This window comes from Pseudoalteromonas sp. C12FD-1, assembly GCF_037414265.1.
In the GTDB taxonomy this organism is placed as follows: Bacteria; Pseudomonadota; Gammaproteobacteria; order Enterobacterales; family Alteromonadaceae; genus Pseudoalteromonas.
In genome coordinates this window covers 55,757-113,427 of sequence record NZ_JBBEVD010000063.1, presented here as the reverse complement: position 1 = coordinate 113,427, position 57,671 = coordinate 55,757, and the positions used below count along the sequence as shown (strand labels likewise).

Genomic DNA, 57,671 nt, shown 5'->3' with positions numbered 1-57,671 from the left:
CCACTGTACGAAATGCGATGGCACGACTTGAAAAAGTAGGCTTGTTATATTCCCCTCATACATCGGCAGGTCGTGTACCAACAAACCAAGGGTTTGATTATTGGTTTGATGAATTTTTTCCGCTAGCTGACATAGCTAATTACTGGCAACCAGAGCAAGCACAACTTGTAGAGCTGGCCCATGGCTTAAGTAAAAAGTATCAAGTATGTTGTTGTGTAGGCTTACCCCAAGCAAGCTCGCAGCAAGTGTTTAGAGTAGAAGTGCTAGAGTTTGATTCTAAAGATTGGCTGGTACTACTTATAGACAGAGCAGGACAAAGCCATAACATTTGTATCAACAAACCTGATGATTCCTCAGATGCTGTGCGTTATCAATTTGCTACTTGGTTAAACACGGTATTTAGCCAACAAACCTTAATGGAAGGTTTGTACCGCATGCAAGCTATGGCAAATACCGCACCGCGTAATTGTCATGATTCACTCACACAGTGGACGCGCCAGCTTAGTCAAAAATTAGGATCAGATAACAGCATTGTAGTAGGCGAAAACTATTTATATAAAAAAATAGACTGCGAACAAAGCTTAAATATTGGTGTTTCATTTTTAAATTTTGTTGAAGATAAACTCGCATTTAAAAATGGTGTATCAGTTTTAAACACTGAAAATTTACCGTTCACAGAGTGTAATGAGCTGATAGTAATTAGTGTGCCGTACTTTCAAAACCAAGAGTATCAAAGCCGCTTTTGCGTAATTTGCCCTAAATCGGCGCAAATTGAACAATTAATCCAAGAATTTAAATTATTAGAGCCATCTAACTCTTGAATCTTTTTATTCAATCCCCATAATTACCGCAGTTGTAAAGAATTGGAGCACGTATTTTATGTCTGAGCAGACACAAAACCCAGAGCAAGAAGTAGAACTAAACGAAGAAGTAGCTCAAATGGAAGCAGATGTTGAAGCAGCAGTAGAAGCTGCAGAGCAACACGAAGCAGACCAAGAGCAAAGCCCTGAAGCTGAAATTGCGATGTTATACGCAGAGCTTGAAGCTGCAAAACAAACCATCGCAGATCAAAAAGACAGTGTAGTACGTGCAGCAGCCGACGTTGACAATATTCGTCGTCGCGCAGCACAAGATGTAGAAAAAGCACATAAATTTGCACTGGAGAAGTTTGCTAACGAACTACTACCAGTAATCGATAACCTAGAGCGCGCTATTGAGTTTTCTGATAAAGAAAACGAAACCTTAAAGCCATTGCTTGAAGGTATTGATATGACAGTTAAAAGCTTTAACGATGCGGTTGCAAAGTTTGGCGTTGAAATTGTTAACCCACAAGGTGAGCAATTTAATCCAGAATTCCACCAAGCAATGTCTATCCAGCCAAGTAACGATGTTTCACCAAACACAGTACTTGCAGTAATGCAAAAAGGTTACACATTGAATGGTCGTTTATTACGCCCTGCAATGGTAATGGTTTCTAAAGCAGCAGATGCTTAAGTAACAGCTTGTTTTTAAAAAATGCCTCACAATGAGGCATTTTTTTTGTCTATTTTATAGTGGATTAACTGCACCAGCATAGTTAGTAGCACGGCGCTAAACATTAAGCTTGAAAACGGCACAGCACTTTTTGCATGCATAACTGCAAGTAATGGTCCAACTAATGCGCCACTACCAAAACGTAGCGTGCCAATAACAGCCGTCGCTGTGCCGGTGTTTTTTTCAAACTTCATCAGTATTAACGAGTCGGCATTACTCGCTGTTACCCCTAGGCTCATCATTAAAGGCGCAATGGCCGCTACAATGTAATATAACGATAGATGTAATAAGCTAAAGGTTAATAACGACAGCCCCGATATAAAACCGCACGTAAGCCCTATATAGAGCATTTTACGAGAGCCAATCCTAGGTACTATTCGGGTATTTAAAAAGTTACCAAACATCAGAGCCATAACATTGAAGGCAAATAAAATGCCAAACAATTGCTCAGACACATTATATAAATCTAGGTATACAAAAGGCACTGAGGTTAAAAAACAGAAAAAGCCAAACGAGACGAACATAGAGCTTAAAATATCTGCCCGCGCATCTTTATTACTCAGCACGGTTTTATAACTGTCAAAAAATAAAGCGAGGCCTTTTTTCTCGTTTGTGTGAATAGGGATATCAATTAAATACACCTGCACAAATCCAAGTATCATAAAACTGTATGCAGCGAGCACTATAAATATGGTAGACCAAACAGAGAACCCTAAAATAAAAGACCCAACAGAAGGCGCTACTAAAGGCGCTACCATCATAATCATTGACACATACGACATACCTTTAGCGGTGTTTTTTTGATAAATATGCCTAATTACCCCAGGTACAATAACTGTGGCAGCGGCGCCGGTGAATGCCTGTGCAGCTCTAAGTGCCCAAAAAGTGTGTATTTCAGTGGTAAATGCCAACGCAAATGAACTTGCACCAAACAAGGTTAAGCCAATTCGGGCTAGTTTTCGTCGTCCGAGTTGATCGGCAATAGGGCCAAAAAATAACATGCCTAACGAGTAGCCAGCTAAATAAATACTTAGCGAAATTTGTACATTTGGCATAGTGGTTTGTAAATCGTTCGCAATCACTAACATGGCGGGTAAATACATGTCTATGGCCAAAGGTGTAATGGCAACAATACTGGCTAATAAAGGTAATAATATTCGGGTATTAAAAGAAGAAGCCGAGGCATCCATGTAGTCACTCAACAATCACTAAAAACAGGGTTTATAGTGTAACAGGGCTATGTAAAGGTATAAACTGAGATTACTCGTGAAATTAATTTATTTATTAAAAATAAAGAGCTAAGCAATAAACAGCAAAGATTCTAAATTGGCACTGTGTTTGCTATCCTACAACTAATAAAAAATAAAGATTTAAAGGAAACACCATGAAAAAGCTTGCCCTTGCCTTAATCGCAACTGCAGTTTTAGCAGGTTGTAAAACATCGCCAACAGGGCGTACACAAATAGCGCTGTATTCAGATCAGCAAATGAGTGAAATGGGCACAGCCAGTTTTGCTCAAATGAAAGAATCACAGCCAATTAATAAAGATGCGAAAACCAATGCGTATGTAAATTGCATTGCTGATAAGGTTGTAGCTGTTTTACCTAAAGAATATGCGTCGCAAAGTTGGGAAGTTGTGGTATTTGAAGATGAGTCGGCTAATGCCTTTGCACTACCAGGTGGTTATATAGGTGTGCATACGGGATTATTGAAAATAGCCACCAATCAAGATCAGCTTGCAACAGTATTAGGGCATGAAGTGGGCCACGTTATAGCAGAGCATTCTAATGAACGTGTATCACAAAGCTCAATTTTAGATACCGGTATGCAATTAGGCAGCGCTGCGCTTGAAATGGGCAACGTACAATACCGCAACGAAATTATGCAAGGTTTAGGCTTAGGAGCCCAATACGGTGTAGTTTTACCGTTTAGCCGTTCACACGAATCAGAGGCCGATACCATTGGCTTAGATTTAATGGCGCAAGCAGGCTTTAACCCACAAGAGTCGGTAACCCTTTGGCAAAATATGAGCGCAGCAGGCAGTGGCAGCACACCTGAGTTTTTATCTACTCACCCTGCACCGAGCAATCGTATTAAAAATTTACAAGCACAAATGAGTAAAGCTCTTAGTGAGCAAAGTACGGCTAAAGCGCAGGGTAAAAACCCGCAATGTACGCTGTAAATTAGTTTTTTATAAAAAGCCCCGTAAGCAGTTTACTTACAGGGGCTTGATTTTATTAAGCATAAAGCTATTACTCATACCAATCGGCATAAGTAAGTGATCTATTTTGAGGATGGATAAACGTGTTGATAGCAAGGCAAAAAATTCGCTATTTATTTGTTCTAAATGAGAATTTTTTAACGCAGATAGCGACACGTTTAGCCCCACAAAATGATTAGATATTATTGCGGATTGGTATTACTTAGTGCCTGTTTAAACACCGCTTTAAATCGCTCAAAATCTTCCACTTGCGGTAAATGACCTAAATTATCAAGTTCAAACAGTTGCGCATCAGGAATAAGCGCAGCGGCGTGCTTACCTAGTTTGTCATAACGCCCCAGCTCGTAATTAACCCCATCTTTTTTCCAGTTTCGGCCAGGGCCGGTTCTATCGCGCGTACCAATAATTAATTTAACTGGCACGGCTAGGTTTTTAAATTCAGTGATCACCGGTTGGGTAAAAATCATATCGTACGTTTTAGCGTTAACCCAGGCAATTTGCTCTTTATCTGGGCCTTGTATTTGCCCTGTTATAAAGTCAGTAAGAGCGGAGTAGGTGGCGTTCCACTTTCCATCGTAATAGTTTTTTTGCTGATATTTTTTAACGCCCTCGGGGGTTTTGTTAAGCTCATTTTGATAAAAAAAGTTGGTGTCTTTGTATTTTACATAGTGTAGGTAGTTTTCAAGCCCTATTGGATTAAGCAAAATCAGTTTAGAGGTTGTATTTGGGTACATTAATGCAAAACGGCTCGCTAGCATTCCGCCCATAGAGTGGCCTACAACAATCGACTTTTGTAAATTTAGCGAGTCCATTAATGCATGGGTATGGTGCGCAAGCGCCGCAAATGAATATTGATAGTTAGTGGGTTTAGAAGACTTACCAAAACCAATTTGATCGGGGATCAACACCCCAAAGCCAAGCGATTGTAAGTAACGTGCTGTGGGGCTCCAGTAGTCGGCATTAAAGTTTTTACCGTGCATTAGCGTAACGGTTGGCATATTTTCTTTAGTCGGCTTTAAATAAATATACGCCATTTTTAGTGATTGCTTTTGTGACTCAATATTAAAGTAATTTACTTTAAAGTCGTATTGATAACTGCTTAAAAGCGCATCGTAAGATAGAGACTCTGTATTTACTTCACTACTTGCTAAAGCATTATTAGTTAAAGCTAACAATGCAGAAAAACATATAACTTTAATTGGCGACATTTTGTTACTCCTTTAAAGGACAAGCCATAGGCTTAAAAGAAGTACGACAATAACTAAGTATTGAAAGGGGTTCAATTAAATACTTTTCATGGCATAAAAAAGGAGCGCCTTAAAGCGCTCCGTTTATACAATTTCAACTCAAGGAGGTTACTTAAAATGTCCACTCAACATGTATTTGTGGAACCGACTCAGTTACCTCGGTACCTAATTTGTTGTGCCAGTATTGTAATTCCATACCCAATAATAGGGTGTTTTCTTTCATTTCTAAAGCATGGCCCATATCCCACACTAAAATAGGCTGTGCGAGTATCCAGGCTTCTACGTCGTTACCAAATTCATCTTCGCGCTCTGCGATGTACTCAGCGTGCCCTTTAAAGCTAAACTTTTGCGAACCTAGGGTAAACGGATATTCAAAGGCTACATCGAACATCCAGCTGTTAGTTTCAATAGGGGCCCCGCCTTTTGCTACGCCTTCACTGTCGTCAATATAGGCAGTGACAAGTGTTTGAAAAAAGTTGAACCCGGGTACATCCCAGCTTAATTTAACACCCGGCAGGTATTTCATCATTTTGGCATCGCCGGCAACGTTAATTCCGCCAGTGAGGCCTACATCTAATAATGCACCTGTGCCAATTTTCTCACCGCTAATAGCCGATAAGCTTAGCGTTGAATACCATTCGCCGTAAAAGTCGCTATCTTGGTAGCCATCGGTTGTATCGTCTTTGCTGTAATCAATAAAGAAAAAATTATCACCGTAATCATAGCCCGATGCATGTTGCAGCGAGTAAACAGTCGTATCTGATTCTTGCTTGGTAAATGGGTTTTTTTGATCGCCATTATTAACATGTAATGCGGTACTGCTCCAATTTGCAGCAAGGGCAGAAGATGATAAAGCGATTGAAGTAAGGGTAACGAGGGGAAGTAATTTTTTAAATTTCATAATCTATTTTTAACTATAATTTTGGTGACACGCGAAAGCGCGCATTATAGCACAAGGTGTTGATTAGTAGATTATTATTTTAACATATGTTGCAGCTTATTTAGTAAGCTGCAACATAGGGTTTTGCACTAAATTTAGGCTTTGTTACGGCGCAAACAAATAATGGCAATGGCAGTAAAAGCTAAAATAAAGCAGTAGTAAGATGACGTTGATACTTCCCACGGGCTAATTTTAAACGTAGCTCCTAACAGTAATGCTTGCGCACCATAGGGCAGTGAGCCTTGCGTAACACAAGCAAAAATATCGAGTAAGCTTGCAGAGCGTTTACCACTTATTTCGCCATCATCAGCAAGCTTTTTAGCAATAGGACCTGCAACAATAATTGATACCGTGTTATTGGCTATACACACGTTACTGGTTAATACCAAGGCAGCTATACCAAGCTGATCAGCTACTTTGCGGTGCCACTTGGCAATCACTTTTGTAATGGCTTGAATTTTTTGTGCCAGAAAATCAAGGCCGCCGTTAATACGAATAAATTCAGATAAGCCACCAATAAACATAGAAAGTAAAAATATTTCCTGCATATCGGTAAAGCCTTTGTAAATATCTTTTACAAAGCTTGCGCCTTCGTAGCTGCCGGTAAAGCCCATTAGCGCAGCAAATACAATACCGCTAAATAGCACCACAAACACGTTCATACCGGCTACAGCCAATACTAAAATAAAGGCATAAGGCAGCACTAATAATAAATCAAAATCTTTTGTTTCTACTGCTTGTGGAGCAGGGGTTAAATAAAGCAGCAAAGCAATGGTTAGTACTGCAGCAGGAACCGCTATTTTTAAGTTTTCTTTAAACTTGTCTTTCATTTCACAGCCTTGCGTACGCGTTGCAGCAATAGTTGTGTCTGAAATAATCGAAAGGTTATCACCAAACATTGCGCCCGATACTATCGTACCGGCCATTAGCGCAGGGTCGATGCCTGTTTTAACGGATACCGCATAAGCAATTGGCCCTATAGCGCCAATGGTACCCATAGAGGTTCCCATTGCAGTAGAGACAACCGCAGCAATTAAAAATAGTCCAGGTAATAACAGCGATGGGGGTATAAGTGACAAGCCAGCATTTACAACCGCATCCACACCACCGGTGGCACTTGCAACAGCCGAAAATGCACCAGCAAGTAAATAAATTAAACACATGGTAATAATGTTGTTGTGTCCTGCGCCTTTAATAAAGGTTTCAACACATTGGTTTACAGTGCCTTTGTTTAAAATAAAGGCGAGCATAATAGCGGGTAGTATAGCAACCGGAGCTGGGAGCTGGTAAAAAGCGTAATCAACCCCTTGCGATTGTAAATATAAACCTGAGCCTAAAAAAAGGGCTACAAAGGTAAGAAGGGGAAGCAAAGATAGAATTGCTTTGTTTTTATTAAATGTTGGCTGCATTGTATTCCTCATAACCAGTTAGTATAACCACAGCCAAAACTCCTCTTTTAGCTGAATTTAGTAGATCACTCTTTAATAAAAAAAGTAGATGACCACAGCGCCCGCAAGCCAAAGACCAAATCGACGCGAAAGAGAAGTTTAAATGTATAGATGGCTAAAGTAAACTGGTATTGTTATTATTATTTAATTAAGGGCTTACCTGACTATTGCACGACTTTTAGATAATATCTACCGGTGTGCGATTATATGCGGCTAATAATTGCTCAAAGCAAATTTAGGTCGGCAAATTAGTCAGGGTACGCAACAACAGATCCAACTAAATCAGATTAAGGCAATAACAATGAATCGAATCGGTGTTTTTGGTGCTAACGGCAGAATGGGCTTAGCCTTATTAGAAGCCGCGACAATTAAAGAGCAAACACAACTTGGTGGTGCGTATGTTCGTAGCAGCTCATCGTTATTGGGTATTAATGTAAATCAAGTAAACAGTGCAGCCGACAAAGCCATTAGCTTTAGCGATGAGAGCAAGGTTGCTGATGTTGATGTACTTATCGACTTCACCTTACCAGCAGGTATGCGCAATCACTTAAAAACAGCGCTCGATAAAAAATTACCTATGGTTATAGGTACCACAGGTTTAACGAGCGAAGACATGGCATTATTAGAAAATGCTGCTAAACATATTCCTATAGTGTTTGCGCGTAACTACAGCGTTGGCGTTAATGTACTACTTAACCTAGTACAAACAGCGGCCACTAAATTTGGTGACGACCTAGATATAGAAGTGTTTGAAGCGCACCATCGTCATAAAATAGATGCGCCATCGGGCACAGCATTAGCCATTGGTGAATCTATTGCACAGGCTAAAGGGTGGGATCACGATGAAGTAGCGGTATACGACCGCAGCCAAGTAGAAACCGCAAAATCACAAAATGAAATTGGCTATTCAGTCCTAAGAGGCGGGGACATAGTAGGTGAACACACCGCCTATTTCGCAACTATGGGCGAAAGGCTTGAATTAACCCACAAAGCAAGTTCGCGAATGACCTTTGCATTAGGAGCTATAAGGGCTGCGCAGTGGTTGCAAAATAAACCAGCAGGACTTTATGATATGCAAGATGTGCTAGATCTGAAGTAGTTTAGTTACTTTTTTAGCTGTTTGGGTCTATTTTTGCCTAAAGTGACTTATTTGTAGTGTTTATCTAAATAACGTTAGACCTAAATAGCATCTTCATGTAGAATGCAGCCAATTTGCCAAAAATTACTAAATGCGTGTTTCCAATTATACCCAAGTGGCTAGTAAAACCAGGGGTTTCAGTGGGAATGAAAAGAGTTTTAGGCAAGAAAAATGATTGAAGGTTTAGCGTTTTATATCGGCATCATTTAAGACTGCGTAAAACAATTTAAGCTCACATAAATCTGGTTTTGACGATCCCTCTGGGTATTGGCGGGGTGTTAAGCATTTGCTTACTCCCGTTTTTTACTGTTAGGAGGTTTAACTTGACTAAATCCGCTCTGTTAGTCCTAGAAGACGGCACAGTGTTTCGCGGTACTGCAATCGGCGCTGACGGCATGTCAGTCGGTGAAGTAGTATTCAATACGTCTATGACTGGTTATCAAGAAATTTTGACTGATCCATCATACGCGGAACAAATCGTAACTTTGACGTACCCACATATCGGCAATACGGGTACCAACAGCGAAGACGAAGAAGCGAATCAAATTTGGGCTAAAGGCCTAGTGATCCGTGATTTGCCACTGCTAGCAAGTAACTTTCGTAACGAGCAATCGTTAGATGATTACTTAAAACAACGTAATATTTTAGGTATTGCGGATATCGACACCAGAAAGCTTACCCGTATTTTGCGCGACAAAGGCGCACAAAACGGCTGTATTATTGCCGGTGACGAGTTAGACGAAAACAAAGCGTTACAAGCCGCGCAAACCTTCCCTGGTTTAAAAGGTATGGATTTAGCAAAAGTTGTCTCAACCAAGGAAAATTTTGAGTGGCGCGAATCAAGCTGGACATTAGGCCAAGGATTTAAAACCCTTAGCAATGATGATGAAAAGTTTCATGTAGTAGCCTACGACTTCGGTGTTAAACGTAATATTTTACGTATGCTAGTTGATCGCGGTTGTAAATTAACCGTTGTACCAGCGCAAACCTCAGCCGCCGATGTACTTGCTTTAAACCCAGATGGTATCTTCTTATCTAATGGTCCTGGCGATCCTGAGCCATGTACTTACGCTATTGAAGCAATTAAAACCTTTTTAGAAACCGACACACCCATTTTTGGTATCTGTTTAGGGCATCAATTATTAGCACTGGCCTCAGGTGCTAAAACAGTAAAAATGAAATTTGGCCACCACGGTGGTAACCACCCAGTAAAAGACTTAGACCGCGATGTAGTAATGATCACCGCACAAAACCACGGTTTTGCTGCCGATGAAGACACACTACCAAGTAACTTACGTGCCACGCACAAATCGTTATTTGATGGAACACTACAAGGTATTCATCGTACTGATAAACCAGCGTTTAGCTTCCAAGGTCACCCAGAAGCAAGCCCAGGCCCGCACGATGCAGCCCCATTATTTGACCACTTCATCGACCTGATGCAAGCGCGTAATAACTAATTTAACTGGAGTAATAATGCCAAAACGTACCGATTTAAAAAGCATTCTTATCTTAGGCGCAGGCCCAATTGTAATTGGTCAAGCTTGTGAATTTGATTACTCTGGTGCTCAAGCGTGTAAAGCACTTAGAGAAGAAGGCTTTAGAGTTATATTAGTTAACTCAAACCCAGCAACTATCATGACTGACCCTGAAATGGCCGATGCAACCTACATCGAACCAATTCACTGGGAAGTGGTAGAAAAAATTATTGAAAAAGAAAAGCCGGATGCAGTCCTACCAACAATGGGTGGTCAAACTGCATTAAACTGTGCCCTTGATTTAGACAAGCACGGCGTACTGGCTAAACACGGCGTTGAGCTAATTGGCGCAACTGCTGATGCAATCGATAAAGCAGAAAACCGTGAACGCTTTGACGTAGCCATGAAAAACATTGGCCTTGAATGTCCGCGTGCAGAGATTGCTCACTCAATGGATGAAGCGCACGACACGCTTACGCGCATTGGCTTCCCATGTATTATTCGTCCTTCTTTCACCATGGGCGGCACCGGTGGCGGTGTGGCTTACAACATGGAAGAATTTAACGAAATTTGTGAGCGCGGCTTAGATTTATCACCAACCAGCGAATTATTAATTGATGAATCATTAATTGGTTGGAAAGAATACGAAATGGAAGTTGTTCGTGACAAAAAAGACAACTGTATCATTGTATGTTCTATCGAAAACTTTGACCCTATGGGTGTACACACCGGTGATTCAATCACCGTTGCGCCAGCACAAACGCTAACCGACAAAGAATACCAATTAATGCGTAATGCCTCTATGGCGGTACTGCGTGAAATTGGTGTAGAAACCGGTGGTTCAAACGTTCAGTTTGGTGTAAATCCAGTTGACGGACGTATGGTTATCATTGAGATGAATCCACGTGTATCTCGCTCATCTGCTCTTGCATCAAAAGCGACAGGTTTCCCTATTGCTAAAATTGCCGCTAAATTAGCGATTGGCTACACGTTAGATGAACTTCAAAACGACATTACTGGTGGCAAAACACCAGCGTCATTTGAGCCTTCAATCGATTACGTAGTAACAAAAATACCTCGCTTTAACTTTGAAAAATTTGCCGGCGCGAACGACCGCTTAACAACGCAAATGAAATCAGTAGGCGAAGTAATGGCGATTGGTCGTAACCAGCAAGAGTCGTTACATAAAGCATTACGCGGTCTTGAAGTTGGCGCAACGGGCTTTAACCCAATTGTGGCACTTGATGACCCGAAAGCGCGCGAAAAAATCATTCGTGAACTACGTGAGCCAGGCGCTGAGCGTATTTGGTACATTGCCGATGCAATGCGCCATGGTATGAGCGTAGAAGAAGTATTTGAACTAACCAAAGTGGACCCTTGGTACTTAGTACAAATAGAAGACATTTTAAAAGACGAAGCTAAAATTGCTGAAGGTGGCATGGCCGGCTTAAATGCAGAGTTTTTACGTAAACTTAAACGTAAAGGCTTCGCTGACCCACGTATTGCTGAAATTGCTGGTGTATCTGAAGCCGAAATTCGCAAAAAGCGTCATCAGTTAAACATTGTACCTGTGTACAAGCGTGTTGATACGTGTGCTGCCGAATTTAGCTCAGACACGGCTTACATGTACTCAACGTACGATGAAGAGTGTGAAGCTAACCCGTCAGACAAAGACAAAATCATGGTTATTGGTGGCGGTCCTAACCGTATCGGCCAAGGTATTGAGTTTGACTATTGTTGTGTACACGCAGCCCTTGCACTACGTGAAGACGGCTATGAGACCATCATGGTTAACTGTAACCCTGAAACGGTTTCAACCGATTACGATACCTCTGACCGTCTATTCTTTGAACCAATTACACTTGAAGACGTGCTAGAAATTGTACGTGTTGAAAAACCAAAAGGTGTGATTGTACAGTACGGTGGCCAAACACCACTTAAACTAGCACGTGAACTTGAAGCGAATGGTGTGCCAGTAATTGGTACGTCACCAGATGCGATTGACCGCGCAGAAGACCGTGAGCGTTTCCAACAGTTAGTAGAGCGTCTTGATTTACTACAACCAGAAAACGCAACAGTTACATCAACTGAAGAAGCATTACTTAAATCAGTCGAAATTGGCTTCCCACTAGTTGTGCGTCCATCGTACGTACTGGGTGGCCGTGCAATGGAAATTGTTTACGATGAGCAAGACTTACGTCGTTACATGACCGAAGCAGTTCAAGCGTCAAATGAGGCGCCAGTACTACTTGATCACTTCTTAGATAACGCAATCGAAGTTGATGTTGATGCAATTTGTGATGGTGAGCAAGTAATCATTGGCGGCATTATGGAGCATATTGAGCAAGCGGGTGTACACTCGGGTGACTCAGCGTGTTCATTACCTGCACACTCTTTATCTCAAGAAGTGCAAGATGTTATGCGCAAACAAGTAACCGATATGGCACTTGAACTTGGCGTAGTGGGCTTAATGAATACACAATTTGCTGTAAAAGATGGCAAAGTGTACTTAATTGAAGTAAATCCACGTGCAGCGCGTACTGTACCGTTTGTATCAAAAGCGACCGGCATTGCACTTGCAAAAGTAGCAGCACGTTGTATGGCAGGTCAGTCTTTAGCAAGCCAAGGCATTACTAAAGAAGTCATTCCACCGTATTACAGCGTAAAAGAAGTTGTTTTACCGTTTGCTAAGTTTCAAGGTGTGGATCCTATCCGTGGGCCAGAGATGCGCTCTACAGGTGAAGTCATGGGTGTTGGCGATACTTTCGCCGAAGCGTTTGCAAAAGCACAATTAGGTGCAAGCAACACTTTACCACGCGGTGGTCGCGCGTTACTATCTGTACGTAACAGCGATAAGTCTCGTGTTGTAGAACTTGCTAAAACCATGACAGACCTTGGTTTTGAAATTGATGCAACAGGTGGCACAGCAGAGGCTTTAAAAGAGGCCGGTATTGAAGTACGCCGTGTAAACAAAGTATATGAAGGCCGCCCGCATATTCTTGATAACATCAAGAATAAAGAGTACAGCTATATCGTAAATACCACCGAAGGTCGCCAAGCGATCGAAGATTCGAAGGTGTTGCGTCGTGGTGCATTGCAAAACAAAACCAACTACACGACAACCTTGAACGCGGCATTTGCTAACTGTACTGCTAACCAAGCGGACGACCGTAGTAAAGTGACGTCAGTTCAAGAGCTTCACCAGCGATTGAACTAAGGAAATGTACCAAGGCCTTTAGGCCTTGGTGTTAAGTGAGAAAAGTATGCAATCAATTCCGATGACAGTTCGTGGCGCAGAGTTACTGCGCGCAGAGCTTAACGAATTAAAAACAGTTACCCGACCTAAAATCATAAATGATATTGCGGTAGCACGTGAACATGGTGACTTAAAAGAAAACGCTGAATACCACGCTGCGCGTGAGCAACAGGGTTTTTGTGAAGGCCGAATTCAAGAAATTGAAGCTAAGCTTTCAAATGTGCAAATTATTGACGTAACTAAAATGCCTAATACAGGTAAAGTTATTTTTGGTACAACCGTCACTATTGTAAATGTAGAGACAGATGCTGAAGTAAAATACCGTATTGTAGGTGATGACGAAGCAGATATTAAAAATAACTTAATTTCTGTTAACTCACCGATTGCGCGCGGTTTAATTGGTAAACAAACAGATGACGCTGTGACCATTAAAACGCCTAAAGGCGACGTTGAGTACGAAATCATTGACGTTGAGTATATTTAATACTTAGTGTTAAAAAAAACCACACCTTAGCAATAGGGTGTGGTTTTTTTATGTTTGAATTTTAGTATAAGTAATTCGCTTATACCTATTGTGGTATACCAATTCGCAATAATACTTAATCATTTTGCGTGGCTAAACGTGTCGTTAATTGTGTTAAAAAACTCTAATTTAGAGTAACTAAATAGCGAATTTTTTGCCTAGCTATCAATGCGTTTTTCCATACTCAAAGTAAAGCACTCAATTAAGCTGATTGGTATAAGAGACTTATAACGCCACTTACCTCAAGTTGTGACCCCCAAAGTGAACACTTATATTTGTGTGTCGATACAAACATTATTGCGGGAATACCTCTAACGTGACATAGAGGCTGTCATGCTTTACATCTACATTAGCTGGTTGCTCTATATCAAGTGCGGTTTCGGCGGTTAAAAAGTAAAACCCAGCTTTTTGTGGGGTAAAGGTAAACTCACCGCTTTCGTTTACTTTGATGATTTGTTCATTGCGGGTGTTTCTGTGGCGAGTGCCTGCTTTTATAACTTTTAACTGCGTATTTTTTGGCACCGCTTTACCGTTATACACCAGTTTAAAATGAGCAGGCTCTTGGGCAAATAAATCATTGGGATGAGTTTTACCTGTTAACTCTAAACCTTTTCCAATAGGCTGAAAAGTGTTTAAAGAAGGCTCGTTCATAGTGATAAAAGTCTCGACGCGAGCCGCGGTTGTTCTGCGCACTATATTACTGGCGCCTTCTGGGATTACCGGTTTTGGGCCAAATACTCGCCCAGGCGCGCCATTGGCCTTTTTAAATGTGGTCATGGCCACTTCTTTTTGCACTAAGCTCACGCGGTAAGTCCCTGATTGGCTAAAAGGCACGTCAGCCACAGATAAGCGCTGAAATGCTTGCCATTGTATTGAGCTGTCGGTTTCGCCATTGGGTAACAATACATTTGACTCCAATAAAGAGAACAAAGGCTTTAAATCACCAGCATCAATACCTTTATCATTATTGCCCAGCGGGCGGTCTGGGTGAAAAATATCGTTAGAAATACTCGAAATAATGGTTGCATATTGAACCTTATCGCCTGAAAACACAGTATGAGAAGGCACCATGAAACGCTCATGAGCAATACTTATGTTGCTAAATGTAAGGGCCAATAAGCTACAGCTTGCAACAAGCCCTTTGATCGAATGTGAAATTAATTTTTTCATTGTTTTACTCTATTGTGATGGTAATAGCGCCAAGTTCGGTTTGACCTTGCAGTTGATAATGCTGTGGTTGCTTGTTATCCCAGCGTATTTTTTGTTTCAAATATTCTCGGCTGCCTTCTTCGCGTACAGCTTCAAAATTAAGTGTGTATTCGCCTTGTGGCAACATTTCACTGTTAGTTAATTGGCCTTGCCAGCTAACTTGATAGCTATTTGGTTTTTTTGTAGCGCCTGACACGCCATCGTAATTTGCGCTTGCTTTACGGCCAATTTTTCGCCACCACTGGCGTAAGTCTTTAAACCACTCTTGTTGCTCATGCCAAAAAACTAAAGTATGTATACCTTCGCGCTCGGGCGTTTCCAGCCAAATAGCCACATAAGGACGGTGGTAGGGTTCGGTATTTATTTTTGGTAAGGTAAAGTCGATGGTTAAATTGATCGGCTCTGCTGTTTTAGCGTAACTCTCTGGGGCTAAAAACGAGCTTACCAATAGTGAAATGTAGAATATTCTAATAGCTTTAAAGCGCATCATAGTTCTCATTAAATAATATAAACCAGTTAACAACTTAACTGGTTTATAAGGTTGTGCTTAATACTTAATCATTTTACGAGGCTAAACGAGTTGCTAGCTGAGTTAAAAAATTCTCATTTATAACAACTAAATAGCGAATTTTTTGCCTTGCTATCAACACGTTTATCCACCCTCAAAATAGATCACTTAATTATGCGGATTGGTATTAAAACTGATAGGCAAATGTTGCTTTGATATTTCTGCCTGGTTCATAATCGAGTAGATAGAGTTCGCCAAAGCGAGGGTGGAATGAAGTTCCTGTTCGTGATGATTGGGAGGCGTAATATTCATCAAAGAGGTTATCCACACCAAACACGATATTTATTTGTGGTTGGCTTTGTGGTTGCCAATTTAGCGAGATATTATGTACTGTAAATCCGTCTTTCTCGTTATTAAGTGTCGCGCCGTCAAGGTCTACGCCGGCATCAACATCATCTACATTCATTAACTCCCAGTGTAGGGTTAAATCGACAGCAGAGAATACATAATCGGCACTGACTGTTAAGGTATCACCTTGTTGGCGGTCTAGTCTTGCACCGTTTAAGGCATCGTATTGATCAAAAGCATCAAGTTCACTCTCGGCTGACGAGTAAGTTATTTGACTATTAAAACCGTTTAATTTGTAGCCTAGGTATGCTTCAAAGCCATCAATTTCCATGTTGCCAATATTATCTTTGAGTGAGCCGCTTGCATAATCATAAATGTAATCGTTGATTGACGTTTTAAATAATGTCGCCCCTAAAGAGAGCTGATCATCACCTTTAATAGGTGTTTGATACGCAAATGAGAACTCGGTGTTGGTACCTGTTTCGGCTTTAATATCAGGGTTAGCTTCATCGTATAAGCCTGCACCAATAAATACCTCAGCAATTTCTGGTGCCTTAAAAATTTGTGTAGAACTTAATTTAAAGATTAATTGCTCTGTGGGTGAGTACTCGGCAGCTAAAGCAAATGATGTTTCGTTAAATGTATTATCAACTAAGGTTGAGTCAATGTCGTAATGTTCATAACGGGCGCCTGGAATGATGGCAAAACTTGGACTAATTGCTATTTTATCTTGAATAAATAGTGCTGTTGTTGTTGCTTCTTCTGCAGATACAGCATCATCGAGCGTTGTGTAATCAGCATGGTAGTGTGTTTCATGCTTAACTATATCTAGACCGTAAGTAATATCATGCTCAATGCTGTTAGAAATTAACGTGTTGGCTAAAATATTCACCCCTGTGTTTTTGGCTTCACCGGTGATTATACCGGCTGAGCTTGCAAAGCTTTCGTTTTCGGCCCAGCCTAACTCATCACGCCATAATTCGCTGGTATTTGAAAATACCGAGGCTTTAAGCATCGAATAATCTGACCAATGAAGTGTGTAGTTTAGCGTTAATGTGTCGCGTGTAAACTCTGTAGGCCACAATAGTGGAATCGCTAAGGAGTTAGTTATAGCTAAATCGGTGGCTAAGCCCATATCAGGTCGGTAGCTGTAATCACCTTCATCTTTATAGCTTTCATAACTAAAAGCGAGGCGTTGATTGTTGTTTATATCCCAGCCTAGCTTAATTAATGCATCGGTAGTTGTCCCTTCTAAGCCTTTTACTTCACCATCAGTGCCGTCAATTTCAATACCACTGGCATCTTTGATTTGATTGCCACCAACATCATAATTCTTGCGATCTACGTAATTATAATAGGCTAAAAAGTCAACGTTATCGGCAAGTAAACCATAACCTGTTAATGAGTAGTTTGTGCCCGAGTTATCACCGGCACTCACATGAACACGTCCACCTACTTTTTCATTTGCATTAAGCAGTTCTTGAGCTTGTTTAGTTTCAAACTTGACTGCACCCCCTAAGCCGCCATTGACGACCGAGTTAGTACCAATTTCGATATCTACTGATTTTAAAATGTCGGCATGAATTTGTAGGTTACCCATATGGTGATACATATACGTATTTTGTGCTGCGCCATCGATGCTTATTTTTAAATCTTTATCATCCATACTACGAATAGTAATTCGTTGATTCAGAGAGTGTGCTCCGCCTACATCTACCCCAGGAATGGTTCGTAATAGGTCAGAAATATGATCCGCTTGTTTATTACCTATATCACCTTCATTAAGGTAAAGTGATGAAGTATTAACGGCTGTACTCCACACAGAAACACGTTCTATTTCATTATCAGCAGTATTGTTTTGCGCTTCATTTGCGTTTGCAGATATAACTGTTGCACTGAGTGCAGAGGCAACAGCGCCAGAAATAATGCGTTTAGAAAAACTAAAAGGGGCCATGCTTATCCTTAATTATTTTAAATAGTAGAATTATTGCAAATAAGAATTGTTCGCACTATTTTACATGTGTGGTAGTATTTTATTTGGAAAATAATTAAGTAAAATCGCCAATTAATTTTGATTAATCGCCATTAATAACGTGAAAGTGAAATAGCTATGAAATTAGCATCAAACTTAAACAAAGATAACCTTCATTCGGCACTTGTTTTGCAAGGCTACGATAATCATGTTTTACAACATAATGCTAATCACAAGCCATTATTTGTAGGCGACTTAACGTTTGAAAGTGTAGCGCAAGGTATCACTATGCACTGTTGTGATGGCGAAGAAAAACAAGCAGCTAGCAGTACGGTTGCCATTGATGCCGGTGTAAGTGTTAATATTTTATTTAGGGGGACGTTGTGTTTTAGTTTAGGTAAAAATACTTATCAGCTTATGGCAAAAACACAAAAGCCGTTGTTATTTATTAATACAATTTCTGGCAAAGAGATGTTCACCCGCCATTTAAACGAAAATCAAAAAGTAAAAAAAATAAATGTATCAATTAATAAGCAGTGGCTTTACTCACGGTGTAAAACAGCCGCCGATAGAATAAAAATAGACAGTATTTTCGCTCATCCAAGTCGTGTTTTTACGTTTGATTGCGTGGAAGAACTAACAAACATTGCAAATCAATTGTTTACATTAAAGTCTAGCCTTATGTTTGAAGATCAACTCAAGGCAGAGCAACTATCAATCCAACTAATATATAAGAGTTTAATTTTACTGCTCACTAAGCCTAGCCAAGCAAAGTCGGTACCAATAACTAATCTTCACAGACAATCTTTAAAAGCCCATCACAAATGTAAAATAGACAAAGCATTTGAAGATTTTGCGTTAACGCATGGTTGTTTAAGCCAAATTGCAGATTATCTAGGGGTTAGTGTTAGCACGTTACAACGGCAAGTTAAAAACAAGTATCAAGTCACGGCAATAGAGTACTTAAGAAATAAACGCTTAGATAAAGCGAAAAGTTGGCTTGTTTTAGATGGTAAATCGATAGGTGAAGTCTCTTTTTTGCTGGGCTATAGCCACGTTTCTACATTCACTACCGCATTTAAAAAGCGTTTTGGGGTCACGCCTAACAATTTCAGAAAAGCCCATAGCTAAGTAACTTCAATCATTTAAATACTCTCTGGGGGCGTGTTTAATATTGCGGATTAAAATTTGTTCAATCTATGGGCGATTAAATCCCAGCGCGATGTTTGTAACCGAGTGGGCTCAATTGCTGCTCTTGCGATACTCTAATTACTTACATCCATCTAGGCTGCAAAGAGTTTATCGCCCCTAGGCTATATCAAATTTACCTCTTGCATTCATATTGCATAAAGAGTAAACGTGTTGATATGGGTACACATCTACAATACGTGTAGAAGGGGAAACTTTTCACGCACTGGAATTACTTTATCAAAAGGAACACTCATGGCTAATATACTTTATCCAGCGCCTTTAAAAGTAGGCTCTAAAATTGCTATTTGCTCGCTTTCGTCGGGCTTAAAAGAAAAATACCATGCACGATTAGATAGAGTGATAGAGGGTTTAAAACACCGTGGTTACGAAGTAGTAGAAGGGGAGTTTTTACGCCAAAATAAACCCCGCGATGAATTAGATGCAAAAGCCCATGCCAAGCAATTAATGGGCTTTTTACTAGACGATGAGGTTGCCGCCATTATGCCGCCAATGGGCGGCGAGCTGGCGATGGAAATTTTGCCACTACTGGATTTTAACGCCATAAAAGAGGCCAAACCGAAATGGCTGGTGGGCTTTTCTGATGTGAGCACAATAGCCTGTGCTCTTACGGCTAAGTGCCAATGGGCAACACTTCATAGTGCCAACTTAATGCAGCTTCACCCAGATGAAACAAACCCCTACAGCTTACAAATTTTTGAAACCATTACCTACGAGGCGGGAAGTAAATTTGAGCAAGGACCCTCTGCTTATTATCAAAAAAATAAACCCAATTACGCACAAAACCCCGATGAGCTGCTAGCGCCAAGCGAGCCTACCCAGTGGCAGTGCCTCAATTACACCGATGAGCGCACAATCGAGATGTCTGGGCGCTTATTTGGCGGCTGCCTTGATACCGTAGGGTTATTGCTAGATTCGCCATTTTTAGCATTGCATGACTTTAAAAAACACAGTGCAAACGAAGGCCTTATTTTATATCTAGAAAATTCAGAGCTTACTCCTACCACCGTGGCACGATTTTTACTGTCGCTCAAACTTGCCGGTGTATTTGATGATATTAACGGCCTTATTTTAGGGCGCAGTGAAATAACGCAAAGTCATCATGATGCATTTGATTACCGTCATGCGCTAGATGTGGCATTGGGTGGGTGCTTGTTCCCAGTAATAATAGATGCTGATATTGGCCATGTGCAGCCAAATTTAAACTTAGTTAATGGCGCAAAGTGCTCACTAACGGCCGATATAAATCAAGGTAAAGTACTCAATGCTTCACTAAACACTGAGCTTATTTAACGTTTATTTTTGAATTACATATTAATACACGCGTATAATACGCAGGCCGTGAACAGATAAGTTCACGGTACATTCTCAGGGCGGGGTGAAATTCCCCACCGGCGGTATGTTTTACTCATTACTTTTTAGACTAAAACGAGCCCGCGAGCGCTTTATTTAATTTTTACAATATTGAAAAAGTTAAATGAAGGTCAAGCAGATCTGGTGAGATGCCAGAGCCGACGGTTATAGTCCGGATGAAAGAGAATATAGCTTGTAGCGTATGCAAACACGTGGCCTGTGGCTGCGTGTTTAATACCAATTCGCAATAATACTTAATCATTTTGAGGGGCTAAACGTGTCGCTATCAGCGTTAAAAAACTCTCATTTACGACTGCATGGATGCAGAAGGTAGAGCAATGCAGGATCAATTGCCGAGAGCAACTAAATAGCGAATTTTTTGCCTAGCTATTAACACGTTTTCCAGCCTCAAAATAAATCACTTAATTAAGCGGATTGGTATAAGCTGTTTAGTGGCAAAAAGTGCGCAATTTAGTTTGTGTGTTTTGCCATGTCTTTCAGTGTCCTGAATCTATTTATTTTTATGTGGAATATAATAATGATTCAGTCTTTACTTACTCAATTTGGCGAAAGCCACACCCGTGTAGAAAATGCCATTGCCGCACTGCAGCAAGGCCAAGGCGTGCTTGTTGTTGATGACGAAAACCGCGAAAACGAAGGCGACTTTGTATTTTCTGCCGAGCACTTAACCACTCAACAAATGGCCGAAATGATCCGCGAAGGCAGCGGTATTGTGTGCCTGTGTATGGGCGATGAGCGTATTAAACAGCTCGACCTACCGCAAATGGTAACTAACAATACCAGTCAAAATAACACAGCCTATACAGTAACCATTGAAGCTAAACACGGTGTGACAACCGGTGTATCGGCAGCCGATCGAGTAACAACGATTAAAGCCGCCACCGCCGATAACGCTAAACCGAGTGATTTATCGCGCCCAGGCCATGTATTTGGCTTAAAAGCACAAACAGGTGGCGTTTTAGTTCGCCGCGGCCACACCGAGGCATCTGTAGATTTAATGCAGCTGGCTGGTTTAAAACCGTTTGGCGTTATTTGCGAACTCACTAACCCTGATGGCACCATGGCGCGTTTACCACAGGTAAGTGATTATGCTAATAAACACAGCATGACCGTGGTATCGATTGAAGACTTAGTGCAGTACATACAAATGCAAGAACTCAAGGTCAGTTAAGGTTTATTAAGCATGACCTAAGTAAAACCCAGCTTTATTGCTGGGTTTTTGTTTTTCAATAAGTAATTAATTGCTCGTTTTTATTTGAAAATATTTCTCGGCTAAGCGGCTTTTTCAAAAATTCTCAGCCTGTAAACTTTGCCTAAATAGTCAGTGCAGCCGCACACAGTTTATTATTTAGGTGAAACTATGAAAATTAACACGCTTTTATTAGCAGCTGCTTTAACAAGCACTAGCGTATGGGCAACGCAAAGTAAACTTGCACAGCAAATAACGCCTGCACCCCAAATGGGCATAATGGATAGTTATAATCAGCACATTACCAACGCCCCTTTTTTACTTAATCTCGACAGCCACCCTAAAGAACAAATGGGCCCATATTTAACGCGGCAATATTTTCATGGTACGCAATCTACGTTTGTAAAATGGGTGGCTAAAAAGGGCGGAAAAGTACCCTTGCATAAGCATCCAAATGAGCAAGTAACGTGGATTATCTCTGGCGAGGCTAAGGTATTTTCTGACGGTAAACAATACCTTATGGAAGCAGGCGACATGATGGTGATACCGGCCAATGTACCGCACGAATTTCACTTTACCCAAGATACCGTTGATATCGACTTTTTTGCCCCAGCTCGCCAAGACTGGATAGACGGCACTGCAAATTATATTAAACAAAAGTAAGGTAAATTATGTTTTTAAGTAAATCTAAATTAGGCTTAACCGCTATTGTTTTATTAATAAGTGCTGTCGCGGTTGCAAATGAAACAGTACCTGCTGAGGTTTACGCGCAAACAGATGGCGCAGTAGGCGGTATTACGTATACACAAAACAAGCGCTTTATTTTTAGTTATCACCCCTTTTATAACCCAAAAGTAAAAGTGGGGGAGCTTTTAAAAAATGGCGATGTAGTCCCATTTCCTAATGCGCAGATGCAAAACCCTTATAAAAGTGATGGCAGCTTAAAAAATCCCGCTAACTATTTAAATTGGGTATTAGGAGTTAGGGCTGATGATAGAGGGAATGTGTGGATACTCGACTCAGGCCAGGCACAGCCGCGTATTACACCAAAGCTGATAGCATGGGATGCGCTAAACAATAAGCTCAATAAAATTATTTATTTGCCAAGCCCTATATCGGTTACTCAATCTCAACTTAACGATTTAGCTATATCAAGCAAATACAATACATTAGTGATTGCCGATGAAGGTATTGCGGATGGCGGTAACGGCAAGCAAGCCGCCCTTATTATCGTTAATACTCAAACAGGTAAGAGCCGGCGAGTATTGCAAGGCCACGAAAGCGCTTTGCCCGATTACGCAATGCCAATCATCATTGATGAAGGTACAAGTGAAGAAAAGCAACTTAATGCCTTTATTGGTGCCGATGGCATTGTGCTTGATAACGCACAGCAATGGCTTTACTTTGCACCGCTTAATAAAAAATATGTTTACCGTATTAAAATGGCCGATATTGCTAACGAACAATTAACCGATAAACAACTAGGCGAACGTGTAGAGCAATACGCACAAAAACCAGTAAACGGTGGTTTAAGTATTGATGCCGATGACAACTTGTATTTAACCATAGTAGGTGAGCGTACCGTGGGCGTTATTGATGCCTCAACACGTACGTACCGTGATTACACGTACGATGAAAACATGATTTGGCCAGATGGTGTAAGCATTGGACCAGAGGGTTACATGTACACAGGCGCTGCGCAATTGCCGCTTTCGGCAAAGCTTAATAACGGCAATGCTGAAAATAAAGCACCTTATTATATATTTAGATTTAAACCTTTAGCTGAGGGCGTAATAGGGCGCTAACTATAATGTGTAAATTAAGCACGCCTTTATGGCGTGTTTTTTATTTTATTTATTTTTTAAAGCGTGATTATCAATTTTTACAAGATAAAGTTTCAACCTAAATGCGGTTTTTCTGCGCTGATTATTTGGGTATCTTACGGGCATAGGAATTTAATCCGCTTTAGGTCTTAATTAATCATGAAATTATACACCTACTCTCATTGTCCTTTTTGTGCGCGTGTTAAAAATGTAGCAGGTAAAACGTCATTAAGTTTGCTTGATAGCGCAATTTATTACTCTATTTTACGCGGCTTATATTGCGAGCCAAACATTACTTGGCCAGAGCAATTAAACCAGTGGATGCATAATCAGGCACTTGAGTCAGGTGTGCCATTAGTTAAGTAAACATCAGTTTTTACAACCAATGCGACTCCCTTCGTATTGTTTTTTAGGCCAGTGATCCCGTCACTGGTCTTTTTTTATTTAATCTTGTTACGTATTTACTCCCCATGTTATTCGTGGAATTATTAAGCAACTAAAGCGTATTTTATACATGCTTGTGTAAACAAATTTAGCTCAGGAGAAATTATGTGGGATGAACGCTATAACACTCAGCAATACGCTTATGGCAAACAGCCAAACGATTTTTTAGCCGATCACTATAAGCAATTACCTAAAGGAAATATTATAAGCTTAGCCGAAGGCGAGGGGCGAAATGCGGTATTTTTAGCAAAAATGGGTTATCGCGTTACCGCTGTTGATGGTTCAAAAGTAGGGCTTGAAAAAGCGGCAAAGCTTGCCAAAGAGCACAACGTAAACATTGAGCTTATACATGCCGATTTAGCTAAGTTTGATTTTGGGAAAGAGAAATGGGATGCGGTAGTGTCTATTTATTGCCCTTTACCGAGCGCGGTACGCTCAGCAGTATATAAGCGCGCTGTTAAAGGTTTAAAGCCAGGTGGGGTGTTTTTACTTGAGGCCTATACGCCTGAGCAAGTAAATTATAATACTGGAGGCGGCCCAAGTGTCGATACTAAAACCTCAAAAAGCGATTTACAAGATGACTTAATCGAGCTTAGCTTTTTGCATTTAGAAGAATTAAAGCGAGAAGTGCTGGAGGGTACATATCACACAGGTTTAGCATCGGTACTGCAAGCTATTGCTAAAAAATAAAATGAATATAAAAGCTTAGCACTCTTTAGCGCTAAGCTTTTTTAATGGGTTTTATAAAACCTGAATAACTTGCTCTTTTGCTAAGCGAGATTTAGGTAACTTAGCGTTATAATCTTCAGTATCATCATGGTAGCCAAGTACTAACGCTACATCACAAATATAGCCATCCAGCTCGTGTTCAAACACTTCACCAATAAGCTGTGCATCTACACCCTCCATTGGCGTTGAATCAATACCTAAACGGGCTGCAGCGTGCATAGTGTTACCCAGGGCAATGTAAGTTTGCGCTTTGGTCCACATTGCATTGTTACCTTGCTCATCGGTATTCATATCAACAAAGGCAAACGCGCCAAATGCTTGTTCGCGGTTTTCACTTTGTGTACGGCCATTTTTAATATCTGCATCAATTACTTGTGCGTAGTCATCACGTTTATATTTAGGGTTGTAAGCAAATAAAATAACGTGCGATGCAGTTTTAATATGCGGCTGGTTAAATTGAAATTTATTAGCAAACGTAGAGTGCATACGCTCTTTAGCTTCGTCAGATTCAATAACAATAAATTTCCACGGCTGCGAGTTAATAGAGGATGGAGAAAGACGCATAGCTTCGTAAATTACATCTAAGTCATCTTGAGGAATACGCTGGGTTGTGTAGCGTTTAGTTGTATAACGTTTTTCTAAATCATTAATAATTGGATGGGTCATGGTTATCTCCGTTAAGTGGCTAACTAAGCCGAATGTTGTTTATATTGAGCCTTTTTTAAAAAAACAAAGCACAAATTACTATCTAATTGGATTGTTATTAAGCCAATTACGCGTTACGTCATCGAGGGGTTGTAAGTTTTTGCATACTTTATAGTCAAGCTCGGCAATGATCTCATTTGAAAAGCGTAATTTATCAAGGGTGTTTAACTGTGCTTGGTTAAACAGCGCTTGTTTATCTTCTCGTAGGAGTAAAACAGCTCTATCAACAACGCCTAGTAACCCTTGTGGTTCTTTAAGCTCACGTATTGTGTGCTTGTAATGCAAAAATTGTGGCTTCCATAACGGCACTATGCACCAGGTTTGGGTGGCAACGGCGTTTTCAAACGCGCTAAAACAGTCATGCTCTGTGCCGGTTAAAAACTCATATCCCGCGCTCGTCAGCCCATATTCTTTCATCATATTAATAGAAAAACGGGTAATACCAGCACCGGCATTAATGCCCTGAATCGTTTTTTGCATTTTTGTAAGCACATCTGGCTTTAGCAAATCACTAATTTCGTTTACTGCACTTTGCGGTACGTAATCTGGTACGCCCCAGTGTGCATAAGGCTCATAATGTAAGCCAAGCTCAACGAGTGGCATAACTTGCTCTACATCGGCTTTGTAAATACCGTGGCTTGAAGGAAGCCACGCTGAGGCAAGTAAATCTACATCGCCCGATTTAAGGTTTTTAAAGTTATCTTGATGCGGCGCATAAACACGCTCAACGTTAAAGCCCATATCAGTTAAAACATGGCTCACTAAAGAGGCCGTAACATGATGAAACGATAAATCGGTTACGCCCATTTTTAAAATTGGTTTACGCATAGGGTCTGCCTTATTTGAATACCAGTAATTAAGTTGAACTAGAGCACATATGTTTAAAATATTTCGCTGGTAAAAACTTTTAACGAGCCAGTACAAAAACTGGCTCGCTAGTCACTCTTTTACTGATTAAAGCGAAAACGCGTTAATACATAAGGTGGTTTTGCATCACCAAAGCCTTGGCTAAATGCAGGGTGCTGGTGGAGCTGATCTTGTGTCACATAAATCCAACCATTGCTCACTGCTAGGCTATCAGGCCATGATAATCGTTTGTCTTGAACAATTATTTCGTAGTGGCCTTTAGTGGTTAAGCCAATGGCATTGTTTTCAAGGTCGGTTACTAAAATACCGCCACCTGGGGCGTAGGTCATGCCATCGCTTGGGTTTTTAGGGCCAAACACTTCAATGCTTTTTGCTTTTTTAGCATCTGAATACGTGCTATTAGCGAGGGTTTTTGCCGGAATACGGTAAACGTGTGTGCCTGTAAATGCGCCAAAGTATACCCACTCGTTTTTATCGTCAATGGTAATTGGGTTTAAACCAAAACGCAGGTTTGTTGTTTCACCTTCTGCTGATTTAGACGCAACGGGAGAGGCTTCAATAACAATGTCTCGTTCCTCTGGCATTAGCTTAGCATTGCCCTCAAGTACGCGCATTGATTCGCCAGTTTTTAAATCAACAACAATAAACGCAGGCTTGGTTGCACCTATAAAGTTACCGAATGACATATCGGCAATGTAAATTTTGTCGTTACGCTCATCAATTACAAAGTCTTGTAAAAATGAGTTAGCAAGTACGGCGTCTTTATTTAATTCAATAGTATTAACTAAGGTATTAGCAACGCTGTCCCAGGCAATGAGTTTTGGGGCTACTTGTTCGCTGCCCATGTCTAAAATCCACACCACACCTTTGCTGTCACTATGCACGCCAATTACGGCTGCAAGGCCTACTTTGCCAAGCTCGGGGCCGTCTGCCCAATCGACGGTAGGGAAAGGTTGTTGAGCACCGTTTGCCATAATTTCAACTACGCGCGTTTTTGGTGCATCAAGCGGGTGCATGCTTACAATCATTCGTCCTGCAGGTGTTATAGTTATACCAGCGCCGCGATATTTATTAAACGTAGTCACTGTTTCAAGGGGGCCAACCTCTGCTGCATAGGCGCTTGAAAAAGCACTTACGGCTAATGACACGGTTGCTATTGCTAAGGTGGTTTTTAATCGTTTCATACTGTGATACCCGTTATGCTAAAAAATAAAGTAAAGCGATTTAAATAGCCTGAATGACTTCGCTGTGTTGAGGTGAATAATAGGTGAGAGTTTTCGTGCAATAAACAGGGTAATGATTGAATCTTTATCAAAAAACATTGGTTAATTGGTGGGCGAGCGCTTGCTTTAAATAAATTTGCTTTAAAAACATACTGCTAATGCCCATAAGCTGGGGTTACTAATACACATATAGTTAAAAGCGTTTAATAAACGAAGTGGTTTTAAGCCCCGTTGAGAGCAAGCAAGCTAATAGAGCGTTACTAAAGATTGTCCTAATTTAATAAATAGTGGCTAGTGACTAGCTGATGGGTACAGTGTAATATTTGCCTTTATATTGATAAACCGCGCAATAGCTAAGCATTGTCAAATATAAATAGACAATAAATCACTTTTTGGTTGCTCAATACACTGTAAGCAAACCTAAAGCGCTTAATTTTGCCAAAAATAATAATTAAATTATTAAGTTGATAATGGATTAATACACAATGCTTTTAGAAGACTTACAGGTAATTTTAAAAGTGGCAGAGTTTAAAAGTATTACTGCTGCAGCATCAAATTTAGATATGCGCACCGCCACAGCAAGTGCTGCTGTAAAAAGGGTAGAGCAGGCTTTAGGTTTTGAATTATTTATACGCACCACTCGTCATTTAAGGCTTTCTGCAGCCGGCGAGCGCTACATTCCGCAATGCCAGCAAGCATTGGCAATGCTTGAACAAGCCAAAAATACACTTAAAAGCGATGACGATATAATTGATGGCGAGCTGCGTATTGCGCTTTCTTCTGATTTAGGGCGCAACATTGTGATCCCATGGCTTGACGAGTTCATGCAAACTCACACTCAGTTAAGCCTTCGCGCCAATATTAGCGACAGTAATATCGACTTTTATCGTGACTCGGTCGACATTGCACTGCGTTATGGTAAACCTAACGATGCCAGCATGTACGGTTTTAAAATTTGCGACGTACCGCGTATTTTATGCGCAGCACAAAGCTACCTTGATATACACGGCGCACCTGCTCATCCACATGATTTAACTGAACATAAAGGGCTGTTTTATCAACTGCAAGATATAATTAAAGATGTATGGGTATTTAGCGATGCCAGGGAAGAGTTTAAAGTAAAATTGCACGGAGGCCACGCAACTAACGATGGCGATTTAGTAAGGCGCTGGTGTGTATCGGGCAAAGGGCTTGCAGTTAAATCCTGCTTAGATATGTCTAACGACTTACTTGCCGGTAATGTTGTAAACGTTATGGCAAATTTTAAACCTACACCTACAGAGCTTTGGCTAGTATGCCCAAGCAGGCAGTCAATCACTCCAGCCGTGCGCTTACTTCGCGATGCATTTAGAGAAAAAAGCGCAGGTATTTTAAAAGCCCTTATTGCAAAAGGGATTATTGATAAAACCGTGCTTGACTAATTAAGGACTAATAATGCAAGTTGATGATATTAGAGTGTTTGTGCCATGTAAAAATTATCAGCAATCGTGTGACTTTTATCAGGCGCTGGGCTTTAATGTTCAGCGGGCGTCAGCTGATTTAAGTATTGCAACATCAGGTGAATGCTGCATCTTTTTACAGCGTTACTACAACCAAGAATTTGCTGAAAATTTAATGCTGCAAGTGTGTGTATTAAATATTCACGAAGCCTTTAACATTATTTGCAAATTAACTCACTTTGATATTCGCTTTGAAGGGATAAAACAAGAGCCGTGGGGGAAAGTGGTTTATTTGTGGGGACCTTCGGGCGAGCTTTTACATATTACAGAGCTTAATTAGCCAAAGCTTAGTTAATCAGAGCTTAGGTCAATTAACTTAAATAACGCCACCCATTTTAAGCTGGTGGCATTATATTCTGATTAACTTAGCTTTTCATTCAAAAACGCTAAGGTACGCTGCCAAGCAAGTTCTGCTTTTTGCTCATCATAACGCCCAGTAGAGTCGTTATGAAAACCATGGTTTGCACCTTCGTACATGTGCATAGTGTACTCAACATTATTAGCTTTTAAGCTTTTTTCATAATCAGGCCATGTAGCGTTAACGCGTTTATCAAGCTCACCTAATTGAATCATTAAAGGCGCTTTTATATTTTTGTGCAGTGACTCACTGGCAGGGGTGCCATAAAAGGGTACGCCCGCGCTGAGTAATTCACTCTCAACCGCCGCTAAGTAATTAACAATATAACCACCAAAACAAAAACCTACAGCCCCTAGCTTGCCGTTGCTATTTGAATGATTTTTTAAAAAGTGGGCAGCGGCTACAAAGTCGTTTTGAATTTTAGCTCTGTCCATGGTTTTTTGCATGGCGCGGCCTTCATCGTCATTGCCTGGGTAGCCACCAAGCGGATAGAGTGCGTCGGGTGCAAAGGCAATAAAGCCTTTTTTGGCTAAGCGCCTTGCTACATCTTTAATATATGGGTTTAAACCACGGTTTTCGTGAATAACTAATACAACCGGCAGTTTACCTTCAATTTTGCTAGGCACTGCTAAGTAACCTTTGCCTTTACCATGCCCGTTTGGCGAATCAAATTCTTCGTAGGTGGCTTTAATATCGTCATCATTAAACGATACTTGCTCTGCAAACGCATAATTGGGTAATAGGGCACTGGTTAGTACGCTTATTGAAAAACCAAGTGCAGCTAACCCGCCTAGTTTTTTCATAAATGTACGTCTGTCCATTAAGCCGTGGGCGTATTCATCGTACCAATCAAAGGCTTCTTGCGGGATATGATCTGATTGCGGGGTATTCATGGCTGCTCCTTCCATTATTATTAGTTATGTATTGTTATTTATTACCATAACGTATTAGGAGTAAAAAACGAGCAGTTTATCTCTTTATATATAAAATTAGCTATTGAGTGAGTTTTAGCTTACCTGTCTGATAACCCTTCATCTACGCCTATTAAAAAGTCGAGCCCCACAAACGCGAACGATATAGCAATGGCGCCTAATAGCATTAAGTTACGGTTATTCTTTTTGTAGCCAATTGTAGTTAACACGGCAAAAGCAATAAATAGAATAATTTGTATGAGTGGCATAGTTACATCCTTTTATGTATTGGAGTCAATTTAAGGGCCTAACTTACCAGCTGAAAATAATTTAAACAATTGATTTAAAGTAAAAAGCTCGGAAAACTCCGAGCTTTTTAAGTAAGTTATCTAATTGGCTTGTTACGCCATAGCGTCGTTGGCTACAGGGTATTTAGGGTCTTCAACAATGTTAACCTCAACTAAATCACCGGCTTTTTGTAATAACTGGGCAGACTCAGGGCTTAAGTGACGTAAATACAACGTTTTACCTAATGCTTTATAACGTACGCTTAAACCATGTATAGCTTCAATACCTGATTGGTCACACACTCTGGCATTGGCAAAATCAATACACACTTTTTGTGGGTCGTTATGTGGGTTAAACCCTTCTTTAAACGAGGTTATAGAGCCAAAGAATAAGTTGCCTGCTACTTGGTAAGTTTTTTGCGTTTGAGACTCATCGCTGCATTGAATACGAATTTCTTTTGCAGAATTCCACGCATAAACTAAGGCTGAAATAACAATACCTATACCTACGGCTACGGCTAAATCGAGCAATACGGTAACGGTTGATACAACAATAATGATAAATATTTCAGACTTTGGAACGCGGCCAAATAAGCGCAAAGATGACCACTCAAACGTAGCAATAACCACCATAAACATAACGCCAATTAATGATGCTACCGGGATCATTTCAATTAAGCTTGGGAAAAACAAAATAAATACCAGCATAAATAAAGCGGTAGCAATGCCAGCAGCACGGCCTCGGCCGCCTGAATTTAAACACACCATACTTTGGCCAATCATGGCGCAGCCGCACATGCCACCAAATAAACCGCTTAAAATATTGCCCGAACCTTGTGCCACAGACTCGCGATTACCTTGCCCGCGGGTTTGTGTTATTTCATCAATAAGCGAAAGGGTCATAAGCGTTTCAATTAGCCCAACCGATGACAAAATAAGTGCAAGCATTAACACGGTAATTAGCGCATCGAGCGAGTCGCTATTGGTTAAATCCCAGCTAATTTGCGGAAAGTGAAAACTTGGTAATGCACCTTTTAAACTGCCATCAAGCGGATCGGCAGTCTCTTTTAATCCTTCTGCTACTTTTTGCGCTTCGTTAGCTTGCCATTTAGCCATAATTTGTGCATCAGTTGGGCGCTCTAATGCTATATTTTGCGCAGCTTCGCTGTATTGCCCATGAGAAATTTGATTTTTTACCGCAGCAAAGTTTTCAGTAATGATTTCTTTTTCAATCATTGAAGTACGCTGCGTGTACACAACGTCGCTAACAAGTTTTGACTCAAGCGGGGTAAATGTAACCAGCGCCGTACATACGGCAATAGCGGCAAGGGGCGCAGGAATTGCTTTGGTATAGCGTGGTAAAAAATACACAATGGCCATGGTTAACGCTATTAACCCCATCATGGTAAGCATGGCTGGGCTGCTTAGCTGCATCCAATCGCCCGCGTAGGTAAACATATCGTGTTGCTTATCGTATACAACACGAACGTTTTCTTTAAATTGGCCAAATTGCGCCATACCAATTACTATGGCTAAGCCGTTTACAAAGCCAAGCATTACGGGGTGAGGTAGTAGCCTTATAAACTTGCCCATTTTAAAAGCGCCAAACACAACTTGCAGCACACCGGTTAATACCACGGCCGCCAACAAGTATTCCAGCCCAAACATAATAATAAAGGCGGTAGTGACTACAGCCATGGAGCCCGCCGCACCCGAGATCATACCAGGGCGGCCGCCAAACACGGCGGTAATAAAGCCAACAAAAAACGAGCCATAAAGACCCATCATGGGGTCAATTCCCGCTACAAAGGTAAACGCAACGGCTTCGGGAATGAGCGTAAGCACAGCGGTTAAGCCGGCTAATACATCATTTTTTAAATTAGCGCTGCGTTTGCTTATTAAATCAAACATAGGGTTCCTTAACGTGCATAAATAAACTACATGCCATAGCGCTTTTAGCGAATAGCAGTATGTTTTGGTGTTTTAAATTTACGTGTATAGGGCGTGTTGATCTTTGCGGATTGAAATTTGTTCAATCTAGGTGCGATCAAATCGCGGCGCGAGGTTTGTAACCTAGTGGGCTCGATAACTGCTCCTGCGTTATTCTAATGACTTACATCCATGTAAGAATAAGTAAAAACCGAGCAAAGCTTCCGCGTCCTGCTCACGCCCCTTACCTACATCCATGTAGGCAACAAAGAGTTTATCGCCCCTAGGCAGAACCCAAAGGGCAGCGTATGTTTGGCATTTATGCTACGTTATCGCCTATTTATGGGGAGTAACCACACTTCATAGGCTCTGCCTTGCCTAAAAACCAAACATACTGCTGCAAATTCAAACGCCAAAGGTCAACACGCCCTCGTTATTAGAGCTAAGTGGAGGGCACTTAACAGTTAAGCGGCTCAAAACCATTGCGGTGTGAGCTTAATGCTAAACAATAAAATTCTAATGCGTTAGCGATGCTTTAAATTGAGGGCGCATAATACGCTGATATTATTAAAATAATTACCTATAATTTATTTGAAACACTTTATAAAAACTATTAATAATGCAGGGCAAATAAAAAGCTCGGCGTATTAGGCCGAGCTTTAATGGTTGGGAGAGAAACTTTAATTATTTGTAGGTGTTGGTTGAGCAGTTATAGGTTGCGATTTACCAAATAGCTTACGGGTTAGGCGCTTAGCGTCTTCTAGTGCTACGTACTGGCAAGGTATAAGTATTAAGGTAATTACCGTGGCAAAAAGCACACCAAAGGCCAGCGATACCGCCATAGGAATAACTATTTTAGCTTGTAAGCTGGTTTCCATAATAATTGGCATTACACCAATAAAGGTAGTAATTGAAGTAAGCAATATAGCTCTAAAGCGCTTTGCACCGGCTTGCATAACAGCCTGTTTAATAGCCATACCTTCTGCGCGTGCTTTATTTACAAAATCAACCATTACGAGGGAGTCGTTTACTACAATGCCCGCTACTGCAATAATGCCAAACATAGACAGCCCGCTCATGGTCATGCCTAATATTACGTGACCAAACATTGCACCTACTACACCAAATGGAATAACCGACATAATAATAAGCGGCTGCGAGTAAGAGCGAAGCGGTATAGCTAATAACGCAAATATAATCATCAGCGATATAGCAAAGTCGCGTAACTGCTCATCGGCGCTGTCCATTTCTTCTTGTACGCGCCCAGCCACATTACTTTTAACGCCTGGGTAGCTTTTAAGCAGCGAAGGTAAATAGGTATCGCGAATTTCTTGTGCAATAGCAAATGGTTCAACTTGGTCAGTATTTACCGCTGCCCACACATTAACGGTACGGTTTGAGTTTTCACGGCGTATACGGTTTACACCATCAACAAGCTTAACTTCGGCTACTTCGCTTAACGGCACTTCTGCGCCGGTTGGCGTAATAATACGCGCATTTTGAATGTTGCTAATTGAGTTACGCTCGCTTTCTGGGTAACGTATCATTACTTTAATTTCTTCGCCTTCGCGTAAAATACGCTGTGCTTCTAATCCGTAGTAACTAAAGCTTACTTGCGATGCAACGTCGGCAAGTGTAAGTCCCATGCTGTAGGCTAGTGGTTTTAAATCTAGCTGTACTTCGTCGGTGGCACTTTGCAGTGAGTCGTTTACATCGCCTACACCTTCCATGCTTTGTAGTTTAGCTTTTAATTTACCGGCTACTTCTTTTAACTCATCGGCATTTTTGCCTTGCAGTCTAAAACTTACGTCGCCGTCATCACGTCCGCCACTAAAAATATTATCTTGAATATTAAGCGTTTTAACACCTGGTAGCGGTGGCATTTGTTCGCGCCATAGGGTGCTTAATTCAAAGGTGTCGATAGGGCGCAAGTGTGGCTCTACTAAAATAGCCATAATATTAGCCTCTGTACGCCCACGTAAGCTTACCGATAAATCGCGTATCATGCTTTGGCCGTATTGCTCTTCAAGCTCTTTATCTACTTTGAGTAATACATCTTCTATTTTACGGGCGGTTTCAAGGGTTGCCTGCTCCGAAGAGGCAAGGTTCATTTCAAGTGTAATACGCGGAAAGTCATGCGGTATTTTAGGGTTAGGTACAAACTTAACTAACCCGCCTGCAAACATACCCGCACTGACTATTAATATACATAAAAAGCCAATAATTACGGTATAACGATAATGTATACAATGGCCTATAAAAGGCGTGTAGTAGTTTTGCACAAAGTGTTTTAAACCGTTATCAACTATATTACGCAGTTTATGTAATGGGTTTTTAGGGTTAGGTTTACGCGGGTTCATAGCTGCAATATGCGCAGGTAATATTAGCTTTGATTCAATCAGCGAGAAAATCAAACACAGTATAATAACTACACCAATGGCTTTAGAAAACGCAGCACCTGGGCCTGATGCCATAGCTTGTGGTAAAAACGCTGCAATAGTAGTTAATACCCCAAAGGTTGCAGGCATCGCTACGCGCTTAACACCACGAATAACGTTATCAAGGCTATGGCCATGTTTTTCTATTTCGGCACTGGCCGATTCACCTACGACTATGGCATCGTCGACCACAATCCCAAGTACAATAATGAAGGCAAATAACGACACCATGTTTATGGTGATGTCTAAAAAGCCAATTGGCATAAACAAAAAAGCACCTAAAAATGAAACTGGTAAGCCCATCATTACCCAAAAAGCTAAACGCAGCGGTAAAAACAGCGCCAGCACTATCATTACTAAAATACCGCCCCATACCATATTGTCGATCATCATATCGAGTCGACCTTCAAGGTAGTAAGTTAAATCAACAATAGGTGAGAGCTTTACGCCTTGCGGAAGTTTTGACTGTTTTTCTGCCATGTAGCCTTTAAGAATTTTAGCTACATCGGTTATGTCTTGATCTTTTGAGGCATCTACTTCAAACGAGAGTGAGTTTTTACCATTATATTTAGAGTAAAGTAGGCCTTCTTCAAAGCCGTCGTTAATCGTCGCTACATCGCCTAAATTAATTTGTGCGCCATCGGCAAGCGTTATAAGCGGAAGCTTTGCAAATTCGCCGCCACGATATGCCTGCTTTTCAACACGCATTGAAATATAGCCTGTGTCAGAGCGAATTTGCCCTGCCGACATATTGGTAGAAAAGTTTTGCACAGCGCTTGAAACATCTCTAAATGTTAGGCCATATTCACGCAGTTTATCGGGGCTTATTTCTATGCCTATTTCGTAATCTAGGCCACTGTAAAAATCAACTAAGTTAACGCCAGGTAATGCGAGTAATTCATCTTTTATGTCGCTACCTAGCTCTTTAAGCTGGTAATAACTCATGTCGCCATAAAGCGCGAGGATCATTACCTCTTGCTGAAATTTTTCACGTTGAATAACGGGGCGTTCCATCCCAGCCGGAAAGGTATTAATAGAGTCTACTTGCGCTTTTATTTCGTCTAGGGCTTCTTGTAGGTCGTATTTTTCTTCTATTTCTACCCACGCTTGCGCATAACCTCGGTTAGAGTAAGTAATTAAACGTTTTATACCTTCGGTACCCTCAAGGTTTTCTTCAATTTTTATGGTTATACCTTCTTCAACCTCTTGCGGGGCGGCGCCTGGGTATACTGCTTGAATACTCACCCAGTTACTTTCAAACTGTGGAAATGCCTGTTTACGAATGGTCAGCGCCGTTAATAGCCCGCCAATAAGTATAAAAATCATGATGAGGTTTGCCGCAACAGGGTTACGTGCAAACCATGCAATTAAGCCTTTTTCTGAGGTATTCATGGCGTATCCTCTTTAAGTGCTAATTGAGTAACATCGCTTTTAGGCTCAGTGCCTTCTAGCTTAACCGCCATGCCTTCTGTTGGGTATTCAAGGGCAGAGGTAATAAGTTGCTCGCCATTATTTAACCCTTGGTCGGCTATTACCATGCCATTTTGCTCACGTACAATATTAAGCGTTTTAAAGCTAAGGGTGTGATTGTCGTTTAAAATAGCAATTTTGTTATTTTTAACTAAATGGTGCGGCACTATAATCGCGTTATCAAGCGCGCGGCCTTTTATGGTGGCGTTAATGTATGAGCCAAAACGCAGTGGCTTAGCGTTATCAGCATACGGTGTAGGTAACTGCGCAACTAAATAGCTCATACGGCTAGTTTGATCAACAACACCTTCGCTACGTACAACCTTGGCTTGCCAGGTAGTTTGCCTACCGGCAAATTCTGCATTAAGTGTAACCAATGCACCTATACCGCCATTATTTAAGTATTGCAGCTCTTTATCTGCAACCGGTAAACGTACCTCTGCAACCGAGGTCGCGCTAAGCTCACCAAACTTACTGCCTGCACTTACTACAGAGCCTAAGCTAATAGTGCGCTCGTTAATAATGGCATCATATGGGGCTCTAATGTAGGTACGTTCTAAGTTACGTTTAGTGCGTTTTACACGGGCTTGAGCAGATTTAAAATTTGCCATTTTTTCGGCAAGTTGTGGTTTACGTAAATAAAGCTCAGATGCAATTGCATCGCTTGAGTCTGATTTAATACGTTCCCATTCAGCTTTAGCAACATGGGCTTGTGCGCGCTCAATTTCAAGTGCTGAACTTGCTTGTGCAAGGCCTGCTTGGGCTTCAATTAAGTCGGCTTCGTAATCATTTGGATCAATTCGTGCTAAAATATCGCCTTGCTTAACAAACGCGCCTTCAACAAATTGTTCGGCTACTGAAATAACTTGCCCGCTTACTTGCGCAACAAGCTCTGTACGGTCTTTAGGTTTTACAACGCCGTACGATTTTACATCAAGCGTAATGGCATCAATGTTTACGTTTTGCGCAGCAACAAGTGGACGAGTGTCTTGCTCTGGTTTTTCTTCTGGTGGCGTTTTCATTGCTGAAAGGCCAATTGCCAGTGCAATTCCGGCAGCTAAAACTGCGACAGGTAATAAAATTTGTTTTTTAGTAGCCACAAGGCATTCCTTCATATATTTGGTGACAAGGCAATAATACGCAATAAAGTGTTTACAAGGCGTTTGAAGATGTAACAAAGCATTACATGTGTGTATTACAATTAAACAATTGACTATGCATGGGTGAAATCACACTGCAAATTGCATAGTTTTATTAACTGAGGTTATTATGAAAACAGAGCCTATGGCATGTCGTTTAGGCTGCGGTGCATGCTGCATTGCACCAAGTATTAGCTCGCCAATCCCCGGGATGCCAAACGGTAAAAAAGCCGGAGAGCGTTGTATTCAGCTAGATGAACGTAATTTATGTAAATTATTTGGCGATGAAAGCCGCCCAAAAGTATGTAGTGATTTTAGCGCCACATTTGATGTGTGTGGGTCAACTAATGCAGAGGCTCTAGCACTTATAACCGAGCTTGAGCAATTAACCTAGCTCACGGGGTTGATACACATATATTAACATTTATCTATTACCGAGTAATTTTTTAAGTAATTAAAAGCTGCGCTTTTAACGCGAGCAAGCTCAGCGTCTACCGCAAATGTGCAGGTATACGGTTGTTTTGTAGACGTAAAGCTTGCTTACGTAACAGGCAAAGCCTGTAAAAGTGAATAAATCACAAGGAGGGGAAGAGTTGCTGCGCTTTTAGAGGAAGAGATTAGCTTTAAGTAATAGTTGGTTTGTGTATTCTCATTTACTTCTCATTCGCTTCTCTTTGTGGGATATTTTTTGTCTAAAATAGTGCTTTTATAAAAAACACAGCGTTTACAAATCAAAGTATAAATTGAGTTTGTAAACGCCGGCTTTATTTTCTACCAACTATACGTTGCGCTTAACGTATATTGCTCACCGCGTCCTGGTGTACCTGGTATTTCTTCAAACGACTCATCCCATAAGTTATCAGCCGCTAAAGTAATAAATAAATTGCTTAACTGAGGCGGGGTTATTTTAAGCGTTAGCTGGGTAAATAACGCGTTGTCGTGGCCGTTTCTAAGCGCGTTTTTGTGTTGTGTACGCCATTCGTTATCTATTCTAAATTCTAAAATATCAGTTGGGTTGTACACAGCGCCGAGTGTTAAACGGTGATCAGGAAAGTTTAACGCGTAAAAACTGGCATCAATATCGGCTGCGCCGTAGTTTTCTGATTTATGCAAATAGGTATAGCTAGCAATAAGTTTTGCCGTATCAAAGTGTTTAGTCGCTAAAAATTCAACCCCTGCAGTATCAATATCAACGGGGTTTGCAAAGCGCGCAGAGGTGGAGTCAAAATTAAAGGTCCAGTCGGTTAAGTTATTATCTTTTCGATAAAAAATAGCCGAGTTTAACTGCCAGCTTTGCTCTTCAAGTAATAAGCCAAGCTCTAAGTTTGACGTTGTTTCGCGCTCAAGGTTGTAGTTACTTCTAAATAACCCGCCAGAATCGCTGCCGCCAATGGCTGTGTAGCCTGCGACTTGGCTCGCTTGCGCGTATGATAAATAAATACTTTGCGCTGTGCCGTCACTGTTTTGGGTGCTTAAGGTTATATCACCAATAGCTGATACTTCAGCATCATCACGGTTTGTATCGTCATACGCAGCCCCTAAGCGAAAAGTAAGCTGCTGATTCGCTTTTAAAGCCATTGTGTATTGGGGCAATACGCTCAGCTTATAATATTTTCGTGAGGTAAAGTTGTTTTCAAGTGTTGTTGATTCAATCGAGTCATCAATAAATTGTGCCGAGTAATTTATTGCCAGTGCATCGCTTTGTGTATGGCGACCCGAAAGAGCAAGCGATTTAACTTCACTTTTATGAAAAGCTTCAAATGCACTTGGGTTTTCGCGCGAGTAAATATAGTGATCGTCATGGGTACGGTAATACGCCGATACTTCAAAGTGACTGTTCTCAGCGTAGGTTTGTTTGTGATTAAGCATCCAAAGGCGTGTTTCTAGATCTTCAGTTTCGTTAACGCCAAAAGGGGTATATAAGTTAGGCCAGCCAAAAAACTTATCTTGCGAGCCATAAAATAAATCGGTTTGGCTATGCTCGCTTGCTAATTGCACGCGTGCTGAGGCGCGCGAAAAGTCATGGTCGCCATTATCAATGGTGCCATCACTTTGCGAGTGAGAGTACTCACCTTCAAAGCCCAGGGTATAGTTAGCTAAGCTATCAAGTTGAGTGTTTTTAGCAGCGTGAATACTTTGCAGGTTAAAGTCGTTCGTACCAGTGCCAAGCGATACACTACCGCCAGTAATAATTGGTTTCCAACCAAACGAAACTGTACCTACAGAGCTGTTCATACCGTACAGTGCGTTATCAGCACCGGTTAAAACATCTGGGCCACTTAGCATTTGTGGTGCAATAGGTATTTCAGCAAAATAATGGCCCGATTGCGGGTCAAGCAGGGTAGCGCTTCCTACTCTAAAACCGGTATTTTCAAAAATCCCACCACGAATAGTTACATCAGCTTGCGCTTCAGCCATATTACGAGATTGAAGATCAACACGTGGGTCGTACTCTAAATTAGAAATAGGCGAGTCAAATGTACCCACAGGCAGTTTATTGGCTGTAGGTGAGGCTTCAACCGTTATTTGCTCGATTGATGACTCATTAGGTAGCGTATTAGCATAAGTAAATGGGGTAACACTGCATAAAAGGGCAGGTAATATAATGTGTGGTGTGCGGTTCATGTGTTTCTCGTCGTTTTTTATTTGAAGCTGCGGTTACAATAAATTTCAAAGCTCATATTTGAGCATGATAAAATAGCCAAATATAACAGCAGTCATTTTGTGCGCGATTGTACATTAATTTGTTAATAACTGCATTTGATAACCATTCACACTTTTCTCATTAGGTAACATTTATAATGAATACTAAAGAACACAATACTATTTACTTTGCTGGTGGCTGCCTGTGGGGCGTACAAGAGTTTATGAAACACTTACCAGGCGTAATAAGTACTGAAGCAGGACGCGCTAATGGTACAAATAAAACGACAGGTGGCGACTACGATGGTTATGCAGAATGCGTAAAGGTAATTTTTGACCCAAACGCCGTTAGCCTAAATAAGCTGTTTGACTACTTTTTTGAAATTATTGACCCATACAGTATTAATAAACAAGGAGATGACGTAGGCCCTAAATACCGCACTGCTATTTACAGTAAACACCAAACCCATTTAGACGCAGCAAGCAATTATATAAATAAGCGCAGTGATGCAGAAAAAGTTGTAGTAAGCGTTGAGAAGCTTACTAATTACGTACCAAGCGATGCAGAGCATCAAGACCGATTAACTAACCACCCTGATGACTATTGCCATATACCCCTTGAGTTATTGTATAAGTATAAATCGTAAGTTTATACACGGTGTTTTTGTAGACGTGCAGCTTGCTGACGTGACGAAAGAAGCTCGTAATTTAAAGTGAAAATAAGTACATAGAGATAAGTAATTAGAAGCTACGCTTCTCGCGCAAGCAAGCTTAGCGCCTACAGGTAAAGTTTAACTCGGTGTTTTGTAGACGTGCAGCTTGCTGACGTGACGAGCGTAGCTCGTAATTTAAAGTGAAGGTAAGTACATAAAGATAAGTAATGAGAAGCTGCGCTTCTCGCGCAAGCAAGCTTAGCGCCTACAAGTAAAGTTTGACACGGTGTTTTGTATACGTGCAGCTTACTGACGTGACGAGCGTAGCTCGTAATTATTTAGCTCTGGAGTCTCTAAAAATATACACGCATCAAAAAAGCTCACATACTGTGAGCTTTTAAAACTTATTTAAAGCTAATGTTAATTTACAGCTGCTTGTGCGGCGGGAAGTTGCTTAAAATATTAGCGACTGTTTCTTTAATTGATGCTTCGCGTTGCTCAGGCGATTGTTTTTTCTTTAAACGGCCCTCTTTAGCACCGCGCCATATCAGCTGGTTTGATTCGCGGTCAATAATATCAATTACTAAAGTACCTACTTCGTACTCGCGGGCGCTAATATCGCGTTGAAAGCCCGTACCCCAATACCCCCAACGTGCGCCGTAGCCTACGTTAAAGCTGTCTACTTCTAGCTCTTTATCTACCGATGCATGGTAGTTAACTAACACATCAGCTTGGGCTGGATCTACTAGCCTCATCCCCAACGTTTGGCTAAGCTCAGCGTTTACAGCTGTTCGTACACGTTTTTCCATTAAACCGTTAATTTGGTAGTTTGTGGTATCTTTGGTTAGGCTCGCGTTTTCTACCCAAGCAAATGTTTTAAAATTACTAAAGTTGGCTGATTTGTCGTAATCCCAGTCTGGGGTTTGCGTACAGGCTGTAAGTAGTGCTAGCGCTGCAACAATAAGTATATTTTTCATTACCTTTGCTCCAATAAAATGCGTTAATTTAAAATAACACACATTGTTTAAATGTGTATTAGTTTAACGTCCTATATTTTAGTTTAGTTAGTTTGCCTTAACGGCCAATTAACTGTGTTCAACTTCTATCCAGTCTTTTTCGTCTACCCAGTTTTGTGCGCCATCTTTTACTGAGCGAATAGGTACAATGTAATCACAGCTTACCTGTGGCTTAACTGAGGCAAATATAGGCACAAAGCCAAAGCTTAATGCGGTTTCTATAATTGCTTTTTGGTTTTGCGGGTCGATATCGGCCGCTTCATCTATATAAATAGGTATACGGTAAAGGTTTTGTTCTTGATCGCTTAATAAGTAACGAATAAACAACATGCCACATAATAACTTAATAGTAATACGTGTGCCGTTTGAACCGGCTGAATCGATTTTTTCAAAGTGTTCGGTTTCGCCTGCGCGGTTTACCACTTCAAAACGAATATCAAATAAATCAGTTAAGGTGAGGCCCGCTTTATCTGATGCGAGTTTAATTAAGTGATCTTTTGCTTCGTTTACCGCGCTTTCGCTGTAGGGTTCTTGGCTTAGTAAATCAAGGGTGTCGCCTTGCTCAAACTGATGCGACGTGCTGATAATAGTATCAATACTATCAACCAGCATTTTGCGCGGTATTACGTTAATTTTAAACGCTTGCAGGTTAGAAATACGATGCTGGCTTATGCCTTTATTAAAGCTATTCATCTCGCGGCGCAGGCGATCTAAATCCTCTCGCAAGCCTTTAATGGTTGCGGCTACTTCAGTCAGAGCTACGCGTCCTTGGCGCTCAACGGCATCGCGTTCGTTATCAAGGTTATGAAATGCGCTAATTAGTTTTTGGTATTTAGTAAATTCGTCGTTTTCGTTATCGAACTTAGTAATGCCTGCGTTATATACATGCAAATAGGTATTACGCACGTTTATGTCAAAATTGCGCAGCTCTTGGCAGTCTTTATTAAAGTGATGTACTAGGTCGCTTAAGTTATCAAAGTCGACTGTTATATCAATCATGTACGGAGTTACTTTCCCGCTGTATAAATCGAGAGTATGATCAATTCGCTCGCTTTTAACTTGGCGAAGGCGCTCGGTTTGGCGATTAATTTGCTCTTGTTTCGATTTAATTAACGAGCGTCTGTCTGCAATTGAGCCACTATTTTTTTGTATGTCTTGCAGGTAATCATCAACTTGTTCGCGCTCTGCTAATAATTGCTCTTTTAGCATGGCTTGCGCTTCTACCGACTGCTGCATTACCTCAAATTGCTCTAAACGTTTTAGGGCGCTCTCTGCGCTCATTAGCTCATCGTAAAGTGCATCTTTTTCTTTTTGTTTATCTGCCACGTTAGCGGCTACTTCGCGCTGTTGTTTAAACTCTTTTAAGGAGCGTTCAAGCGCGTCTAATTGAGCACTCAGCTGGGCTTTGTTTTCACCGCTTTGCATTTGCACAGGCGAGAGCTTTTTAAGTTTAATGCTTGCCCCAGGAAGGGTAAGTACACCGCCTTTTACGTTTTCACTTAATAGCGATAAAAACTCCCCAAAGGCGTCTTCGTCATCAATGCTTATATCGCCATTACTGGTGGTGGCAAACGAGAGTAAGTCGGGATTTAAAATACGCGATATTTCTTCTACTTCTTTGAGTGATAGGTCTTCGCGCATTCGAGTAAACAAATTAAACTCAAGGTTTTTAAGCTGCAGTTTTAAGCTTTTTATTTGTTTTTGCGTTTCGCTAATGCGGTAATCAAGGGTGTGCAGGCTTTGCCCTTGTGCACTGGTTATTGAGTGCGAAAGCGACTCGTAATCTTGCTTTAGTTGAACAAGGTTTGCTTTGAGGGTGGCTTTATTTACTAGTTCAAACTCGCTTTTTAAAGCGCTGTAATCTAAAAACCACTGCTCAATTTGGGTTTGCCTGCGCTCTATATCACGCGATTGCTGCACGTATAGGCTTTGCTTTTGTTCAAATTCGTGTTTTTCGTGCTCAATGTCTTCAAGGGCAATGGCGAGTTCGCTTAGTTGCTCTTCTTGGTAGGTATCAAAGTCTATTAGGGCTTGGTCAATTTTTGGTGCGTAGGCTGCTAACTTACCTTTAAGCACGGTTTGGTTTTCAAGCATTGATTCAAGCGCGCTTATTGGCTCTTGCATTGATTCAAGGGCTTTTAATTCACGTTTAGCCCGGTTTACTTTATCAAATGAGCGACGCCAGACTTCGTAAAAGTCCACTTTAGAGTTTGACATATGGCGCTCAAATACACGCAGCATAAAGCGTTTAACATCGCTTGCGCCTAATTTGTGTAAGTTAAGAATACGCCTAAATATTTCTTTATAAATGGCTGAGTCTTGCACGTTATTAAGCGGTATCATTTTTAAATTAATATCGCCATCAAACGGGGTAGCGCCGCCGGTAAGTAGGGCGTTTAGCTCTTGTGATTTTAGCTCTATTGGGTTGTAACCTTGCGTTTTTAAATGATTAAACAGCTTAGTAAATTTAATTATGGTATTACCTTGCGTGTACTGCGCTAAATCAAGTTTGCCCTGATAACAAAAGTACTGATGCGCGTAACCGGCTATTTTACCAAGGCCCGCCACACCAATAACGACCGAGCCATGGGGGAGGTTAGCTTCTAGTAAAATGTACGACTGATCCGATGAAAAATAAAATTTACGGGTTTCATCTAAATCGTGCCCGTCCCATTCGGTTAAGCGTAAATCATTTATTAGCGGAAATTGCAGGGCGTTAATAACCGAGCTTTTACCGGTATTGTTTGGGGCACAAATAGAGCTACTTTTATCAAGTGGGATCACACACTTTGCATAGCCTGCGGTATTAAGTAGGGCGAGTTTACTTAGTCCGTATAAGTTTTTCATTGCTCGTCCTCCGTGATGTAGGTTTCTTCGTTTACTTCCATCAGTGCATCAATGTAGCGGTGAATAGGCGCTTGTAGCATAAAGCCGCCTTCTACTTCGCGGGCTAAACCTAAGCGCACCATGCGCAGGTAAACGTCTTTACGCAAGTCTGAACCCGAAAATATCTCAAGCTGATCAAACAAGTGTTTGTTAATTTGCACTAAGGTTTGCATCAGTTCTAAATCGTTTACTTCGTCAAACAAGGCGCGCATAGGGTCTTTACCCGTATTGGCAAAATGCTCAATTAAAATGTAAATAGTCAGTGCAATAGCACGGGATATTTTACCCATGTTTGGCGTGCTTTCGTCGCTGGCAAAGTAGTAAAAGCCGCGGCTGTCGTGCTTTAAGTCGTGGCCAAGGGCGCTAAATAAGGCGCTGTAAGATTCTATGTGCTGGTCAAGCTCTTGCCACATTACGTTGTCTTGTTCGCAAATGTGGTAACCCGCACCTAATTTTTTATTAATGGCTTGTAGGTGCGTAAGCTCGTTTAGGTTTATATGTGTCATGTTTTACTCGTCTGCCTGTGTATCTGGCTGAGGCGCTGAATTAAATGGGTATAACGAAAAGTGTTGGCCGGCTATTTTTACGCGTGTTTTTTCATCGCTTTGGCTAATGTGAATTTCACTGTCGCTGACTAGTTTTTGGTATAAAAATAGCATTTCGTCGGCGTCTAGATCGGGGTAGCTCTCATCTAAAAATTGCAGTAATGGCTGGGGCTTTTTACGTTTTTTATTAAAGCGTTTTGCAAAGCTTGTTTTAACATCTTGATAGTCAGGAATATTAGGCGTTACAAAAGCCGGTACGTCTTGTTGCTCTGGAAGCTGGTATTCTTCGTGTTCAAATTCTACCAGGCTTGCCATGTAAGCCACTATATGGCGCTGCTGGCCAAGCGAATAGCGCTGCGCATCGCTTACAAAGTTTGGCTGTACCGCACTTAGCATATTGTCTACGCCATTTTTACGCACCAGGCCAAGCACTTTTGCTGCTTGGCGGGTAATTAAGTTATTACGGCGTAGCTCTTCGCGCAGTGGCATAAGCATATCGGCACTTTTACGTAAGCTTTCTCGGCCAACTAAATGCATTTCGAGTATACGGGTACGTAATTGCTCAAGCATGCGTTTGTCGTTGTAAGCTTTACCCGAGCGCTCTATGTGCTCTATTTGCTTACTTATTTGTTGCTCAATAAGTGTAAAGCAGGCATGAAAATCACCGCGAATATCGACCATTTCAAGCATCGGCTCTATGTATTCGTCAAAGGCTTCTATTACGGCTTTGTAGCGCTTTTGCAAAGATTGCACAGCGTGATCAGACTTAGCTTGCTCAACAATATTTAAAATAGCGTTTTCGTTGTGCGCGTAAAGCTTCATTATTTTACGTACCCGATCATCCATAATGCGGCTATAGCGGCGTAAATCGTCAAAGTCTTCCATTTCGCCGGCATTATCTAAACGCTTTCCTAGGCGGGCTAAATCATCAACCAAAACGCTAATTTCTTGTGCTAAGCCTAGGTGTTCCTCTTGTAATAAAAAGGTGGCAAAGTCGGCAATGGCACGGTTAATTTCAAGCTGAGAAGATTTAGCCAATGGAATGAGTATATCTTGATTGAGCAAACGGTTAGTTTCTTTGTAAATGCGCTCGTTTGTCCACGTGGGCTGCTTTTGCTTAATGGCATTTTGTACGTCTTTTAGGCTAAAGTCGGCCATTTTAAAACGTTTAAATAATAGCTCTAACACACCCCAATGTTCGCTAAGGGTATTTAGCAGCTTTTTAGCTGGGATCATAAGAGATTACAACATCCTAGTATTTTATTATTGAGTTCTTACAAAGGACTCATTATTACGTATTTTACCTGCATATGGTATTCGTTTTTAAGACCATTTAATAATAGTTTTTGCATATCTGTGGTGCTAGAATCCGCACCAAAATTAGGAACACTTAAACGCAAGTTGTTTATGTGTCCTGTTAAAACTATATCAAAGGTTATTTAACTACCATGCTCCCCTCGATAATTTTAACCCTAATAGCGATTGCCTTTTTACTGATCGTTATAGAAGATATAATTCACGTAAATAAAGCCAAAACTACACTCTTTTTTGGCACGCTTTGTTGGATTATACTTTTTGTTAACCCACTCCATGGGCAAAGCCCTGCAACTATTCAGCACCTTCTTAACGAAAACATATTAGAAATAGCCTCGCTATGGCTGTTTTTAATGGCCGCCATGACCTTTGTTGCGTATTTAAATTCAAAAGGATTTATAGAAAACATTGTGCACCGGGTTATGCCTAAAAGCATTAGTGAACGACAACTTATGTTTTTAGTGGGGGGCTTTGCCTTTTTGTTTTCGTCTATTTCTGACAATGTGACCGCTACGCTTATATCACTTGCTGTGGTTATGTCGTTAAAGCTGGAAGCTAAAAAGCTGATTAAATACGCCACACTTATTGTGTTTGGGGTTAACTCTGGCGGTGTATCGCTAATAACCGGTGATGTAACCACCTTAATGATATTTTTGGACGGCAAAGTGTCTATTGCAAACTTATTACTGCTCATAGCGCCAGCGTTTATAAGTGTAATGCTATTAGCGCTTTTACTCTCTATTGGTATGAAAGGGCAAATAGAGTTTGTGGGCTCGCAAAAAAAACGTATAGAAAAAACCGACATCACTATTGCCATTATATTTTTATCAACCGTGGTAAGTACTTTAACCCTTAGCGTAATTTATAGCGTACCGCCGCTACTCACATTTTTATTTGGTTTATCGGTTATGTTTTTAGTGGCGCAATTTTTAATGCGTAAAAAAGACATAAACAAAGACATCATCGATTTTGTTCGCGAGATAGAATACGACACACTACTGTTTTTTGTTGGGGTGCTTTTACTTGTTGGCGCATTAAAAGAAATTGGTATTTTAAGTAAATTTACCGATTTATATACAGTAATGGCACCTGAGTACGCTAACTATTTAATGGGAATACTATCTGCAGGGGTCGATAACGTACCGCTTACTGCTGCGCTATTAAAAGCAGATATAGTAATGAGCCAGCAACATTGGTTGTCGTTTACCTATGCAACAGGTGTAGGTGGGTCAATGCTTATAATTGGTTCGGCAGCGGGTATTATTGCCATGAGCAAACTTAAAGCACTTACTTTTACGAGCTACTTTAAATTATCGCTGCAATTATTAATTTGTTATACCGTAGGTTATGCAGGCGCTTACTTTATGGGTGGTTTTGTTTAATTTTTACTATAAATGCTTGACACCTAGACGTCTAAACGATAACTTTCAAAGCCCCGCTAATTAGCGGGGCTTTGTTTTATTAGCCAGCGGTTAATAAAACATTCAGAAGAGGTGCGATACTTAGGTATTTAATGGTAGGTGACGAACGCCCATAACCATTAAAGAGGGAAGTACTCGCCGAGAAAAACAATGGTACGTCGCTATTGTTTTTCGGTTTATGGGGCTGAATCCTCAAAACTGTCACCAATATAGGTGGAGAGCTTCTGGCAGCGGACACATCAAATGCATTCCTTTGCCAAGTTCTTCTTGTTTTTTAGCGGTTAAAATACCGCGAAAGGAGACTAAATGACTACCCAATCAGTGCCACAAACAGTACCAGGCGCAAAATCAGATTACATCGTTGCCAAATTTGGCGGAACCAGTGTTGCAAACTTTGAAGCGATGAGTCGCTGTAGCGAAATTATTGTTGCAGATAAAAGCGTGCGTATTGTAGCAGTGAGCGCCAGCGCCGGCGTAACTAATCACTTAGTTGCACTGTGTAAATCAAGCATTACCCCAGAGCAGCGCCAAGAGCACATTGACGGCGTGCTAGCTATTCAGCAAGCAATTTTAGATGAGCTCTCGCTTGATGCCGATTTAGCCGTAGGTTTTAACGAAACGTTAAAAGCGTTTCAAACGTTAGCCCTTGAAACACTAACAACGGATCAGCAGCACGATGAGCTACTTAGTTTTGGTGAGCGCTTATCGTCGTACTTATTTGCGCAAGTGCTACGTTTAAAAGGCTTAAATGCCGACCGTTTTGATGTACGTAAAGTACTTAAAACCGACAGCCAGTTTGGTAAAGCAACACCCAATGTTAAAGCCACAGCGCAAGCGGCTAAAGAGATTTTAATTCCGTTATTAGATGAGCAAGTAATTGTGACTCAAGGTTTTGTTGGTAGCGACGAATTTGGCCAAACAACCACGCTTGGCCGTGGTGGCTCAGATTACAGCGCAGCATTACTTGCTGAGGCGATTAACGCTAAAAGCGTACATATTTGGACCGACGTAGTGGGTATATTTAGCACAGACCCACGCTTATGTGCAAAGGCAACGCCAATTGCCCGTTTAAGCTTTGACGAAGCCGCAGAAATGGCCACCTTTGGCGCAAAAGTATTGCACCCAGCCACTATTTTACCAGCCAGCCGTAGCCATATTAATGTATTTGTAGGCTCTAGCCGCGAGCCAGAGCGCGGTGGCACGTGGATTGAGCGTGAAAAGTCACAGCAGCCGGGTATACGCGCTGTAACGCAACGTAAAAACCAAATATTGCTCACGCTTAAAAGCCCTGAAATGCTATTAGCAAGTGGCTTTTTGGCCAGAGTATTTACAATTTTAAGTGAGTTTAATATATCGGTAGATTTAGTGACTACCTCAGAAATTAGTGTTGCTATTACCTTAGATAACGCACCCAATGCCTCGCGCCCTGAGCTTGAGCAAGCGTGTTTAGATAAGCTAGCTGAATTTTGCCATGTGTCGGTTGAAAATAACTTAACCTTAGTGGCGCTAATAGGCTCAGAAATACAGCTACGCCAGCACGAAATGAACTTAATGAACGTATTAAAAGAGTTTAATATTCGATTAATTTGCCATGGTGCAAGTAAGCACAATTTATGCTTTTTAGTAGAGCAAAGCGAGTCAGATACCGTAGTGCAAGCAATACACAGTCGCTTATTAGAAAGCGCTGCCTAAGCTTATATGCCAAGTAATTAAGTATCTAAATTTTTAAGCATAAAGCACCGCCAGTCGGTGCTTTTTTTATGCGCCACGCTTATATCAAACCCCTCATTGGCAACCATTATGGTGTTACTCGATGCTGTAAGGTTTAACAAAGATAATTCATCAAATACATTTGGGCTAAGCAATTGCGCTATTGGGCGGCTTGTTGCTTTAGCGAGTGCCTCTTTTAAGGTCCAAATTCTAAAAAAGCAGTCGGCTTGCTCTTTTATAGCCAAAGGGGCGGTAATTAAGTCAATTTCAGCCTTATTGTAAAAATGCTTTGCGAGCTTTTCGAATGGGCGTTTTAAGCTTATTTTTTCAATATCAAACCCAAATTCAGCCTTAGTAACATTAAGAGCTACACCAACTAAGCCATGAGAGTGCGAAATACAGGTATTAATAACGCTGCGGTTTATATGGAGCTGCAGCTTTGAGCACTCTTCATTAAAGAGGGTGCTCATTTTATTAAGCGGTACGTGCGCGTATTGGGGCTGGGTATGCTTGGCAAGCTGCTTTAGCAATATGCGCGATGCTACATATTCTTGCTTTGCTTGCATGCGTTTACGGCGATTTATAACGCTTATCTCAAACGGGCTTAGGTACTGGGTTAAATCGAGGAGTTCTACATTAAGCGTGTTTGCATTAAACACTAAAATAGTATTGTTGCTAGGGGGTAAATCGCTATAAAAAGAGGGAGCAATGCTTAGGGTGTTTTTAAAAAAGTGGTTAGTCATACGCGCTTAAAATAAGTGAGTGCTGTAATTATGAGCGGTTAACAGCGCTTATTTATGCCAACAGCAATTTTATTACTCAGTTGGCATTAAATATGGTTTAATTCACAATAATCAAAGAATAACAGAATTTGTAGATGTATGGCACAAGTGCGTGATGGATTTCAAAGCCGATTTGGTTTTGTTTTAGCCGCTGCAGGCGCAGCAGTGGGTTTAGGTAATATTTGGGGTTTTCCTACTCAGGCGGCCAACCATGGTGGCGGCGCATTTTTATTGGTTTACTTTGTTGTTATATTTTTACTTGCGCTACCTGCGCTTTATACCGAACTTTATTTAGGCCACCAAGCGCAAGCAAACCCAGTAAAAGCATTGGGTAATGCGTGGCAAAACACCAACAAAAAAGTAGGGGCTGCCGCCGGGTATATAGGCCTTGCGGGCGCTGTGGTTATGCTTAGCTTTTATTCTATTGTAGCTGGGTGGATGCTCTCTTACGCAATAGAGCCTATTACTACATTTTTTGGTTTTAGCGCAGCAAGCGAGTTTTTACACAGCGACTCTATGGTGCGAAATTTTATATTTACGCCGCTTATGCTTATTTTAACTGCCAGTATAATTTTAAAAGGGGTTAAATCGGGGATTGAAACTTGGTCGCGCCGTTTAATGCCATTGTTATTGGTGCTACTAATAGGTTTAATTTTTTATATCGCCAGTTTAGAAGGCGCCAGCGAAGGGTTTGCCGCTTATTTAATTCCTGATTTTAGCCAAGTGCTTGACCCAAATTTAATTATTGCAGCAATGGGGCAGGCGTTTTTCTCGCTCTCATTAGGGGTTGGCTGCATGATGATTTATGGCTCGTACTTACAGCCAGATGCAAACCTGCCAAAACTAACTGCAAGCGTTGCACTGCTTGATACCAGCGTGGCATTTTTAGCCGGTTTACTGATAGTGCCTGCCATTTATGTTGCACAGCATAACGGGGTAGAGGTGTTTAGTGGTGGTAAACTAATTGGCGAAGGGCAGCTGATATTTGCTATTTTGCCTGAGTTATTTAGCACCATGGGCGAAATAGGTTTGCTTATAGGTTTGTTGTTTTTTGTACTAATGTCGATTGCCTCAGTGACATCTACTATTTCTACTACAGAAATACCGGTTGCGTTTTTAGTAGAAAACCACCGCGTAGATCGTACTAAAGCAACGTGGGCTGTAAGTTTAGTTGTGCTTGTATGCGCAAGTGCCATTATATTAAATTTTGAGTGGTTATTTGGTTTAGTAATTATGCTGTTTACCCAATACCAACTCCCGCTTATGGGGCTGTTTTACTTTATAACTGCAGGTTGGATGTGGAAACGCGGTAATAAGCTTCATAAAGCCAGCAGTGGCACGCATTACTGGTTTGCTCAATACATTCGTTTTGTTTGCCCGATATTAATGACCCTTGTTTTTGCAAACGTTGCGTTTGGCTAAAGTATTTTAAGCTTTACCCGTTATAAATAGAGTAAAACGGGTAAAGCTAAATTTACGGGCAACGGCTTTATAGCACCTCATTAGTTAAAGGTTTGTGCTCACTAATTTCTATTGCGTTTTGTATGGTGGTATTGGCAATCTCGGTAAGGGCTTCTTGGGTAAAAAATCCCTGATGACCAGTTATTAATACGTTTTTAAAGCTCACTAAGCGCGAGAATATATCGTCTTGGTTTATCTCATCGCTATGGTTTTTAAAAAATAGCTCCGACTCTTGCTCGTACACATCAAGCCCTAAGTACCCTAGCTTTTTAGTTTTAAGCGCATTTATACAGGCTTTGCTATTAAGTAGCGCACCGCGCGAAGTGTTAATTAGCATTACTCCAGGTTTCATTTTATTAAATGCATCGTCGTTTATTAAATGGTGTGTTTGCTCATTCAGTGGGCAGTGCAGTGAAATTATATCGCTTTGAGTAAGCAGCGAATTTAAATCGGTAATGGTGTAGTTGCCAGGTGTTGCATAAGGGTCGCACACTAAAACATGCGCGCCAAAGCCATTTAAAATATTACAAAGTGCAAGGCCAATTTTACCACAGCCTATAATTCCAACTGTTTTGCCATGTAAGTTAAAGCCTAATAAACCGTTTAAATCAAAGTTGTCTTCGCGTACGCGGTTATAGGCTTTATGTGTTTTACGGCTAAGGGTAAGCATAAGTGCAACACAGTGCTCAGCTACGGCTTCTGGGCTGTATGCAGGTACTCGTAATACCTTTATGTTGTGGGCTTTGGCGGCAGTTAAATCAACATTATTAAACCCTGCACAGCGAAGTAAAATAGTGCTCACCCCAAGCTCTGACAATTGCTCTATTACGGCTGCACTAACCGTGTCGTTTACAAATACACACACCGCATCAAACCCGTTAGCAAGCAGTGCTGTTTGCTCGGTAAGTGCTTGCTCAATGTAACAAATCTCTATTTGAGGGTATTTGTTAGTACTGCGCTTAAAAAAAGGCTGTTCGTATTTTTGCGTACTAAAAAAAGCAATGTTCATGTTATTTACTCCAAAGCTTAGCTGTTATACCAATTCGCATAATCAAGTGATCTATTTTGAGGATGGAAAAACGTGTTGATAACAAGGCAAAAAATCGCTATTTAGTTGTTCTCGGCAATTGCTCCTGCATTGCTCTACCTTGTGCATCCATGCAGTCGTAAATGAGAGTTTTTTAACGCAGATAGCGACACGTTTAGCCCCTAAAAATGATTAGGCATTATTGCGGATTGGGTTATACATAACCTTAAACTAGTTTAATAAAGCATGCTTGAGTAACCACCAGTTTATTGATTTAGAATAATTAAACACCTTTTAAAGCATTAAAGTTGGGTATTATTTTAGTGTTATTTAAACTATTAGCGCTCACTGCGCTAGGTAAGTTTGCCTCAATGACCTGTTTAAGCGTTTCGGGCTTGGTGCGCGGCGCATATCGTGCAACGAGCTGGCCTTGTGGGTTAATTAAAAACTTGGTGAAGTTCCACTTTACTGCGCGGTTTTGAGAAATACCACGGGTATGCGACTTTAAATAATTAAACAGCGGATGCGCCTCGGGCCCATTTACCATTACCTTACCAAACACTTTAAACGAAACGTCAAATTGTCCTTGGTAAAAGTCTTTAATCGCGAGGTTATCAAGCGGCTCGTTTTGGCCAAATTGATGACACGGAAACGCTAATATAGTGAAACCGCTGTTTTTATATTCTTGATAGAGCTTTTCTAGCGAACTTAATTGCACCGAAAAATTACATTTACTTGCTGTATTAACAATAAGTACTGTTTTGCCTTTTAGCTGGCTAAGCGCAAAGCTTTCGCTGTTATATAAAGGGGCACTAAATTGATAAATACTATCCATGGTTACCTACTTATTTCCTTACGTTGGAAATTTATAAAGACTTAATTCGCTTTTTAAGCAGCCGATTGACATAATCGGGCATAGTTTCTAAGTTAGCAGGAAAATAAGGCACTTTTATGTCAATCAATGTTGCATTTATAGGTTTAGGGGTAATGGGTTACCCAATGGCAGGGCATTTAGCAAAAGCGGGCTTTAATGTGTGTGTATATAACCGTACTCAAGCAAAGGCGCAAAGTTGGGTAGATGAGTTTGCAGGAAGCTTGGCCACCACGCCGCGAGAAGCTGCTAATAATGCTGATATTGTATTTATGTGTGTAGGTAATGATGATGACTTACGTGCGGTTGTTTATGGCGATAATGGTGTTTTAGCGGGGATGGCCGTTAATAGCATTTTAGTTGACCATACCACTACATCGGCCGAAGTAGCCCGTGAAGTAGCTGCAAAAGCAGCGTTGCAAAATATCGATTTTATAGACGCGCCCGTATCAGGCGGACAAGCAGGTGCTGAAAACGGTGTGCTTACAGTCATGGCAGGCGGTAACGAAGCTGTTTTCACTAAAGTGCAACCTGTAATGGCGGCATATAGCCGTTTTAGCCAATTATTAGGCGATGTGGGGGCAGGGCAGTTATGTAAAATGGTTAATCAAATTTGTATTGCCGGCGTAGTGCAAGGCTTAGCCGAGGGCTTACACTTTGCCAAACAAGCAGGGCTTGATGGTGAAAAAGTAATTGAAACCATTTCAAAAGGGGCTGCGGGTTCGTGGCAAATGGAAAACCGCTATAAAACAATGTGGGCAGGTGAGTACGAGTTTGGTTTTGCCGTAGATTGGATGCGCAAAGATTTAGGCATCGCGCTTAATGAAGCTAAAAACAATGGCGCTACGTTACCGATGACTGCAACGGTTGATCAATATTACGCTGACGTACAAGCACTCGGCGGCGGCCGATACGACACATCAAGCTTACTTGCACGAATAGAAGCGCTACATAAAAAATAATGTAATTAAAGTGAATGATTCACAAAGAGAATATGAGGCGCTGCGCTTATAGAGGAAGTGATTAGGCAAAGTTATTATTGGCTTATGTTTTATCATTTACTCCTCATTATCTTCTCTTTGTGGATTGTGCTTTATTTTAGCAATTAAAAGCTTCGCTTTTCACGTGAGCAATCTTTACGCCTACCGCGCAGGTGTGGATGTGGGTTTACTTGTAGACGCGCAGCTTGCTGGCGTGACGGGCAGAGCCCGTAAAGTGATTTATTCTCGAAGAGGTTATGAGGCGCTTCGCTATAGAGGCAGTAATAGTTCTAAAAAGATTGTTGTAGGTCTTTATGTTTTCTCATTTACTCCTCATTCACTTCTCTTTGTGCAAAAATTTGGTTTTGTTTGGAGTGGTATAGATATTTAAAAAAAACGCGACCCTATTTTGCTAAAGGGTCGCGTTTTTCATGCGTTATATAAACTACAGCAAATTACATGCTCTGTGCGTAGTTATATAGTGCCTTTAAAATGGTCAGGTTCTTTTCGCTGTCGTCGTGCTCATGCGCCAAGTTTTCAAGAGTGATCATAAAATCTTGTGTACTTATTGAGGGTTGATCTTCCCCGTGCATTAGCTTGTTTTGGCAATACTGACGCCATTGGTCAAGCTCTTGCTGGTTTAGCGTTTCAGGCCAGTTTCGTGCACGGTATCTAAACAGTAATGTATTGAACTTTTTATCTTCAAAATCTAAATTTAAGCCAGCGAGTTCCTCTGGTTTAGCATCGCGAATAATCGCAAATTTAGCTTTGTCGGCATGGCTTGTAAAACCATCGTAAAGTAAGTAATCAACGTTAGTAGTCGCGCTGTAATCGCCTTTTTCGTTAAACACCTCAGTTACTTTATCGCGAAGCTCGGTATTGGCTTTTAAAATAGCTAAATTAGCGAGGCACTGCTCACGGTCAATGCCTAAACGGGCTGCGTTTTCAGGCAATAACGTTTTAGCAGGCGCTAAAATAGGGCACTTATTTAAATGCACCAGCTTTAAACCCACAGGTAAATCGCCCTCGGCTAAATCAATGCGTTTGGTGTATAAACGCTTACGCAACTCTTCTACGTTTAAATCAATGAGTACTTGCGGGTTTTGGGTTAAATCAAAACATATAACGGCGTTTTTATTTCCCGGATGAAAGCTCATAGGTGCTACCCACGTAGTACAGCCTTGCGTTGCAGGAATACGCGATGATGTGTGTACCAGCGGCGTCATGTTAAATACATCAACTAAATCGCCAAGGGCTTTTTTATTCCGCAGCCCAAAAAAGAAGTTATAAAGCTTTGGTTGTTTTTCTTTTATAAGTTTAGCCAGTGCAATAGTGGCAGTTACATCGCTTAGCGCATCGTGCGCAGCGGCGTGTTCAATGCCATTAGCTACCGTTAAATGCTCAAGCTTAAAGCTCGGGCTGCCGTCTTCTTTTAACGGCCATTCAATGCCCTCAGGGCGCAGCGCATAACATGCACGTACTAAATCAATAATATCCCAGCGGCTGTTATTGTTTTTATACTCACGCTCGTACGGGTCGTAAAAGTTGCGATAAAAGCTATAACGGCTTACTTCGTCATCAAAGCGAATACTGTTATAACCAGCCACACAGGTGTTTGGCGCACTAAATTCGGCATGAATTTTTGCAATAAACTCAGCTTCAACCAAGCCTTTTTTCATCGCCACTTGTGGTGTGATACCGGTAATTAAACATGCCTCAGGGTGCGGTAAGTAATCCGCTTGCGGCTTACAATATTCAATAAGCGGCTCGCCAATTATATTTAAATCAAGATCGGTACGAATTCCCGCAAACTGGCTCGGCTTATCTTTTTGAGGGCTCGCCCCCCAGGTCTCATAATCGTGCCAGTATATCGTGGGTTGGTTTTCGTAGTATGTTGGTTCGCTCATTTAGTCTTTCAGCCCTTATATAATGCGGGTTTTTAACGTGCTTTTGTATACTGCTGTATTCTTATGTTTATTGCAATATGCACATTGTGTGTATAGTATCGTGTATAAATTTTTTGCTAACTGTGTATAAAAAATTAAATGGCGATAAGTGACACCAAATTAAGAAAGCTGCTAGATAAAAATCAAACACCGTGCGTATTATCGCATAGAGATAGTTTAAGTGTAAGAGTATCAGCCAAAGGCACAATTACATGGCAGTACCGTTGTCGAGTGGGTGGCAAACAAGTAATAATTTCACTTGGTCGTTACCCGGGGCTAAGTATAAAAGAAGCGCAAGAATACATTCCTCATTTTCAAAACTGGATAAGCCAAGGAAAAGACCCACGCATAGAACTAAAATTAATGCGCAACCAAGCCAAGGGCTTGCCAACCATGGCAAAAATAGCAACCGACTGGCTAAATAAAAAAGTACCCGAGTTAAAACAAAAAACCCAAACTTTATACACAAACCAAGTGGGCAAATGGATAGTGCCGCTTTTAAATGATGAAACAAAACCACTCGACCTAATGACCATTAAAGACTGGTTCAACTATTTTGACGATATAAAAGCACAAGGTAGTGCTAAAACTGCAGGCACAATACTGGTACGAATAAAATCAATAATAGGCTGGGCTGAAAAACGCGGCGAAGTAAAACCATTCAACCCAGTACTAACCTTAAATGTAAACGACGTAGGTGAACAAGCATCAATAGGCCAGCGCGTAATGCGCTTTGATGAAATAGCAAAAATGTGGATACAAATAGAAAGCTCAAAAGCCACGCCAGCAACCAAAGCATGTTTGCAGCTAATTTATATAACAGGCGCTAGGCAATCAGAAGTTCGCTTGGCTAAATGGGAGCACTTCGACTTTGCCAACAACATATGGACCGTACCACCCGAAAACTCAAAAACCAACAAAGCAATTCGTAGGCCCATATCTAAAAAAATGCACAGCATATTAAACACACTCGCCATGGTGTATGGTAAAAACGGCTACCT

Annotated in this window: 48 protein-coding genes and 2 riboswitches (2 of these 50 running past the window's edge); of the genes, 24 read left to right on the top strand and 24 right to left on the bottom strand. The window is 41.1% G+C overall.

What is annotated here, in order from left to right:
• Both WDB87_RS09050 and grpE read left to right on the top strand, forming a co-directional pair.
• Positions 1-821: the 3' portion of an HrcA family transcriptional regulator gene (locus WDB87_RS09050; protein WP_286244692.1), read on the top strand. Its footprint begins 145 nt before the window's first position; 821 of the gene's 966 nt are visible here — the last part of the coding sequence; its start codon lies off the left edge, out of view; its stop codon occupies positions 819-821.
• Between the two features lie 58 nt (positions 822-879).
• Entirely contained in the window at positions 880-1,494 is a 615-nt protein-coding gene (grpE, locus tag WDB87_RS09045) for a nucleotide exchange factor GrpE (protein ID WP_024033377.1), read from the top strand.
• A 26-nt stretch (positions 1,495-1,520) separates the two neighbouring features.
• Here the strand turns inward: grpE and WDB87_RS09040 are convergent, their stop codons facing one another.
• Positions 1,521-2,723, bottom strand: coding sequence for a Bcr/CflA family efflux MFS transporter (locus tag WDB87_RS09040; RefSeq protein ID WP_337849702.1), 1,203 nt, complete (start codon positions 2,721-2,723; stop codon positions 1,521-1,523).
• 194 nt (positions 2,724-2,917) lie between these two features.
• Between WDB87_RS09040 and WDB87_RS09035 the strand changes: the two genes are divergently transcribed.
• A complete protein-coding gene (locus WDB87_RS09035) occupies positions 2,918-3,715 on the top strand; it encodes a M48 family metallopeptidase (RefSeq protein WP_337849701.1) in 798 nt (265 codons plus the stop codon).
• A gap of 221 nt (positions 3,716-3,936) precedes the next feature.
• On the opposite strand, the gene WDB87_RS09030 is transcribed toward WDB87_RS09035, so the two are convergent.
• The 3 genes from WDB87_RS09030 to WDB87_RS09020 form a co-directional block, all read right to left on the bottom strand.
• On the bottom strand, positions 3,937-4,962 hold the full coding sequence (locus WDB87_RS09030; protein ID WP_337849700.1) for an alpha/beta fold hydrolase: 1,026 nt from the start codon (positions 4,960-4,962) through the stop codon (positions 3,937-3,939).
• A gap of 151 nt (positions 4,963-5,113) precedes the next feature.
• Entirely contained in the window at positions 5,114-5,902 is a 789-nt protein-coding gene (locus WDB87_RS09025; RefSeq protein WP_286244685.1) for a nucleoside-binding protein, read from the bottom strand.
• Positions 5,903-6,036: 134 nt separating this feature from the next.
• Entirely contained in the window at positions 6,037-7,350 is a 1,314-nt protein-coding gene (locus WDB87_RS09020; RefSeq protein ID WP_286244684.1) for a Na+/H+ antiporter NhaC family protein, read from the bottom strand.
• Between the two features lie 340 nt (positions 7,351-7,690).
• Between WDB87_RS09020 and dapB the strand changes: the two genes are divergently transcribed.
• From dapB to greA, 4 genes are all read left to right on the top strand, one after another.
• Positions 7,691-8,488, top strand: a complete 798-nt coding sequence (dapB, locus tag WDB87_RS09015) for a 4-hydroxy-tetrahydrodipicolinate reductase (RefSeq protein WP_138685009.1) — start codon at positions 7,691-7,693, stop codon at positions 8,486-8,488.
• 362 nt (positions 8,489-8,850) lie between these two features.
• Positions 8,851-9,987, top strand: a complete 1,137-nt coding sequence (gene carA / locus WDB87_RS09010; protein WP_337849699.1) for a glutamine-hydrolyzing carbamoyl-phosphate synthase small subunit — start codon at positions 8,851-8,853, stop codon at positions 9,985-9,987.
• Positions 9,988-10,003: 16 nt separating this feature from the next.
• Entirely contained in the window at positions 10,004-13,222 is a 3,219-nt protein-coding gene (gene carB / locus WDB87_RS09005; protein ID WP_286244681.1) for a carbamoyl-phosphate synthase large subunit, read from the top strand.
• A 46-nt stretch (positions 13,223-13,268) separates the two neighbouring features.
• On the top strand, positions 13,269-13,745 hold the full coding sequence (gene greA, locus WDB87_RS09000) for a transcription elongation factor GreA (RefSeq protein WP_286244680.1): 477 nt from the start codon (positions 13,269-13,271) through the stop codon (positions 13,743-13,745).
• Between the two features lie 333 nt (positions 13,746-14,078).
• Here the strand turns inward: greA and WDB87_RS08995 are convergent, their stop codons facing one another.
• From WDB87_RS08995 to WDB87_RS08985, 3 genes are all read right to left on the bottom strand, one after another.
• On the bottom strand, positions 14,079-14,954 hold the full coding sequence (locus WDB87_RS08995) for a DUF4198 domain-containing protein (protein ID WP_337849698.1): 876 nt from the start codon (positions 14,952-14,954) through the stop codon (positions 14,079-14,081).
• Positions 14,955-14,958: 4 nt separating this feature from the next.
• Complete coding sequence (locus WDB87_RS08990; protein WP_337849697.1) at positions 14,959-15,483, bottom strand: DUF2271 domain-containing protein; 525 nt, start codon at positions 15,481-15,483, stop codon at positions 14,959-14,961.
• Positions 15,484-15,688: 205 nt separating this feature from the next.
• Complete coding sequence (locus WDB87_RS08985) at positions 15,689-17,803, bottom strand: TonB-dependent receptor domain-containing protein (RefSeq protein WP_337849696.1); 2,115 nt, start codon at positions 17,801-17,803, stop codon at positions 15,689-15,691.
• Between the two features lie 156 nt (positions 17,804-17,959).
• Here WDB87_RS08985 and WDB87_RS08980 point away from each other — a divergent pair, with 156 nt between their 5' ends.
• From WDB87_RS08980 to WDB87_RS08950, 7 genes are all read left to right on the top strand, one after another.
• The gene (locus WDB87_RS08980) at positions 17,960-18,952 is read left to right on the top strand and encodes a helix-turn-helix domain-containing protein (protein WP_337849695.1); all 993 of its coding nucleotides are present in this window, start codon (positions 17,960-17,962) and stop codon (positions 18,950-18,952) included.
• Between the two features lie 312 nt (positions 18,953-19,264).
• On the top strand, positions 19,265-20,323 hold the full coding sequence (locus tag WDB87_RS08975) for a S66 family peptidase (RefSeq protein WP_337849694.1): 1,059 nt from the start codon (positions 19,265-19,267) through the stop codon (positions 20,321-20,323).
• Between the two features lie 67 nt (positions 20,324-20,390).
• A riboswitch (FMN riboswitch) is annotated at positions 20,391-20,575 on the top strand.
• A gap of 346 nt (positions 20,576-20,921) precedes the next feature.
• Positions 20,922-21,575 (top strand): 3,4-dihydroxy-2-butanone-4-phosphate synthase, encoded by a 654-nt coding sequence (ribB, locus tag WDB87_RS08970; protein ID WP_337849693.1) that lies wholly within the window; start codon positions 20,922-20,924, stop codon positions 21,573-21,575.
• A gap of 189 nt (positions 21,576-21,764) precedes the next feature.
• Positions 21,765-22,256, top strand: a complete 492-nt coding sequence (locus WDB87_RS08965) for a cupin domain-containing protein (RefSeq protein WP_337849692.1) — start codon at positions 21,765-21,767, stop codon at positions 22,254-22,256.
• An 8-nt stretch (positions 22,257-22,264) separates the two neighbouring features.
• Positions 22,265-23,398 carry an L-dopachrome tautomerase-related protein gene (locus WDB87_RS08960; protein WP_337849691.1) on the top strand — a complete coding sequence of 378 codons (1,134 nt, stop codon included), beginning with the start codon at positions 22,265-22,267 and terminating at the stop codon, positions 23,396-23,398.
• A gap of 177 nt (positions 23,399-23,575) precedes the next feature.
• Complete coding sequence (locus WDB87_RS08955) at positions 23,576-23,782, top strand: hypothetical protein (RefSeq protein WP_337849690.1); 207 nt, start codon at positions 23,576-23,578, stop codon at positions 23,780-23,782.
• Between the two features lie 183 nt (positions 23,783-23,965).
• Positions 23,966-24,550: a class I SAM-dependent methyltransferase gene (locus WDB87_RS08950; protein ID WP_337849689.1), complete on the top strand. Its 585-nt coding sequence runs from the start codon at positions 23,966-23,968 to the stop codon at positions 24,548-24,550.
• Positions 24,551-24,601: 51 nt separating this feature from the next.
• Here the strand turns inward: WDB87_RS08950 and WDB87_RS08945 are convergent, their stop codons facing one another.
• The 3 genes from WDB87_RS08945 to WDB87_RS08935 all read right to left on the bottom strand — a co-directional run bounded on the left by WDB87_RS08945 (position 24,602) and on the right by WDB87_RS08935 (position 27,345).
• Positions 24,602-25,255: a nitroreductase family protein gene (locus tag WDB87_RS08945; protein ID WP_286244670.1), complete on the bottom strand. Its 654-nt coding sequence runs from the start codon at positions 25,253-25,255 to the stop codon at positions 24,602-24,604.
• Between the two features lie 78 nt (positions 25,256-25,333).
• The gene (locus WDB87_RS08940; RefSeq protein WP_337849688.1) at positions 25,334-26,122 is read right to left on the bottom strand and encodes a glycine betaine ABC transporter substrate-binding protein; all 789 of its coding nucleotides are present in this window, start codon (positions 26,120-26,122) and stop codon (positions 25,334-25,336) included.
• Positions 26,123-26,241: 119 nt separating this feature from the next.
• Positions 26,242-27,345, bottom strand: a complete 1,104-nt coding sequence (locus WDB87_RS08935) for an L-dopachrome tautomerase-related protein (protein WP_337849687.1) — start codon at positions 27,343-27,345, stop codon at positions 26,242-26,244.
• A gap of 524 nt (positions 27,346-27,869) precedes the next feature.
• Between WDB87_RS08935 and WDB87_RS08930 the strand changes: the two genes are divergently transcribed.
• Both WDB87_RS08930 and WDB87_RS08925 read left to right on the top strand, forming a co-directional pair.
• Complete coding sequence (locus WDB87_RS08930) at positions 27,870-28,805, top strand: LysR family transcriptional regulator (RefSeq protein WP_337849686.1); 936 nt, start codon at positions 27,870-27,872, stop codon at positions 28,803-28,805.
• Positions 28,806-28,818: 13 nt separating this feature from the next.
• On the top strand, positions 28,819-29,163 hold the full coding sequence (locus tag WDB87_RS08925) for a lactoylglutathione lyase (protein ID WP_286244666.1): 345 nt from the start codon (positions 28,819-28,821) through the stop codon (positions 29,161-29,163).
• A gap of 80 nt (positions 29,164-29,243) precedes the next feature.
• On the opposite strand, the gene WDB87_RS08920 is transcribed toward WDB87_RS08925, so the two are convergent.
• The 5 genes from WDB87_RS08920 to WDB87_RS08900 form a co-directional block, all read right to left on the bottom strand.
• Positions 29,244-30,134: a dienelactone hydrolase family protein gene (locus WDB87_RS08920; RefSeq protein WP_337849685.1), complete on the bottom strand. Its 891-nt coding sequence runs from the start codon at positions 30,132-30,134 to the stop codon at positions 29,244-29,246.
• A 119-nt stretch (positions 30,135-30,253) separates the two neighbouring features.
• Positions 30,254-30,421 (bottom strand): hypothetical protein, encoded by a 168-nt coding sequence (locus WDB87_RS08915; RefSeq protein ID WP_286244664.1) that lies wholly within the window; start codon positions 30,419-30,421, stop codon positions 30,254-30,256.
• Positions 30,422-30,553: 132 nt separating this feature from the next.
• Entirely contained in the window at positions 30,554-32,350 is a 1,797-nt protein-coding gene (locus WDB87_RS08910; RefSeq protein WP_286244663.1) for a SulP family inorganic anion transporter, read from the bottom strand.
• A gap of 698 nt (positions 32,351-33,048) precedes the next feature.
• Complete coding sequence (locus tag WDB87_RS08905; RefSeq protein ID WP_337849684.1) at positions 33,049-36,198, bottom strand: efflux RND transporter permease subunit; 3,150 nt, start codon at positions 36,196-36,198, stop codon at positions 33,049-33,051.
• Entirely contained in the window at positions 36,195-37,376 is a 1,182-nt protein-coding gene (locus tag WDB87_RS08900) for an efflux RND transporter periplasmic adaptor subunit (protein ID WP_337849683.1), read from the bottom strand. Before WDB87_RS08900 ends, WDB87_RS08905 begins: the two co-directional genes overlap by 4 nt.
• A 169-nt stretch (positions 37,377-37,545) precedes the next feature.
• Between WDB87_RS08900 and WDB87_RS08895 the strand changes: the two genes are divergently transcribed.
• Positions 37,546-37,809: a YkgJ family cysteine cluster protein gene (locus tag WDB87_RS08895; RefSeq protein WP_055015194.1), complete on the top strand. Its 264-nt coding sequence runs from the start codon at positions 37,546-37,548 to the stop codon at positions 37,807-37,809.
• A gap of 377 nt (positions 37,810-38,186) precedes the next feature.
• Here WDB87_RS08895 and WDB87_RS08890 read toward each other — a convergent pair whose 3' ends face one another.
• Complete coding sequence (locus WDB87_RS08890) at positions 38,187-40,040, bottom strand: TonB-dependent receptor plug domain-containing protein (protein WP_337849682.1); 1,854 nt, start codon at positions 40,038-40,040, stop codon at positions 38,187-38,189.
• Positions 40,041-40,216: 176 nt separating this feature from the next.
• On the opposite strand from WDB87_RS08890, the gene WDB87_RS08885 reads away from it, so the two are divergent.
• Positions 40,217-40,705 carry a peptide-methionine (S)-S-oxide reductase gene (locus WDB87_RS08885; protein WP_337849681.1) on the top strand — a complete coding sequence of 163 codons (489 nt, stop codon included), beginning with the start codon at positions 40,217-40,219 and terminating at the stop codon, positions 40,703-40,705.
• Positions 40,706-41,136: 431 nt separating this feature from the next.
• Here the strand turns inward: WDB87_RS08885 and WDB87_RS08880 are convergent, their stop codons facing one another.
• From WDB87_RS08880 to WDB87_RS08865, 4 genes are all read right to left on the bottom strand, one after another.
• The gene (locus WDB87_RS08880) at positions 41,137-41,688 is read right to left on the bottom strand and encodes a DUF4136 domain-containing protein (protein ID WP_286244657.1); all 552 of its coding nucleotides are present in this window, start codon (positions 41,686-41,688) and stop codon (positions 41,137-41,139) included.
• A gap of 108 nt (positions 41,689-41,796) precedes the next feature.
• Positions 41,797-44,574 carry an ATPase gene (locus tag WDB87_RS08875; protein ID WP_337849680.1) on the bottom strand — a complete coding sequence of 926 codons (2,778 nt, stop codon included), beginning with the start codon at positions 44,572-44,574 and terminating at the stop codon, positions 41,797-41,799.
• The gene (locus WDB87_RS08870; protein WP_337849679.1) at positions 44,571-45,119 is read right to left on the bottom strand and encodes a condensin complex protein MksE; all 549 of its coding nucleotides are present in this window, start codon (positions 45,117-45,119) and stop codon (positions 44,571-44,573) included. The genes WDB87_RS08875 and WDB87_RS08870 overlap by 4 nt, the downstream gene beginning before the upstream one ends.
• Positions 45,120-45,122: 3 nt before the next feature.
• Positions 45,123-46,394: a hypothetical protein gene (locus WDB87_RS08865; protein WP_337849678.1), complete on the bottom strand. Its 1,272-nt coding sequence runs from the start codon at positions 46,392-46,394 to the stop codon at positions 45,123-45,125.
• A gap of 212 nt (positions 46,395-46,606) precedes the next feature.
• Between WDB87_RS08865 and nhaD the strand changes: the two genes are divergently transcribed.
• Both nhaD and lysC read left to right on the top strand, forming a co-directional pair.
• Positions 46,607-47,854, top strand: a complete 1,248-nt coding sequence (gene nhaD / locus WDB87_RS08860; protein WP_337849677.1) for a sodium:proton antiporter NhaD — start codon at positions 46,607-46,609, stop codon at positions 47,852-47,854.
• Between the two features lie 98 nt (positions 47,855-47,952).
• A riboswitch (Lysine riboswitch) is annotated at positions 47,953-48,125 on the top strand.
• 74 nt (positions 48,126-48,199) lie between these two features.
• On the top strand, positions 48,200-49,585 hold the full coding sequence (gene lysC, locus WDB87_RS08855; RefSeq protein WP_286244652.1) for a lysine-sensitive aspartokinase 3: 1,386 nt from the start codon (positions 48,200-48,202) through the stop codon (positions 49,583-49,585).
• A 17-nt stretch (positions 49,586-49,602) separates the two neighbouring features.
• Here lysC and WDB87_RS08850 read toward each other — a convergent pair whose 3' ends face one another.
• Entirely contained in the window at positions 49,603-50,346 is a 744-nt protein-coding gene (locus WDB87_RS08850) for a 4'-phosphopantetheinyl transferase family protein (RefSeq protein ID WP_337849676.1), read from the bottom strand.
• A 138-nt stretch (positions 50,347-50,484) separates the two neighbouring features.
• Here WDB87_RS08850 and WDB87_RS08845 point away from each other — a divergent pair, with 138 nt between their 5' ends.
• Entirely contained in the window at positions 50,485-51,807 is a 1,323-nt protein-coding gene (locus WDB87_RS08845) for a sodium-dependent transporter (protein WP_286244650.1), read from the top strand.
• Positions 51,808-51,874: 67 nt separating this feature from the next.
• Here the strand turns inward: WDB87_RS08845 and WDB87_RS08840 are convergent, their stop codons facing one another.
• Positions 51,875-52,855, bottom strand: a complete 981-nt coding sequence (locus WDB87_RS08840; RefSeq protein WP_337849675.1) for a 2-hydroxyacid dehydrogenase — start codon at positions 52,853-52,855, stop codon at positions 51,875-51,877.
• 301 nt (positions 52,856-53,156) lie between these two features.
• Positions 53,157-53,708: a glutathione peroxidase gene (locus tag WDB87_RS08835; RefSeq protein ID WP_337849674.1), complete on the bottom strand. Its 552-nt coding sequence runs from the start codon at positions 53,706-53,708 to the stop codon at positions 53,157-53,159.
• Positions 53,709-53,824: 116 nt separating this feature from the next.
• Between WDB87_RS08835 and WDB87_RS08830 the strand changes: the two genes are divergently transcribed.
• Both WDB87_RS08830 and WDB87_RS08825 read left to right on the top strand, forming a co-directional pair.
• On the top strand, positions 53,825-54,706 hold the full coding sequence (locus WDB87_RS08830) for an NAD(P)-dependent oxidoreductase (RefSeq protein WP_337849673.1): 882 nt from the start codon (positions 53,825-53,827) through the stop codon (positions 54,704-54,706).
• A 199-nt stretch (positions 54,707-54,905) separates the two neighbouring features.
• The gene (locus tag WDB87_RS08825; protein ID WP_337849672.1) at positions 54,906-55,115 is read left to right on the top strand and encodes a hypothetical protein; all 210 of its coding nucleotides are present in this window, start codon (positions 54,906-54,908) and stop codon (positions 55,113-55,115) included.
• A gap of 64 nt (positions 55,116-55,179) precedes the next feature.
• On the opposite strand, the gene sbcB is transcribed toward WDB87_RS08825, so the two are convergent.
• Entirely contained in the window at positions 55,180-56,631 is a 1,452-nt protein-coding gene (sbcB, locus tag WDB87_RS08820; RefSeq protein ID WP_337849671.1) for an exodeoxyribonuclease I, read from the bottom strand.
• A 138-nt stretch (positions 56,632-56,769) separates the two neighbouring features.
• Here sbcB and WDB87_RS08815 point away from each other — a divergent pair, with 138 nt between their 5' ends.
• A protein-coding gene (locus WDB87_RS08815; RefSeq protein ID WP_337849670.1) for a tyrosine-type recombinase/integrase crosses the window boundary here: on the top strand, positions 56,770-57,671 show its 5' portion. The gene runs 319 nt beyond the window's last position; the window shows 902 of its 1,221 coding nt (coding positions 1-902); its start codon is at positions 56,770-56,772; its stop codon lies beyond the right edge, outside the window.

Bases quoted from the DNA above. Each gene is read 5' to 3' on its own strand.
- WDB87_RS08850 (WP_337849676.1), bottom strand. From the start codon at position 50,346: ATGACTAACCACTTTTTTAAAAACACCCTAAGCATTGCTCCCTCTTTT.
- WDB87_RS08840 (WP_337849675.1), bottom strand. From the start codon at position 52,855: ATGAACATTGCTTTTTTTAGTACGCAAAAATACGAACAGCCTTTTTTT.
- sbcB (WP_337849671.1), bottom strand. From the start codon at position 56,631: ATGAGCGAACCAACATACTACGAAAACCAACCCACGATATACTGGCAC.
- nhaD (WP_337849677.1), top strand. From the start codon at position 46,607: ATGCTCCCCTCGATAATTTTAACCCTAATAGCGATTGCCTTTTTACTG.
- WDB87_RS08930 (WP_337849686.1), top strand. From the start codon at position 27,870: ATGCTTTTAGAAGACTTACAGGTAATTTTAAAAGTGGCAGAGTTTAAA.
- WDB87_RS08835 (WP_337849674.1), bottom strand. From the start codon at position 53,708: ATGGATAGTATTTATCAATTTAGTGCCCCTTTATATAACAGCGAAAGC.
- WDB87_RS08955 (WP_337849690.1), top strand. From the start codon at position 23,576: ATGAAATTATACACCTACTCTCATTGTCCTTTTTGTGCGCGTGTTAAA.
- WDB87_RS08880 (WP_286244657.1), bottom strand. From the start codon at position 41,688: ATGAAAAATATACTTATTGTTGCAGCGCTAGCACTACTTACAGCCTGT.
- WDB87_RS08985 (WP_337849696.1), bottom strand. From the start codon at position 17,803: ATGGCCCCTTTTAGTTTTTCTAAACGCATTATTTCTGGCGCTGTTGCC.
- WDB87_RS08920 (WP_337849685.1), bottom strand. From the start codon at position 30,134: ATGAATACCCCGCAATCAGATCATATCCCGCAAGAAGCCTTTGATTGG.
- WDB87_RS09040 (WP_337849702.1), bottom strand. From the start codon at position 2,723: ATGGATGCCTCGGCTTCTTCTTTTAATACCCGAATATTATTACCTTTA.
- grpE (WP_024033377.1), top strand. From the start codon at position 880: ATGTCTGAGCAGACACAAAACCCAGAGCAAGAAGTAGAACTAAACGAA.
- WDB87_RS08925 (WP_286244666.1), top strand. From the start codon at position 28,819: ATGCAAGTTGATGATATTAGAGTGTTTGTGCCATGTAAAAATTATCAG.
- WDB87_RS09035 (WP_337849701.1), top strand. From the start codon at position 2,918: ATGAAAAAGCTTGCCCTTGCCTTAATCGCAACTGCAGTTTTAGCAGGT.
- dapB (WP_138685009.1), top strand. From the start codon at position 7,691: ATGAATCGAATCGGTGTTTTTGGTGCTAACGGCAGAATGGGCTTAGCC.
- WDB87_RS08990 (WP_337849697.1), bottom strand. From the start codon at position 15,483: ATGATGCGCTTTAAAGCTATTAGAATATTCTACATTTCACTATTGGTA.
- WDB87_RS09025 (WP_286244685.1), bottom strand. From the start codon at position 5,902: ATGAAATTTAAAAAATTACTTCCCCTCGTTACCCTTACTTCAATCGCT.
- lysC (WP_286244652.1), top strand. From the start codon at position 48,200: ATGACTACCCAATCAGTGCCACAAACAGTACCAGGCGCAAAATCAGAT.
- WDB87_RS08935 (WP_337849687.1), bottom strand. From the start codon at position 27,345: ATGAAACGATTAAAAACCACCTTAGCAATAGCAACCGTGTCATTAGCC.
- WDB87_RS08875 (WP_337849680.1), bottom strand. From the start codon at position 44,574: ATGAAAAACTTATACGGACTAAGTAAACTCGCCCTACTTAATACCGCA.
- WDB87_RS08890 (WP_337849682.1), bottom strand. From the start codon at position 40,040: ATGAACCGCACACCACACATTATATTACCTGCCCTTTTATGCAGTGTT.
- WDB87_RS08960 (WP_337849691.1), top strand. From the start codon at position 22,265: ATGTTTTTAAGTAAATCTAAATTAGGCTTAACCGCTATTGTTTTATTA.
- WDB87_RS08975 (WP_337849694.1), top strand. From the start codon at position 19,265: ATGGCTAATATACTTTATCCAGCGCCTTTAAAAGTAGGCTCTAAAATT.
- WDB87_RS08965 (WP_337849692.1), top strand. From the start codon at position 21,765: ATGAAAATTAACACGCTTTTATTAGCAGCTGCTTTAACAAGCACTAGC.
- WDB87_RS08830 (WP_337849673.1), top strand. From the start codon at position 53,825: ATGTCAATCAATGTTGCATTTATAGGTTTAGGGGTAATGGGTTACCCA.
- WDB87_RS08895 (WP_055015194.1), top strand. From the start codon at position 37,546: ATGAAAACAGAGCCTATGGCATGTCGTTTAGGCTGCGGTGCATGCTGC.
- WDB87_RS08905 (WP_337849684.1), bottom strand. From the start codon at position 36,198: ATGAATACCTCAGAAAAAGGCTTAATTGCATGGTTTGCACGTAACCCT.
- WDB87_RS08885 (WP_337849681.1), top strand. From the start codon at position 40,217: ATGAATACTAAAGAACACAATACTATTTACTTTGCTGGTGGCTGCCTG.
- WDB87_RS08870 (WP_337849679.1), bottom strand. From the start codon at position 45,119: ATGACACATATAAACCTAAACGAGCTTACGCACCTACAAGCCATTAAT.
- WDB87_RS08945 (WP_286244670.1), bottom strand. From the start codon at position 25,255: ATGACCCATCCAATTATTAATGATTTAGAAAAACGTTATACAACTAAA.
- WDB87_RS08910 (WP_286244663.1), bottom strand. From the start codon at position 32,350: ATGTTTGATTTAATAAGCAAACGCAGCGCTAATTTAAAAAATGATGTA.
- carB (WP_286244681.1), top strand. From the start codon at position 10,004: ATGCCAAAACGTACCGATTTAAAAAGCATTCTTATCTTAGGCGCAGGC.
- WDB87_RS09020 (WP_286244684.1), bottom strand. From the start codon at position 7,350: ATGCAGCCAACATTTAATAAAAACAAAGCAATTCTATCTTTGCTTCCC.
- WDB87_RS08940 (WP_337849688.1), bottom strand. From the start codon at position 26,122: ATGCGTAAACCAATTTTAAAAATGGGCGTAACCGATTTATCGTTTCAT.
- WDB87_RS08915 (WP_286244664.1), bottom strand. From the start codon at position 30,421: ATGCCACTCATACAAATTATTCTATTTATTGCTTTTGCCGTGTTAACT.
- WDB87_RS08865 (WP_337849678.1), bottom strand. From the start codon at position 46,394: ATGATCCCAGCTAAAAAGCTGCTAAATACCCTTAGCGAACATTGGGGT.
- ribB (WP_337849693.1), top strand. From the start codon at position 20,922: ATGATTCAGTCTTTACTTACTCAATTTGGCGAAAGCCACACCCGTGTA.
- WDB87_RS08845 (WP_286244650.1), top strand. From the start codon at position 50,485: ATGGCACAAGTGCGTGATGGATTTCAAAGCCGATTTGGTTTTGTTTTA.
- greA (WP_286244680.1), top strand. From the start codon at position 13,269: ATGCAATCAATTCCGATGACAGTTCGTGGCGCAGAGTTACTGCGCGCA.
- WDB87_RS09030 (WP_337849700.1), bottom strand. From the start codon at position 4,962: ATGTCGCCAATTAAAGTTATATGTTTTTCTGCATTGTTAGCTTTAACT.
- WDB87_RS08980 (WP_337849695.1), top strand. From the start codon at position 17,960: ATGAAATTAGCATCAAACTTAAACAAAGATAACCTTCATTCGGCACTT.
- WDB87_RS08995 (WP_337849698.1), bottom strand. From the start codon at position 14,954: ATGAAAAAATTAATTTCACATTCGATCAAAGGGCTTGTTGCAAGCTGT.
- WDB87_RS08950 (WP_337849689.1), top strand. From the start codon at position 23,966: ATGTGGGATGAACGCTATAACACTCAGCAATACGCTTATGGCAAACAG.